The organism is Pseudomonas lundensis (genome assembly GCF_001042985.1).
GTDB classification, from domain to species: domain Bacteria; phylum Pseudomonadota; class Gammaproteobacteria; order Pseudomonadales; family Pseudomonadaceae; genus Aquipseudomonas; species Aquipseudomonas lundensis.
This window is the reverse complement of sequence record NZ_JYKY01000028.1, coordinates 1-56,767: the sequence shown is the minus strand read 5'-3', so window position 1 is coordinate 56,767 and position 56,767 is coordinate 1. Positions and strand designations below refer to the sequence as shown.

Here is a 56,767-nt window from a genome sequence, read left to right as displayed (position 1 = left end):
GCAAACGTCCGCCCATTTTCGAGGCCTCGTACACCACAGGCTTGAGGCCGAGCTTCATCAACTCATACGCGGCGACCATTCCGGCCATGCCAGCACCAACAATCGCGACCTCTGCGCCCAGTTTATGTGCGGGGATACTGCCCAGACCGGACGGGTGTTCGATCCAGTCGTCGAAGGCAAAAGGGAAGTCGGGGCCGAAAATGGTGATCGGTTTTTTGCCGTCATTCGGGTGGCGATTGTTCTTATTCATGGCTGACCTTGCTGGCGACCCGCGCTTAACGCTGAGTATAGGAAAAGACAGGCACCATGATAGGGAGCACAGAACACGTTATTAAGACGCAAAGTGTCGTCGTTTTGCATTGTCTTTGCGCAGTGTGACGAGGGTCGTGTGCAAAATGTTGTTCGGGCGGGGCGAAACGGCTTAGCCGCGGTCGACTTTGCTGCTGAGAATGATGGAGGTCGTGGTTTTTTCAACGCCCTCGACACTGCCGATCTGGTCCAGCAATTGATCAAGTTGCTCGGGGGAATCGCTGCGCAGCCACGCGACGTAATCAAATTCACCGCTGACGGCGCACAGTTGCTGCACCTGCGCCATGGCACTCAACCGCCTGACCACCTCCTTGCCCGAGCGTGGCTGCACGGTAATCCCGACATACGCTTGCAGCCCGCCATCAATCAGGCGCTGCCCCAGTCGAACGCCATAACCGGTGATGACGTTGTTTTTCTCCAGACGTGACAGCCGTGACGTCACCGTGGTGCGCGCAATCCCCAACTGACGCGCCAGCATGGCGACGCTTTCGCGTGCATTGAGCTGCAAGGCGGCAATCAACTGACGATCGATTTCATCCAGCACGGGTGGGCGAGAGTCAGGCAAGAGAGGCTCCAGTGGCGTCATCGAAGTGGGCGCTTATGGTACAGCGCTTGAGGGGCGGGACGTCCAGTGTTGGACGGGATATGGACGATCACGACTCTTCGCAGCACAACCCTGCAAACGCCAGAAACACAAAAGCCGCGCAGTGCGCGGCTTTGAGTATGGTGGGCCCAGTAGGACTCGAACCTACGACCAAGGGATTATGAGTCCCCTGCTCTAACCAACTGAGCTATAGGCCCTCAGTAGGTCGCGGATTATAACGATGGTTTCTCGGCAGTGCTATCCGAAAAGTCTGAAATAGAGATACGAAGGAAGGTCGTCGCGAATTCTTCAGCCGATAAAGGCACGCTGACGATGTACCCCTGAATCTGTTCGCAGCCGGCGTTGGCCAAGAAGTCTTGCTGGGCCTGGTTTTCCACACCTTCGGCAATGACGGTGAATTGCATGCTGCGACCCAGGGCAATGATGGCCCGTACGATGGCTTCGTCATTGGGGTCGTGGGGTAAGCCGCGCACGAATGACTGGTCAATTTTCAAGGTGTCCAGGGGCAGGCGTTTGAGGTAGCTGAGTGAGGAATATCCGGTGCCAAAGTCATCTATCGCCAGTTGTACGCCTAATCGCTTGAGCTGATGCAGGACGTCCAGTGCTTCTTCGGTCTGGTTCATGATGAAGTTTTCAGTGATCTCAAGTTGCAGGCAACCCGGCTGGAGGTTGTATTTTTTCAGAAGTTGGCGGATGCGGCCGACCAGTCGGGGTTGGTGTAATTGGGCGCCGGCCAGGTTTACGGAAACCGGGCCAAAAGGTGCGTATGTCTGATTCCACTCATTCAATTGCATGCATGCATGCACGCTCCAGCACCCAGTCACCCACCTGGATGATCATGCCGTTTTCTTCCGCCAGATGAATGAAGCGCTCAGGGGCAATGACGCCCAGCGTGGGGTGGGTCCAGCGAATCAGGGCTTCAGCGCCGACCAGACTCAGGTCGTGCAAGCTGATTTTGGGTTGATAGAACAGTGATAACTCGTTGCGCTCCAGCGCACGTCGCAGTTCCTGTTCGAGGATCACCCGTTCGCTCGCTTGTGAGGTGAGGTCATGGGTGTAGCGCTCAACCCGGTTGCGGCCTTTGAGCTTGGAGCGGTACATGGCGGCGTCGGCGTTTTTTACCAGTGTGGCCACGTCCGTGCCGTCATGCGGGTACACGCTGATGCCAATGCTGGCGCTGATAAACAGTTCGTGTTCGCCCGCTGGGAACGGTGCGCTGAAACAGGCCAGTAACTTGTTGGCAATCACCTCGGCATCACGGGGTTGCTGAAGGCCGGGCAGCAGGATAATGAATTCATCGCCGCCGAGGCGGGCGACGGTATCAATGTCGCGCAGCTGCACCTTGAGGCGTGCGGTGATGCCTTTGAGCAACAGATCGCCCACCGGGTGGCCCAGGCTGTCGTTGATGTTTTTAAAGCGATCAAGGTCCAGAAACAGTACTGCCGCGTGTTGGTCTTGCGCATTTTGCTGATTGAGGATCTGGTCCAGTCGGCTCTCGAACAGCAAACGGTTAGGCAAGCCAGTCAGCGGGTCGTGATGGACCTGGTGATCCAGACGCGCCTGTGCGTGCTTGAGGCTGGAAATGTCGGCAAAGACGGCCACAAAGTGAGTGACGATATTTTCGGAGTTGTGTACTGCGCTGATCGTTATCCAGCAAGGATAGACTTCCCCGTTTTTGCGCTTGTTATAAATCTCCCCTTGCCAGTGTCCCTCGCCTGACAACTGATGCCACATGGCGGCAAAGAAGGCGCTGTCGTGCTGATTGGAGGCCAGAATCCGCGGTGTCTGGCCGAGCACTTCGGCCTCGCTGTAGCCCGTGATTTCGGTGAAGGCGCGGTTCACGGCGGTGATGGTTTGCGCCGGGTCGGTGAACAAGATGCCTTCAGCCGTGCTTTCGAACACGGTGGCGGTTTGCAGGAGTTTTTCCTGCATCTGTTGGCGTTCGGTGATGTCCCGCGTGATGGTCAACATGCAGTCTTCATCACCGATTTTCAGCGGTCGGCTAGAGACTTCACAGATGCGTATGCGCCCGCTTTTGTGGCGCAATTTGCACCTGAAATCCCGTACAAACCCGTCCTCACTCAGGCGTGTGAGTAGCTCTTGGCGTTGGTGAACATCGGCCCAGATGTTGAGGTCCAGAGAGGATCGATTCAGTGCGCTGGCGCTGTCGTAGCCCGTCAAGCGGCTAAAGCCTTCGTTGATTTCGATCAGCAAGCCATCACTTTGCCGACTCAACAGCAATCCGTCTGGCGATGCATGAAAGGCTTTGGCAAATTTTTCCTCAGAAAGGCGCAGCGCTTCTTCGGTTTGTTTGGTTTCGCTGATGTTGATCATCAATCCGCGCAGTACGGGCGTCTGATTGTGCGTGGAAAGCGTGATGATGTCCCGTAGCCACAGGGTTCTGCCATCGGCGGTTATCACGCGATAGTCGATGCTGTGGTCGCGCCCGGCCTTGATTTCGCTTTCGCAATACGTTTTGGTTCGGGGCAGGTCATCGGGATGGATGATTCGCTCCCAGAACCCAGGGGTCAGCCAGTCGGCCAAGGGGTAGCCGATGAGTGTTTCGGCCTGAGGGGAAACATAGGTGTAGGTGTAGTCATCCCGTTGGGCCTCCCATGCGATGGCAGACAGACTTTCGACCAAGCCTCTGTAGCGGTATTCGCTACTGCGCAGTTCCTGTTCGAGGGCAACGCGGCGGGCTATTTCGGAGCTCAAGCGCCTGTTGATGCGCACGACCACGATCAATACGGTGACGAGCAACAAGATGCCCGGCAGTACATACAGCAGTAACCCGCGCCACAACGCCTGATAATCGCCGGTGTTGCCGATCCAGCGCGCTTGAATGGCTTCGATTTCACGGGGTGTCATGTCGGCCATGACTTTATCCAGCAGGCGCAACAGGATGGTTTGGTCTTTGGGTACGGCCATTGCCAGTTGATAGCGATACGGGGTTTCGCCACTGACGTACAACCCGTCCAGCTTGAGCTGGCGCAGGCTCCAGACGCTGGACGCCAGGTCGCCCACCATGGCGTCGACTTGATCGGTAGCCAATGCTTGTAGCGCGGAGCTGACATTGGGCAGGGCGACGAGATTCAGGTCGGGGTGTTGGGCATGCAACAGCTCGTGCGGGGCGTAGTTTTCGACCACGGCGATTTTCAGCCCATACAGCTCATCAATGTTTTTTGGGGCGGGGCCGCCTTTGTGCGCGAGGATGACAATCGGGAAGTCGAGGTAGGGGCGCGTAAAGGCCAGGGTTTTCTGACGCTCAGGGGTCGACATGATGCCGGGTAGCCAGTCGAGACTGCCTTCTTTGGCGAGCTCAAGGACGCTGCTCCAGTCGTAGGGCTCCACGGGTTTGATGCTCACACCCAAACGGTTTTTGATCAGTTCCACGTAGTCCGCGGCCAGGCCGGTATAGAGGCCCTTTTCGTCGCGGAACTCAAAGGGTGGCCATGACGCATCCACCCCAAGGCGTAGCTCGGGATGCTTGTCGAGCCACTGTCGCTCTTCATCGGTCAACGTCAAGGCGTTGGCCGCTGTGGAAAAGGCGATTAGCAGCAAGAGGAGGGTGGCTGGCAGTCGTGGCATGCGGGGCTCGTTCTACTCGCGAATGTGACGAGTGTAGACGGGCTGTGGGATATGGACGTGAGGCGCTGGAAAGGTTTGGCGGGTACAAAGCAAAACCCCCGGCAGAGCCGGGGGTTTTGGTATCACTCGTCGAGGAAGGAGCGCAGGTGCTCGCTTCTCGTCGGGTGGCGCAGCTTGCGCAACGCTTTGGCTTCGATCTGACGAATCCGCTCACGGGTAACGTCGAACTGCTTACCAACCTCCTCAAGGGTGTGGTCGGTATTCATGTCGATACCGAAGCGCATGCGCAGTACTTTGGCTTCACGAGCTGTAAGGCCGCCGAGTACATCGCGTGTCGCTTCTTTAAGGCTCTCAACGGTGGCAACATCGATTGGCGACTGCATGGTCGAGTCTTCGATGAAATCACCCAGATGGGAGTCTTCGTCATCACCGATCGGGGTTTCCATGGAGATCGGCTCTTTAGCGATCTTCAATACCTTGCGGATTTTGTCCTCAGGCATTTCCATGCGTTCGCCCAGCTCTTCCGGGGTCGGTTCGCGACCCATTTCCTGCAGCATTTGGCGGGAAATACGGTTGAGCTTGTTGATCGTCTCGATCATGTGCACCGGAATACGGATGGTGCGTGCCTGGTCGGCAATCGAGCGAGTGATCGCCTGACGGATCCACCAGGTGGCATAAGTCGAGAATTTGTAGCCGCGGCGGTATTCAAACTTGTCTACCGCTTTCATCAAGCCGATGTTGCCTTCCTGGATCAGGTCGAGGAACTGCAAGCCACGGTTGGTGTACTTCTTGGCGATGGAGATCACCAGACGCAAGTTGGCTTCAACCATCTCTTTCTTCGCGCGGCGGGCCTTGGCCTCACCGATCGACATGCGACGGTTGATGTCCTTGATCTCGGCAATCTTCAAGCCGGTTTCTGCTTCTAGAGCAGACAGCTTTTGCTGGCAACGGATGATGTCCGGTTGCAAGCGGGCAATGGCTTCAGCGTATTTGCTTTTGCCTTTGGCCAGCGCGTCGCTCCAGCTTTCGTCGACTTCATTGCCCGGGAACAGGCGAAGGAAATCAGTACGCGGCATGCGTGCATCGCGGACGCACAGCTGCATGATGGCCCGCTCTTGTGCACGCAGACGCTCCAGAGCGCTACGAACACGTTCAACCAGGCCTTCGAACTGCTTGGGCACCAGCTTGATCGGCATGAACAGCTCAGCCAGGGCAACCAGCTCGGCAATCGCCTGCTTGCTGTCGCGACCGTGCTTCTTCAGTGCCTTGCGAGTGATTTCCATCTGATCGGAAACGGCGCCGAAGCGCTGTGCCGCGATGATTGGATCGGGGCCGCTTTCGACCTCTTCCTCGTCATCGGTAGCGTCGTCCTTCTCTTCCTCTTCGTCATCACCTTCGGCCTTGGCCGTTTTAGGATCGACAGGAGGCGGAACCTCGGCTGCAGGCGGCGTAATTCCATCGTCCGGGTCGATATAACCGCTCAGGACGTCAGAAAGGCGACCACCTTCGGTGGTGACGCGAGTGTACTCGGAGAGAATATGGTCAACCGTGCCAGGGAAGTGCGCGATTGCGCCCATCACTTCGCGGATGCCTTCTTCGATACGCTTGGCGATTTCAATTTCGCCTTCGCGTGTCAGCAGTTCTACCGTGCCCATTTCACGCATATACATGCGTACTGGGTCGGTAGTGCGACCAATATCGGTTTCTACTGCCGCCAACGCTGCCGCTGCTTCTTCAGCAGCGGCTTCGTCGGTGTCAGCATCGGCCAACATAAGGGCGTCCGCATCCGGAGCACTCTCGTGTACGGGGATCCCCATGTCATTAATCATGCGGATGATGTCTTCCACTTGCTCCGGATCTGAAATATCTTCGGGCAGGTGGTCGTTGACCTCTGCGTAAGTCAGATACTTCTGCTCACGGCCGAGGGTGATCAACTCTTTGATACGAGACTGCTGTTGCGCTTTTCCGGACATAACACCCTATCCACTGAAGGTCTTGGCGGGCAAAAAACAAGCCGAGGATTATACCTTAGCTATGACCTCACGCGCCAGTTGAGGTCGGGTTTGATGCGGGATTATTGCGACTCAGAAGGTCGCGTAACTGATTTTTCTCCTCGCTACTTAGCTCGCCTTGACGTGCTTTTCGAAGAAGTTGTTCCAGATTTCGCTCGCGTTGGCGAGCTGACAAGCTAGTTATGGTGTCGAAAAACTGTTGTTCAAGGTTGTCGGCGTCAATTAGCCATTCCTTTTCGAGCAGTCTTTGCAGCAAGCGGCCCTGTTCAGTGCCGTGCCAGCGGGACAACAACTGAATAGAGCTTAGCTTAGGATTCTTCTGTACGGCCTCGACCAGCGCGATCAAGAGCTGGTTATTCGTCTGGTCTTCGGCCGCAAAGTGGCCCGCGTCTTCTACTTTTTTGGCCAGTTGCGGGTGATGCAGCAAGGTGCGCAGGGCGGTTAATGTCGGCGGTTCAACGCCGACCGGGATCCAGGCCTGCTCGCGTTCGCCGCCGCGCTTGCCTTTTTTGTCCCATGGCTTGTTTTCCCACTTTTTACCGCCCGCCCCCGACTTTTTCGGGGTCCATTCCTGTTGGGGAACGTACGTTTCCGGCTGCTGAAAGTCGCTGTAGTCCGGCATGGCATCGTAATCGATGCCGGGGTCGTAGGCGGGTTGCGAGGGGGGTGGTGCGCTTTGCGCCAGTTGGCTGACCGCTTCGCTGTTGAGGCCCGTAATTTCGCTCAAGCGTTGGCGCATCAGGTTGCGCAGGTTGGCGCCCGGCACTTTGTCGATGAGCGGTGCTGCCAGCGTGGCCATGTGGGCCCTGCCTTCGAGCGAGCGCGGATCGGTTTCTTCAGTCAGTTGCTGGAAAAAATAATCTGCCAGCGGCTGCGCGTGCTGGTTAATGCGCGCCTTGAACGCATCAGTGCCTTCGGAGCGCACCAGTGTGTCCGGATCCTCGCCTTCTGGCAGAAACAGGAAGCGGGCGCGGCGGCCATCTTGCAGGCAGGGCAGCGTGGCCTCAAGCGCGCGCCAGGCGGCATTGCGGCCGGCCTGATCACCATCAAAGCAAAACAATACGCTGGGTACGACCCGAAACAGGCGCTTCATGTGATCTTCGCTGGTCGCGGTGCCCAGCGTGGCCACGGCATTGCGCAAGCCCTGTTGGGCCAAGGCAATGACGTCCATATAACCTTCAACCACGATGATTTCGTCGAGGCTGCGATTGAACTTGCGCGCTTCGAACAGCCCGTACAATTCCTGTCCTTTGTGGAAGACAGGTGTTTCAGGGGAGTTCAGGTATTTGGGCTTGTCATCACCGAGCACGCGACCGCCAAACGCAATGATGCGGCCACGGCTGTCGCGAATCGGGAACATTACGCGATCGCGAAAGCGGTCGTAGCGTTTGCCGGTTTCAGCGTTCTCAACCAATAAGCCCGCATCGATCATGGCTTTTTGCTGCAGGGTGTCGCTGCTCAAGTGCTTGTAGAGGTTGTCCCAGCCGGGCGGAGCAAAGCCCAGGCCGAAATCCCGGGCGATTTCGCCGGTCAGGCCCCGGCCTTTCAAATAGTCCACGGCGGCTCTGCGCGCCGGGTGGCTTTTCAGGGCCTGCCGATAAAAGTCGGCGGCTGCGGTCAGCAGCGGGTAGAGCGGCGAGTCGGTCGGCTGTCGCGGTTTGTGCGAGCGACCGCTTTCCTCTCTGGGAATCTCCATGCCTGCGGCTTTGGCCAGTTCTTCGACGGCCTGGGGGAAGTCCAGGTTGTCGTGGTCCATGATGAAGCCGAGGGCATTGCCGCCTGCGCCACAACCAAAACAGTAATAAAACTGTTTATCCGGGCTGACACTGAACGACGGTGTTTTTTCTTTATGGAAGGGGCAGCAGGCGGTGTAGTTTTTGCCTGCTTTCTTCATTTGCACGCGCGAGCTGACGACATCGACGATATCGGTGCGGTTCAGAAGGTCGTCAATAAAGCTCTGGGGGATTAACCCGGCCATGGCGTTCTCGTCATCTCAGCGCAAAAAAAGCCGTATAGAAAGGTTTGGTCATGGCGGCGTGCAGGCGAAAACGCTGCTCGTACGTGTGACGTCTGCTCAATCATGTCGGGAAGTGTATCTGTCGAAGCTCCGCAGACTCGTATTTAAAACAGAGTAAATGGGTTCGAAATATCACGCTCTGAGTCCGGCGCTGACCAATGGCTGGTCTCGGATAGCTCATAAGCAGGCATGGGAGAGATGCCTTGGGCTGATCGTCTTTGAGGAGAATCAGAGGTGTGTGCTCGTCGGTAGCCTTGAAGGCTCGTCAGTAAAGACGTGCACCGCTGGCTTAAAGGCCAGGTCTGACGTGGTGTAGCAGTTTGTCGCGGTCGCATCTGCGGCCTTGACGGTAAAGCGTGTAACTTGCTGCAACTGCCTACGGCCCGGCTTTAGGCCGGGCTTGGCAGAAGCATGCAACGAACGTCTGTGTATTAGTACAGACGAACGGCGCGGCGCTGCTCGCGCTGAACTTTCTTCGCGTGACGCTTAACAGCGGCTGCTGCTTTGCGCTTACGCTCGGAAGTCGGCTTCTCGTAAAATTCGCGGCTGCGAACTTCAGCCAGTACACCGGCTTTTTCGCAGGAGCGCTTGAAACGACGCAGAGCTACGTCGAAGGGTTCGTTCTCTTTTACTTTGACGGCTGGCATCCAGAGCTACCTTCATTCATTACCGGGGTCAACGTCTCAAGGCAAAATCGCGTTGGAAGACGTCGGTTTTTAAGGGTTGCGGATGTTAACCCCTCATCGCCCGGAATGCAAAGCCTCTGATCGAAAACCGCTGGCCGGGGGCGGTAGTGGCGACTATTATGCGCGCCTTCGAATTTAGCCTCTACAAGGCGCAAACCCATGCTAGTACTGGGATTAGAAACCTCCTGCGACGAAACCGGCGTCGCGCTATACGACAGTGAACGCGGGCTTTTGGCCGATGCACTGTTCAGTCAGATCGATTTGCACCGTGCCTATGGTGGCGTGGTGCCTGAGCTGGCATCACGGGATCACGTCAAACGCATGCTGCCCTTGATTCGTCAGGTGTTGGCCGAGGCAGACTGCGTGCTGACCGAAATCGATGCAATCGCCTACACGGCGGGTCCAGGCTTGGTCGGGGCCTTGCTGGTCGGGGCTTCCTGCGCCCAGGCACTGGCCTTCGCATGGGGCATTCCTGCCTTGGGCGTACACCACATGGAAGGCCATTTGCTGGCCCCCATGCTGGAAGAGCAGCCCCCAGAGTTCCCGTTCGTCGCATTGTTGGTGTCAGGTGGTCATACGCAGCTGGTTCAGGTGGATGGCATCGGTCAATACGCGCTGCTGGGCGAAACGCTGGACGATGCCGCAGGCGAGGCTTTCGACAAAACGGCGAAGATGATGGGACTCAACTATCCGGGGGGGCCTGAAATTGCCCGCCTTGCCGCCCAAGGTGTGGCGGGACGCTTTGTGTTCCCGCGGCCCATGACCGATCGCCCTGGCCTCGATTTCAGTTTCAGCGGCCTCAAGACCTTTGCCTTGAACACTTGGCAGCGCTGCGTGGCGGCGGGTGATGATAACGAACAGGCCCGTTGCGACATCGCGCTGGCGTTTCAGCAGGCCGTGGTGGAGACGCTCACCATCAAGTGCAAGCGCGCCCTGAAGCAGGCAGGCATGAAGCGTCTGGTGATAGCCGGCGGTGTGAGCGCAAACAAGGCGTTGCGGGCTTCGCTGGAGACCATGCTCGGTGGCATGAACGGTCAGGTGTTTTATGCGCGGCCTGAGTTTTGTACGGACAATGGCGCGATGATCGCATTCGCCGGGTGTCAGCGCTTGCAGGCGGGCCAGCACGAAAGTTTGGCAATCAGTGTGCAGGCGCGCTGGCCGATGGAGCAGTTGAAGCCTTTGTGACGGTGGTGTTCAGGCGTTTACTGGCCAGCATGAGGTATTTTCATGCGGGTAAATCAGAAATGCCGTTCGCGCCCGGCCATCAGGTCGCGTAAATTGCCGCGGTGGCGCCAGACAATCAGTGCGGTTAATCCACACATGGGCAGCAGCGCGGCAGGCTCTTGCCAGGCCAGGAGTGGCAGGGTCAAGGGGGTGGCGATCAGTGCGGCGAGTGAGCTGGTGCGGGTCAGCTGGAAGGTCAGCAGCCAGGCCAGAACGGCCAGCAAGGCGGCGGGAGGATAAAGCCCCAGCAGCATGCCGGCAGCCGTGGCGACGCCTTTGCCGCCCCTGAAGCGGAAGTACAGGGGATACATGTGCCCGATGACGGCGCACACGCCAATCCAGGCTTGTTGCTGGAGTGGCAGGTTGAGTTGGTTGGCGAGCAGGACGGGCAGCAGGCCTTTGCACAGATCACCGAGCAAGGTCAGGACGGCCAGTTTTTTACCGGCCAGGCGTAACATATTGGTCGCGCCAGCATTGCCTGAGCCACTCATTCGCGGGTCGGGATTACCCGTCAGGCGGCTGAGCAAAATGGCGAAGGACAGCGAGCCAAGCAGGTAGGCGATAATCGCCAGTAACCAAAACATGCTAACTATTCCGGGCGAGGACGCCCTGATTCTAACGGCGCATTGCGCCCTTGTCGTGCTGCGGAGAAAAGTGCTTGGACAGAGTGTTTATCGAAGGCCTGGAAGTTGACACCGTGATCGGTGCCTATGACTGGGAGCGTGGCATCCGTCAGTGTTTGCGCCTTGATCTGAATTTTGCGTGGGATAACCGCCCGGCCGCAGCAGGGGATGATCTGACCCTTGCGCTGGATTACGCCAGCGTCTCGACCAGAATTCAGGCCTTTGCCGAGCAAGCCCACTACCAATTGGTAGAAACCTTTGCCGAGCGTCTGACGGAAGTGTTGATGCGTGAATTCAATATTCCCTGGATGCACCTCAAGCTGACCAAGCCGGGCGCCGTCGCGGCCGCCACAGGGGTGGGCGTGGAGATTGAGCGCGGATGTCGCTAACTCAGGTTTTTCTCGGGTTGGGCAGTAATGTCGAGCGCGAAAAGCATTTACAGGCGGGGCTCGATGCGCTGGCTGGCTTCCTGCACGGCATGCAGTGCTCGGCGGTCTTCGAAAGCCAGCCTGTAGGCATCAAGAGTGGGCCTTTTTTCAACCTGGTGGTGGTGGCCAACACGGATCTTCCTTTAGCTGAGTTGAGCCGACGTTTGAAGCTGATCGAGGCCGATAACGGACGATATGCCCAGGATCGCAAGGGTCTGCCGCTGGACATTGACGTTTTGTTTTACGGCGATCTGGTGGGCAACTTTGACGGTTTGGTCCTGCCGCGCGCCGAGATTCTCAAGAATGCCTTTGTGCTGTGGCCGCTTTCGCTCATCGCCCCTGACAAATTGCACCCGATTGTGGGCATCACGCTGAGTCAGATGTGGGCTGATGCGCAGATTGACCAAGTGCTCGCCCCGGCTGCGTTTGAATGGCGGGGCGAACCCTTAACACCTAAAGAGATGCTGAGGCACCTGTAAGGCGCTGCCGCTCTAACCTGTTGGACAGCGGCTACGAAGCAGGCCCCGGGTGTTTGCGGGTCTCTTTGTACGTGTGTATAGCCCTGAGCCGTTCGCGCTTGAGGGCTTCTCCCAATTCCGGCCCCTTGAAGCCCTGTTCCAGCAGCGGCTGAACGGCAACGGCCTGTGCCGCTTTTGCGGCGCCGCGCAGGTAATCAGCCTGCGGGTAAGGCCGCTCTTCAAGTCCAAGGCGGCCCTTGGCGTCCATCTCGCACGCGACGATAAACTCCTCAAAGCGCTGAGGCCGGCGGTATACGTCAAACCGTTGCAGCAAATCCAGTAAGGTCGAGGCCTTCAGCTCAAAGGCACGATGCCCGTGGGTGTGATATTCACCGACCAGCAATGCAAGTTCCTGGCAATCGCGGGGCGCCTTGAAACGCTCGTTCACCGCCTTGATCAGCCGCAGCCCTTTGTGTTCATGGGCAATGTGGCGAGGCCATTTATCTTCAGGTGTTAGGCCTTTGCCCACGTCATGCAGTAGGCACGCCCAGCGGACGGTCAAAGGCTGATGATGTCGCGCAGCTTGTTCAAGCACGCTGAGGGTGTGAATGCCGCTGTCGATTTCCGGGTGATGAGCCGGCGGCTGCGGTACACCGAACAATGCCTGAACTTCCGGTAACAGCACCTCAAGGGCGCCGCACTGTCTGAGCACGTCGATAAAGATGTGGGGATGATCTTCCATCAGCGCGCGGGAAATCTCCTTCCAGCAGCGTTCCGGTGTCAGCGCCTGCAGTTCGCCCGAGGCCGACAGTTGACGCATCAGTTCAAGTGTTTCGTCTGCAACCTTGAAACCCAGGCCCGCATAACGTGCTGCAAAACGTGCAACGCGCAGCACCCGTAGCGGATCTTCGGCGAATGCCGGGGAAACATGGCGCAGTATGCGCGCTTCCAGGTCCCGTTGGCCGTGGTAGGGATCGGTGATAGTGCCCGCATCATCTTCGGCCATCGCGTTAATGGTCAGATCGCGGCGGATCAAATCTTCTTCAAGGGTCACGTCAGGGCTGGCATGAAATACAAAGCCCCCATAGCCGCGTCCGCTTTTACGCTCGGTGCGGGCGAGGGCGTATTCCTCACCGGTTTTGGGGTGCAGAAAGACCGGGAAGTCGGAACCCACGGGACGAAAGCCCTTGGCCAGCATTTGTTCTGCGCTTGCGCCTACCACGACCCAGTCGATGTCAGTGACAGGCTTGCCCAGCAAGCGGTCTCGGACTGCGCCGCCGACTTTATAAATCTTCATAAAAAACCTCCGTTAGCGCGACAGGATAACCGCTGCGTCGCGCAAACGGAGGTTCACGTGCGTCACAGGTGAATGGCGCTCAAATCCAGGCGCCCATAGTCAGCGTCCCCATGTTCGCCTTTAGGCGGAACATGATGGACTTTCATCACTTGATCTCCTTGCAGCGTCTCCAGATGAATATCGAAGCCCCACAGGCGGTGCAGGTGTTTAAGGACCTCGTCGGTGGAATCGCCCAGCGGTTTACGGTCATGTTGTTGATGGCGCAGGGTGAGGGAGCGGTCGCCGCGGCGGTCAATGCTCCAGATCTGCACGTTGGGCTCGCGATTACCCAAGTTGTACTGCGCTGCCAGGGTTTCACGAATGATCCTGTAGCCGTTTTCGTCATGGATGGCGGGAACGAGTAAATCGTCTTTCTGATCGTCATCCATGATGCTGAACAACTTGAGGTCGCGCATCACCTTGGGAGACAGGTATTGCAGGATGAAACTTTCGTCCTTGAAGCTGCTCATGGCGAACTTGATGCTGGATAACCAATCGCTACCGGCCAGTTCCGGGAACCAGCGGCGGTCTTCCTCGGTGGGGTCTTCACACATGCGCCGGATATCGCGGTACATCGCAAACCCCAGTGCATACGGGTTGATACCGCTGTAATAAGGGCTGTCAAAACCCGGCTGAAACACCACGCTGGTGTGCGAGGTCAGGAACTCCATCATGAAGCCTTCCGTTACCAGCCCTTCATCGTAAAGGTCGTTCATCAGGGTGTAGTGCCAGAAAGTTGCCCAGCCTTCGTTCATGACTTGTGTCTGGCGCTGCGGGTAAAAGTACTGCGCGATTTTACGTACGATACGCACCACTTCCCGCTGCCAGGGTTCCAGCAGCGGCGCGTGTTTCTCGATGAAATACAGGATGTTTTCCTGTGGCTCGTCGGGGAAACGCGCATTGTCCTTTTCGTTGAATTTGTCAGCGTTCTTGGGAATGGTGCGCCACAGGTCATTGATCTGTTTTTGCAGGTGCTCTTCGCGCTCCTTCTGACGCCGCCGCTCTTCTTCGGCCGAAATCGGGTAAGGCCGTTTGTAGCGGTCTACGCCGTAGTTCATGAGTGCATGGCAAGAGTCCAGCAGGTCTTCCACGGCATCGATACCGTGGCGCTCTTCGCATTGCATGATGTATTGCTTGGCGAACACCAGGTAATCAATGATCGAACTGGCATCCGTCCAGGTCCGGAACAGGTAATTGCCCTTGAAGAAACTGTTGTGGCCATAGCAGGCATGGGCAACCACCAGGGCTTGCATGCAAATGGTGTTTTCTTCCATCAGGTAAGCGATGCACGGGTCTGAGTTGATGACGATTTCGTACGCCAGCCCCATTTGCCCACGGCTGTAGGATTTCTCGGTACTCAAGAAATGTTTGCCGTAGGACCAATGGTGATACCCCAACGGCATCCCGACAGAGGCATAGGCGTCCATCATTTGCTCGGCGGTAATCACCTCAATCTGGTTGGGGTAGGTGTCCAGTGCATACCGTTCTGCCAAGCGACCGATTTCCCGGTCGTAGGCCTGGATCAGTTCAAAGGTCCACTCGGAGCCAGTGGAGATAGGGTGGCGCTTATTCTCTTTGGCGGTCATGTCACTAACCTGCGCTGGAAGAGTTCACGGAAGACCGGGTAAATATCGCCGGCCGAGACCAGTTGTTGCTGAGCGAAGGTGTCGGGAAAAGCCTCGTTGATACGCTCATATTCGTACCAGAGTGCCTGATGTTCGCGCGGGGTAATTTCCACGTAAGTGTAGTACTGCACGAACGGCATGATCTGGTTGATCAGAATGTCACGGCAAATGGGTGAGTCGTCGTTCCAGTTGTCACCGTCGGAAGCCTGGGCGGCGTAAATGTTCCATTCATTCGTGGGATAGCGCTCGGCCATGATCTCCTGCATCAACTTGAGGGCGCTGGACACGATGGTGCCGCCGGTTTCCCGTGAATAGAAAAACTCCTCTTCGTCCACTTCCCGTGCGCTGGTGTGGTGGCGAATAAAGACCACCTCGATCTTGTCGTAATTTCGCTTCAGGAACAGGTACAGCAGGATAAAGAACCGCTTGGCGATGTCCTTGGTGGCTTGTGTCATGGAGCCTGAAACGTCCATCAGGCAGAACATCACCGCCTTTGAACTCGGGTTGGGGTGTTTGACCAGCAAGTTGTATTTCAGGTCGAAGGTGTCGAGGAACGGCACGCGATGAATTCGGGCGCTGAGTTTCTCGATTTCAGCTTCGATGTCTTTGATATCGCCGAAATTGTCCGGTTCTTCGCGCTTCAAGCGCTCCAGTTCAGTTTTGGCTTCTTTGAGCCGTGCGCGGCTGCTGCCGGTCAGTGCGATGCGCCGGGCATGGGCTGAACGCAACGTCCGAATGATGTTGATGCGTGAGGGATTGCCCTCGTTACTGATACCGGCACGCACGGTTTTAAAGGTGTCGGTGCCGGTCAGGTGGCGTTTGACCAGGTTCGGCAACTCGAGGTCTTCGAACATGAATTCGAGGAACTCTTCTTGGGTGATCTGGAACACGAACTCATCCATGCCCTCGCCGGAATTGCCTGCCTTGCCCGGGCCGCCCCCACCCCCGGACCCGCCTTGGGGGCGCTGAATGTGTTCGCCGCTGGTGAACTCCTTGTTGCCCGGGTGTACGACGGTCTGTTTACCGCCGCGACCGTGGTGCAACACCGGCTCATCAATGTCGCGACCGGGAATGCTGATCTGTTCGCCATGCTCCATGTCAGTGATGGAACGCCGGCCCACGGCTTCTTCGACGGCCTTTTTGATGTGGTCGCGATAGCGCCGCAGAAAACGCTGGCGGTTTACCGTGCTCTTGTTCTTGCCATTGAGGCGTCGATCGATCACATAGCTCATAAGCCCTCCGGGCCGCTTCAAGAGGTGAGCTGCACGCCGCAAGCCACTGCGAGCTCCCGGGATCGGGAGTGTTCGTCAGGCGCGAGCAGCGTGTAGCCGGGCGCTTGCCGCTGCCTCACTGCGATTTTCTGACCCGCAGGTACCACTCGGAGAGCAGTCGTACTTGTTTGTCGGTGTAGCCGCGTTCAACCATTCGGGTCACAAAGTCGTTGTGCTTCTGTTGATCCTCTTTGCTCGCCTTGGCGTTGAAGCTGATGACCGGCAACAGGTCTTCAGTGTTGGAGAACATTTTCTTCTCGATGACCACCCGCAGTTTTTCATAGCTGAGCCACGTCGGGTTCTTGCCATTGTTGTTGGCGCGGGCACGCAGAACGAAATTGACGATTTCGTTGCGGAAATCTTTCGGATTGCTGATGCCCGCAGGTTTTTCGATTTTTTCCAATTCCTCATTAAGGGCAATGCGGTTGAGGATTTCTCCGGTTTCGGGGTCGCGGTATTCCTGGTCCTGAATCCAGAAATCGGCGTACAGCACGTAGCGGTCGAAAATGTTCTGCCCGTATTCGCTGTAGGACTCCAGGTAAGCGGTCTGGATTTCCTTGCCGATGAACTCGATATACCGGGGCGCCAGGTACTCTTTCAAAAAGCGCAGATAACGCTCGCGGGTTTCGGGCTGGAACTGCTCTTGTTCGATCTGTTGTTCAAGCACGTAGAGCAAGTGCACCGGGTTCGCGGCGATTTCGTGCGGGTCGAAGTTAAAGACTTTGGACAAAATCTTGAAAGCAAAGCGGGTCGAGAGACCGTTCATGCCTTCGTCTACACCGGCGCTGTCGCGGTACTCCTGAATGGATTTGGCCTTTGGATCGGTGTCCTTGAGGTTTTCGCCGTCGTAGACCCGCATTTTGGAGTAGATGTTGGAGTTTTCCGGTTCTTTGAGGCGTGACAGTACTGTGAACTGCGCCAGCATCTTCAGGGTGTCAGGTGCGCAATGGGCCTTGGCCAGCGAGCTGTTATACAGCAGCTTGTCGTAGATTTTGACTTCGTCACTGACCCGCAGGCAGTACGGCACTTTGACGATGTAAATCCGGTCGATGAACGCTTCGTTGTTTTTGTTGTTACGGAAGGTGTGCCATTCCGATTCGTTGGAGTGCGCAAGCAAAACCCCGGTAAACGGAATCGCCCCCAGTCCTTCGGTGCTGTTGTAGTTACCTTCCTGAGTGGCCGTGAGCAATGGGTGCAGCACCTTGATCGGTGCCTTGAACATCTCGACGAACTCCATCAGACCCTGGTTGGCGCGGCACAAAGCGCCGGAATAGCTGTAGGCGTCGGCGTCGTTTTGCGGGAATTCTTCGAGCTTGCGGATATCGACCTTGCCCACCAATGCCGAAATGTCCTGGTTGTTTTCATCACCGGGTTCGGTTTTCGCCACTGCAATCTGGTTAAGGATCGACGGGTAGAGTTTGACCACCCTGAACTGGCTGATGTCGCCGCCAAATTCAGCCAGCCGCTTGGTGGCCCAGGGCGACATGATGGTGCTCAGGTAGCGCTTGGAGATCCCGAAGTCTTCCTCAAGAATCGCGCCATCTTCCGTGGCGTTGAACAGGCCCAGTGGCGATTCGAATACCGGCGAGCCTTTAATGGCGTAGAACGGGACTTTCTCGATCAATTGCTTGAGTTTTTCAGCCAGGGACGACTTACCGCCACCCACCGGGCCGAGGAGGTAAAGGATTTGCTTCTTCTCTTCCAGCCCTTGGGCTGCATGGCGGAAGTAGGAAACGATCTGTTCAATGCACTCTTCCATTCCGTGGAAGTCGGCAAAGGCCGGATACCGGCGAATCACTTTGTTGGAGAAGATTCGCGAGAGGCGAGAGTCTGTCGAGGTGTCCAGCAGTTGCGGTTCACCAATGGCCATCAACAGCCGTTCGGCGGCCGAGGCGTAAGCGCTTTTATCGTTTTTGCACAGCTCAAGGTATTCCTGGAGCGTAAGTTCTTCCTGGCGCGTGGATTCAAAGCGCTGTTGGAAGTGGCTAAAAATACTCATGACGTCACCTCGCTCGATACGTGGAGCCGGCGATTGATCGGTCAGTTCGAGTGCTGGCATGCGGCAACGTTGCTGTTGCTGTGTACCCCCCAGGACACCATCAAAGGGGCTAACCCTTTGAAGTTACTACTGATGATCCTCACGCCGGTGTACCGGCTCTCCCCAGATTCGGATGGCCTGAGCTAAAGGATAGTTGGTTCTGGGAGAGGTCAAGGCGAGATGCGCGAATTGTTGTGTGCGACCGTTGGTCAGGCAGGGCGCCAGCCCACTGAATACGTGGGCTTGGCGTGTTTTAAAAAATTATTCCTCCGGGCTTTGGGCGATTTCGCCCGGATAAGTCGCACGCCACAACTCGAAACCACCGTCGAGGCTGTACACCTCGCTGAATCCCTGACCTACCAGGTAGGCCGCCGCGCTCTGACTTGAATTGCCGTGGTAGCAAGCGACGATCAGCGGCGCATCCAGATCGGCCTTGGCAATGAAGTCGTGCAGCGAGTGGTTGTCCAAGTGTGTCGCGTTTTTGATATGCCCGGCGGCATAGGCTTGCGGGTCGCGAATGTCGACCACCACGGCGCCTTGATCGCGCAGTGCTTGGGCCTGTTCGGGAGGGATACGTTTGAAATCGGTCATGGGAAATTCCTGTGGCCTGACTACGGGCGTGGAGTCGTTACGCCCAAAGGTTGGGAAGGGGGTTGGACGCTGGCGGGGGCTTTAAGGTGCAGATCATCGCAGTCGCAGCTCAAACGCTGGCCGGTGTCGACGTTGAGCAGGGTCATGGCGCCGCCCCAGACGCAGCCGGTGTCGAGGGCGTAGATGCCGGGCTCCTTGCAGTTGCCCTCAAGTGCGGCCCAGTGACCGAAGATAATCTTGAGGTCTTGGGTTTTGCGTTCTTTATAACTGAACCACGGTGCATAGCCGGGTGGAGCGCTGCCCACGCCTTCTTTGCTTTTAAGGTCGAGTTTGCCGTCGCGGGTGCAAAACCGCATGCGGGTGAAGTAGTTGGTAATGACCCGCAGGCGTGCAATGCCCGTGAGGTCGCTGTCCCATTTGGCAGGCTCGTTGCCGTACATGCCATCAAGGAATGGGCCCAAGAGGCTGTCATCGCGCAATGCGCGCTCCACTTCGCCAGCATATTTGAGGGCTTTTTTCAGGCTCCATTGCGGGGGAATGCCTGCGTGGACCAGGGCGGTATTTCGCTCGAGGTCGTAATGCAACAGCGGTTGCTGGCGCAGCCAGTCCAGCAGTTGGTCGCAATCCGGTGCCTCAAGGATCTCGCGAAGCGTGTCCCCCTTTTTCAGGCGCTCAATGTTGTTGCCCACCGCAAGCAGGTGCAGGTCGTGGTTGCCCAGCACGCAGACCAGTGATTCACGCAGGCCATACAGAAAACGCAGCGTCTCCAGCGACTCAGGTCCCCGGTTTACGAGATCGCCTACCAGCCACAGGGTGTCTTTGGTCGGATCAAAGGCGACCCGCTCCAGCAAGCATTTGAGGGGTTGGAGGCAGCCTTGGAGGTCACCAACGGCATAGACCGCCATCAGTGCAGTGCTCCGGGGACGGCGAGGCGAAAGGGCGCAATGATGGCCTTGAATTCATGATCGTCTTGGGCGTGCATCAGGTAGCTGCCCTGCATGGTGCCGACCTGTGTGGTGATCACGGAGCCGCTGCTGTAGGTGTGTGCCTGGCCCGGCTTGATCAACGGTTGTTGCCCGACCACACCGGCACCGCGTACTTCTTCGCTGTGCCCGTCGCCATCGGTGATGATCCAGTGACGTGACAACAGTTTTGCGGGGATTGAGCCGTTGTTCTTCACCGTGATGGTGTAGGCGAAGGCGAAGCGGTCGTGCTCGGGTTGAGATTGTTCTGGCAAGTAACGGGTGACGACGCTGACGTCAACCTGATAGCGGGGTTCGGACATGCGGTAGGCCTTACTTGAAAGCAGAGACACAGCTCGGGATAAAACTGATGCCTGAGTCTAGGCCAAGTCACGGGTACTAGGCCAGATGCGGCCAGTACCCGATTTGTAAGGACGGTCAGTCGGCAGCGGGCGCTGCGACGGCTTGCTCGCTCAGTTTGTCGGCCAGACGCACAAATGCTGCCAGGTCGAGTTGCTCGGGACGCTTGCTGCCATCGACGCCAGCGGCTTCGATTTCAGCGTTGCTCAGCAAGGCTTTGAGGGTGTTGCGCAACGTTTTGCGACGCTGGTTGAAGGCCTCGCGCACGACGCGCTCCAGCAAACGATGGTCCTTGGCCGGGTGCGGCAGGGTCTCGTGTGGCACCAGACGCACAATGGCCGAGTCGACTTTGGGCGGCGGGTTGAAGGCGCCCGGCCCGACGTTGAACAGGTGTTCCACGCGGCAATGGTACTGAACCATGATCGACAGACGGCCCCAGTCGCCACCGCCCGGACCTGCGGCCATACGCTCAACCACTTCTTTTTGCAGCATGAAGTGCATGTCGCGGATCAATTCGGCGTTTTTCAACAGGTGAAAAATCAGCGGCGTGGAGATGTTGTACGGCAGGTTGCCGACCACACGCAGGGTGCGGGGTGCCGCGCCCAGTGTGTTGAAGTCGAACTTGAGGGCGTCGCCCTGATGCAGGTTGAAGTTGCTCATGCCTGCGAACTGTTGGTTCAGGATCGGGATCAGGTCTTTGTCCAGTTCGACCACGTCAAGTTGGCCGCCACTGTGGAGGATGCCTTCAGTCAATGCGCCCTGGCCCGGGCCGATCTCCAGCAGGCGATCGCCTGCCTTGGCATTGATGGCGCGCAGGATGCGGTCGATTACACCAGCATCGTGCAGGAAGTTTTGACCAAAGCGCTTGCGCGCCTTGTGTTGGTATTGCTCGTTCATAAACGGGTCTCGGCCATCTGGTAGGCGGTTTCCAGGGCGACTTGCAGGCTGCCGGTGTCGATCTTGCCGCTGCCCGCCAGATCCAGGGCGGTGCCATGGTCAACAGAGGTGCGGATGATCGGCAAGCCCAGGGTAATGTTGACGGCGGCGCCAAACCCCTTGTACTTCAGCACGGGCAGGCCTTGGTCGTGGTACATCGCCAGCACTGCGTCACAGTGCTCCAGATATTTGGGGGTAAACAGAGTGTCGGCAGGCAGCGGGCCACGCAGGTCCATGCCCTCGCTGCGCAGAAGCTCCAGGGTGGGTTCGATAATGTCGATTTCTTCATGGCCCAAATGTCCGCCTTCGCCCGCATGGGGGTTGAGCCCGCACACCAGGATTCGCGGTTGGGCAATGCCGAATTTTTGTTGCAGGTCGGCGTGCAGAATGCGCGTCACCCGCATCAAGCGCTCGGGGGTGATTGCATCCGCGACCTGACGCAGCGGCAAGTGTGTGGTGACAAGCGCCACGCGAAGGCCGCGGGTGGCGAGCATCATCACAACCTGTTCGGTGCGGGTCAGGTCGGCGAGGAATTCGGTATGACCGGAAAACGGGATGCCGGCTTCATTGATAACGCCCTTGTGAACAGGGGCGGTAATCATGCCTGCGAAGTCGCCGTCCACACAGCCTTGGGCGGCGCGGGTCAGCGTGTGCAGCACAAAGGCGGCATTGGCCTTGTCCAGTACGCCGGGCGTCACCGCAGCGCTCAGCGGGGTATCCCACACATACAAGCTGCCTGCGGGCGCCGGTTGTTCGGGCCATTGCCCCGGCACGACGGGCAGCAGGTTGACGTCCACCCCCAGCTGGGCGGCCCGCTCAGAGAGCAGGTCGCAGCTGGTGATGGCAATCAGGGGATGGGGCTGGTGTTGCGAAGCGAGCAGCAGGCACAGGTCTGGACCTATGCCTGCCGGTTCGCCGGGTGTCAGTGCAAACCGCTGGGTGTTCACTGAGCCGCCTGGCTTGCGCTCTCGTCCGAGTTCGCGCCGGGCAGTTTGATCTCTACGTAGGCTTCGTCACGGATCTGACGCAACCAGCTTTGCAGCTCTTCGTCGTACTTACGGTTGCGCAAGGCGTTCATGGCCTGTTGCTCACGCGCTTGAGAGGTGCTGTCCGTGGCGCGGCGACCGAGTACTTCCAGCACATGCCAGCCGTATTGAGTCTTGAACGGTTTGGACAATACACCTTGAGGCGTGTCGGACATGGCAGCACGGAACTCGGGAACCAGTGAGTTGGGGTTGACCCAATTCAAATCGCCGCCGTTAAGTGCCGAGCCCGGGTCTTCGGAGTAGGTTTTTGCCAGGGTGGCAAAATCTTCGCCCGCTTCGATGCGGTCGTGGATTTTGTTGATCAGGGCTTCGGTCTGCGCTTCAGTGCGGATTTCGCTTGGCTTGATCAGGATGTGACGAACATGTACTTCGTCCACTACCACAGACTGGCCGCCGCGCTTGGCATTGAGCTTAAGGATGATGAAGCCGCCCGGTGTACGAATAGGCTCGGTGATTTCGCCAACCGGCATTTTGCTGAGCAGGCTGTCAAATGGAGGTGGCAGTTGAGCTGCTTTACGCCAGCCCATGTCGCCACCTTCCAGAGCAGTGTCGCTGCCCGAACGGGCAATCGCCATCTGGCCGAAGTCGGCGCCTTTCTTCAGTTGGTTGTAGACATCAACCGCTTGCTTGTAGGCGTTCTGGATGGCTTGCGAATTCGCGCTTTCAGGCGTTGGAATCAGGATATTGGCCAACTGGAACTCTTCGGACATCTGCATCTTGCCCAGGTCCGATTTCAGGAAGTTTTGCACTTCCTGATCGGTGACCTGAATGCGCTCGGCCACACGACGCTGGCGCACACGGCTGATCGTCATTTCGCGGCGAATCTGCTCGCGGGCGTCTTCATAAGACAGACCGTCGTGTGCCAGGGCCCTGCGGAACTGATCGATGGTCATGCCATTGCGCTGGGCAATGGTGGCCACGGCATCGTTCAGCTCTTCATCGGTGATACGAATGCCCATGCGCTCGCCGAGCTGCAATTGCAGGTTCTCGACGATCAGGCGCTCCAGCACTTGCTGATCCAACACGCTGGTAGGCGGTACGCCCTGACCGCGTTTGGCGATGGTTTGCTGAACTTCATGAACACGCTGGTCCAGTTGGCTCTGCATGATCACGTCGTTGTCGACGATGGCCACGATTTGGTCGAGAGGTTCAACCGCGGCGTGAGCCGCGGTACCCAGGAACAACGCGCCCAGCACTAGCGGGCGCAAACACTCAGAAAGCTTGATCTTCACGTTCACGATAACCTTGGATGCCTTTGTCGAGGAAGCTCTCTACTTTGGTGCCAACAACGCCACCGAGACCTTTCAGCACAATTTGAAGGAAGAGACCATGGTCGCCCTTTTCGTTGGTCGGGGCTTCTTGGGTGTACTCATCGTTGTCGACCCAGTAACGGTTGATCAGACGAAGTTTCCAGCAGCAGTTGTCGTATTCGAAACCACCGAAGGCTTCGAGCGTGCGGTTACGGTTGTAGTCGTACTGCCAGCGGCTGATAACGTTCCACTGCGGTACGATCGGCCAGATAACCGAGAAGTCATGCTGCTGGATCTTGTAGTAGTCCTTGATGTAGTTCGGATCACCTTTCTTACCGAAGTCACCGCCGCCGATTTCCCACTTACCGGTGTACTGGTTGTAGCGCACCTGGTCATTGCGATAGCGATAGCCAATGTTGACGACTTTGTTCGGATTGTCTTCGGGCTGGTAGTGCATCATCGCGCTGCCAGAACGTGGGCTGCGGGTTTCCGGGTCCCAGTTGTAGTCAGCGGTTGCGCGCCAGTCGCGGTTGAAACGGTAGGCGTACTCAAGTGCATACGGCGAAACTTTGGAGGTGGAGTCGTCGCGGTTCTCCTCAATACCTGGCATTTGCACTTTGCGATCTTTGAAGTAATAGGCCTGGCCCACGCTGATGCGTTGGCGCTCGAAGCCGTTTTCTTCAATCCAGCGACTGGTCAGGCCCAGCGACAGTTTGTTCTCGTCGCCCACACGGTCACTGCCCGAGAAGCGGTTGTCCCGCCACAGGGAGCCGTAGCTGAAGGTGCTTTCGCCTGTGTCGAAGACCGGGATGTCTTGCTGATTGCGCTCAGGCACATACAGGTAGAACGCACGCGGCTCCAGGGTCTGGCGGTAGTTGGTGCCGAACCACTGGGTGTTGCGATCGAAGTACAGCCCGCTGTCGATACTGGCGATTGGCACGCTGCGGTTTTGAGAGCTGTTGAATTTCTGCCCCGCAGTCGTCATTTGGGTTTTGCCGGTACCATCCAGATCAAGATCGTACTGGGTGTACATGTACTTGAGCTTTGGCGTGACATAGCCATAGCTCGCCGTCATCGGCAAGCTCATGCTCGGCGCAAGATTCAGACGCGTACCGTTTGCTCTAGCCAAACCGGTGACGTTGGTGTCGAGTCTTTTAGCTGGAGTACCGTCTTCGTTGATGAAGTCACCGTTTTCAAGGTCACGATCAAACCGTACCAGTTCGGTGTTGTAGTTAAAGTTCACACCACCCGGATGATACGGCAGCGCACCATTGAAGGTGATTTGCGGCAGTTTGTTGTAAGGGGTGATTTGGGTCACGGTGGCCATTTGATAGGCCTGCGCATTCAACTTCGCGTTAAACGTGTCGCCACGGTACGTCACCGAACCCTGCTGGTTCACGTAGTCCTGACTTTCAATACCGATCTGTTCGGTTTCAAGATCCTGGAAGTAATACGGATCGCTGATCTTGGTGTAGTCGACCTCGGTCAGGACGCGCGAGTCCAGGCCACCCTTGTGCTGCCAGTTGAGCATGTAGCGGGTGTCTTTGTAGTCAGTCTGGTCTTTGCGCTTGTCGTCCTTGTCGTTCAGGTAAGCCGCACCGAACTGGCCTTCGCTGGACTCGGTGAGGTAGCGGAATTCGCCTTCCATCAACAAGCCGCGTTTGGTCATGTAGCGCGGGTACAACGTGGCGTCGTAGTTGGGCGCCAGGTTGAAGTAGTACGGGGTCACGAGCATAAAGCCGGTGTCGGTGCTGCTGCTGAACGACGGCGGCAGGAAACCGGACTGACGGCGATCGTCGATCGGGAAGTAGATGTACGGGGTGTAGAAGACCGGAATGTCTTTGACCCGTAACGTCACGTTGGTCGCCGTACCGAAACCGGTGGCCGGGTTCAACGTGATGTTGTTGCCCTTGAGTTGCCAGGCGTTGCTGTTCGGTTCGCACGTGGTGTACGTACCATCCTTGAGGCGGATGATCGCGTTATCGCCGCGCTTGGCGTACAGCGCACTGCCGCGAATGCGCGACTTGTGCAGGATGTATTCAGCGTTGTCGACCTTGGCCGCGCCGGTGTCGAGCTGCACATCGGCGTGGTCGCCGACGATCAGTGCACCGTTGTCGCGCAGGCGGACTTTGCCATTGAGCTCGCCGCGGTTTTCAGCCTGATACAGGCTGGCTTCGTCGGCCTCGATCTGCATGCTGCCCTGACGCATGACAACGTCACCGGCCAGCGTTGCGATCTGTTCTTCCTGCTGGTAGCGGGAAGCCTTGGCGCCGATAAAGGTCGGCGCATCGCTTTTGCTGGTCGGGTCGTTCATGCCCGGACGGATCGGCTCGACATACGCGCCTGCGCAATACGGGCCGGTCTCGGCCAGTTGTGCGGGGGTCAGCTTGTCTCGCGGAACCCAGTCGAGGTGACTGTAGTCGGCACTGCGCGCTTTGAGACCACGGCCCTTGGCTTCTGTCACCAAAGGGGTCTGGGCGACCTCCTCGACGGGTTCGCCATTGGCGCCCACCGAGTTGGCGTTGTGAACCGGGCGCGGCGGCAATTGGGCCGTGGTCGCTTTCGGTGCGCAGTCCCAGCCGCCCGAAGCCGACACGGAACAGTCATACTGCTCCTCGGCAACAGCGAAAGGCGTGGCTAGAGGTTGCATGGCCAGCAAACTGCCGGTTACCAGCAACGGAAATTTTTTACGAAACGCGGGGGATTTCAATGCCATCTTATTAGTCCGGGCTTCCTGCGTGCCATCAGCCCGCGGTGGGGGCCGCACGCCTCTCGATGGTCTGGAAAAGATGCTGGATAATAAAGCATGACCCGCTTGACGGCTAGGGCCGTCGGAGACCCACGTAATGCCTGACCAAGATGTACGCTTGCAACACCTTAAAATTTGGCTCGATGAGCAATTGTCAGCCCTGTATTTAAACAACGGGTGGGGCGCCGTGCCCCCGGCCACGTTGACTGCGGCCAGCAGTGACGCAAGTTTTCGGCGGTATTTTCGCTGGGAAGGAGAGGGGCGCAGTTTTATCGTGATGGACGCGCCGCCGCCCCAGGAAAACTGCAAACTCTTCGTCGATATCGCCCAATTGCTGCGTATCAGCGAGATAAATGTGCCGGAAATTTTTGCTCAGGACCTCGATCGAGGGTTTCTTTTGCTCAATGACCTGGGCAATAAAACCTTTCTTGACGTTATTAATGACGATAACGCCGATGAACTGTTCGACGATGCCATCGAAGCCTTGCTGGCTTTTCAGCAATTGCCCATGACCGCCCCGTTGCCCAGCTATGACGTGGCGTTGCTGCGCCGCGAACTGGAATTGTTCCCTGAGTGGTATGTCCGCCGTCACCTGGGGATCGAACTGGACGCGCAACATCAGGCGCAGTGGCAACGGGTCAGCGATGTGCTGATCGACAGCGCGCTGGCGCAGCCCAAAGTGCTGGTGCACCGCGACTTTATGCCGCGCAACCTGATGCTGAGCATCCCCAACCCCGGCGTGCTGGATTTCCAGGATGCGGTGTACGGGCCGGTGACCTATGACATCACGTGCCTGTTCAAGGATGCCTTCCTCAGTTGGCCCGAAGAGCGGGTGCTGCAATGGCTGGCCGAGTACTGGGAAAATGCGCGTCATCTGGCGATCCCGGTGCAGCCCGTGCTGCAGGACTTCCTGCGCGCCAGTGACCTGATGGGTGTGCAGCGGCATTTGAAAGTGATCGGCATTTTTGCCCGGATTTGCCATCGCGACGGCAAACCACGTTATCTGGCCGATGTGCCGCGCTTCTTCTCTTATATAGAAGCCGTGTTGGCCCGCCGCCCGGAACTGTCAGAGCTGGGTGAGCTATTTGTCAGTCTGCGTGAACCGGTCGAGGCTCAGGCATGAAGGCGATGATTCTGGCCGCCGGCAAAGGTGAACGCCTGCGGCCTTTGACCCTGCATACGCCCAAGCCCTTGATCCGCGCGGGCGGCGTGCCTTTGATCGAGTACCACCTGCGGGCGCTCGCGGCCGCAGGATTTACCGAGATCGTGATCAATCACGCCTGGCTCGGTCAGCAAATTGAAGATTACCTGGGCGACGGGTCGCGCTTCGGGTTGAGCATTCAGTACTCCGCCGAGGGCGAGCCACTGGAAACCGGCGGGGGGATTTTTAAAGCATTGCCCTTGTTGGGCGATAACCCGTTCGTGGTGGTGAACGGTGATATCTGGACCGACTACGATTTTGCTGCTTTGCGCAAACCTTGCGCCGGTCTGGCGCATCTGGTGCTGGTCGATAACCCGCCTCATCACCCCACGGGTGATTTTTGCCTGATGGGATCGCAGGTTCAGGATGCGCAACCTGATGGCCCCGCGCTGACTTACAGCGGCATTGCCGTGTTGAGCCCGGCGCTGTTCCTCGGGTGTGAGCCCGGCGCGTTCAAGCTGGCGCCGTTATTACGTACAGCCATGGCCGCAGGCCATGTCACAGGAGAGCATTTGCAAGGGCATTGGGTGGATGTAGGCACACACGAGCGTTTGGCTGAGGCCGAAGGCCTGATCAAGGGCGCTCAGTAAGATGCTGTGGCCAGGGACGCTGATCGGAGCCGGAGGCGGGTTTTTGATTGCCAGCATTCCGGGGGCCATGTTGGGTGCGTTGTTGGGGCAGGCGCTGGATCGGCGCCTGAACCTGCAAAGCTGGGCCCATCTGCGCGAACGCCTGGGCGGTCGCGCTGCGCTGCGCAATGACGAACTGTTGTTTGTGTTGCTCGGCCGTCTGGCCAAAAGCGGCGGGCGCGTGGTGGATAAGCACATCGAGCAGGCACGCCAAGAGATGCGCCTGCTCGACATGAGCGCGCCCGCGCAGCAGCGGGCGATTGCTGCGTTTAATCGGGGCAAGTCTGGCAACGACTCGTTGCGCGGTTATTTGCGGCGGCTCAAGGCCCAGCCCCATGCGGCCGAAGGCGTGTTGCGCGCTTGCTGGCGGATGATCGTGGCGGACGGACGTGTAGATGCTCAAGAGCGAGCCTTGATAGGGCTGTGGGGCAAATGGCTGGGCTGGACCCCGCAACAGATTCAGGCGCTGGGGGCCGATTACGAGCCGCACAAAAAGCCGCTGGCCACGCGTGGTGGCACCTATCAGGAGTCACTCACGCTACTCGGTGTCACCCATCAGAGCGACCCGGCCTACATCAAACGGGCTTACCGACGTTTGCTCAGTCGTCATCATCCCGACAAGGTGGCCGGTTCAGGCGCCGGTCCGGCTCAGGTGCTCGACGCCACGGAGAAAACCCGCGAGCTGCATCACGCTTACGCGTTAATCCGGCAGCGTCGCGGTTTTTGACCGTTACTTATCCACAGGCTGCGGGCTGAGCCAACCGCGAATACGGCGATACAACTGTTCTTGACTGGCATCGCGGTTGCCCGGCATCGCGGACAACCCGACCTGAGTGAAATTCCCGCCATTGACCCGCTTGCTGGCTTGCAGCCGTTCCAGGGCGGCTTTGCGCGGTAGCGCATTGTCTTTGTAAAACACGTCCAGCAGCGCCACCTTCAGGTTGGGTGTCATCTGGCTCAAGTCCGCCTGTGCCTGAGCCGGTGTCTGCGCGGCGACCATGATCAGTTTGCCCACTTGCGCCGGTTGTTTCTCGGCGATATAGCGTGCTGCCCAGTACGCGCCTGTGCCGTTCCCCAGCAGCACAATGCTGCGCACATTCTGTTGCTGCGCGAAGGCAATGCCCGCCTCGATACGGGCGAAAACCCGCTCGGCATCCGCCTTGTTCATGTCTTCCTGCGACGCCACTGGTGTCAGGTCCGGTGCCGGGTTTTCGGTGCCGACACTGGCGGCTTGTTCGATAGGTTTGGCTGTGGTGCTGGCGTCTTTACTGCTACTGTCTGGCGCTTGCGGTGTAGGCAATTTCTCTGGCTCGACGGTGCGTGCCTGACTGGCTTCGCTTTGCATGTCCGGCAAACTGAGGCTCAGGCTTGCCCAGCGGGCGTCGGGCAGCTTGCTGCGCAGCGGGCCGACAACGATGGGCCAGTCGGCGGTTTCGCCAGCGCCGGGGACGATAATCACCGCCCCGCTGGGGTCGCTGTTATTGGCGGGCTTCCAGAGGGCGAGAAAGCTGACTTCCCCGGCCTGTAGCTGTTGCTGCTCATGGGGCGGGAGTTGTCGCTCCAGCGCGGCCGCGTCTTCCTGGCTGCGCTCGGGCAGCGGCTCGCGCACCACGGGCTGGGGTTGGGCGGGTTCTGCGGCGGGCGCCGGGTCGTCCGCCTGAACAGGTAACGCCAGGGGCAATAACAACGACAGGCACAGGGCTGGCAGTGCCAGACGGTAAGAAGACATCGTTTTTTCCAGGCCAGAAGTAATCCCGGCAGCCTAAAGGGTTGATCCGTATTTGTCAGGGTGTGAGCGTTCAGATGACACGTTTTTGCTATCTGTTAGTTATCGGCTGGTTCTGGCTGCCCTTGATGAGCCATGCAGCGCCTGTGCCGTCGGCGCAATTGAGTGCCGGGCAACAGCAGTGGCTGTCGCAACATCGGGAATTGCGCGTGGGGCTGGTGTTGCAAGCCCCTTACGCGCGCTTCGACCAGCGCTTGCAGCAGTTGTCCGGGGCCAATGTGGAGCTGATGAAATGGCTGGCGCAGGCACTTAACGTTGAGTTGCGGTGGCGCAATTACCCGGACCTGACGCAACTGGAAAAAGCCGCCCAAGCCGGGGAAATCGACCTGGTGCCGGGCCTTTTGCAAACCCCCGCAGGGTTGAGGTTGTGGCAATTTTCCGACCCTTACATGCGCGTCCCGCAGTTGATTGTGGGCGTGCGCGACGGCAGTGGCTCCGTCGATCTGGAGCGGCTCGACAGCCAGACCCGCGTGGCTGTGCGCATGCCTGGCAGCACGGCAGAGTTCTTGCGCACCAGCTATCCGGGCCTGAATGTGCAGGGCGTGCCGTTGGAGCGTCAGGCCCTGCAATTGTTGCTGAGCCAGCAAGCCACTTACGCCGTGATTGATGAAGCGCAGCTCAGTCGCTTGTCCATTGAACCGGAGTTCTCCGGGTTGACCGTGGTGGGTGATATTGGTTTGCCGCTGTTGCTGCGCGTGGCGACCCGGCGTGACTGGCCGGAGTTGGCCAGCATCGTCGAGCGCGGTTTGCACGCCATCCCGGCGCGGGACATGGAGCAATTGCACGCGCGCTGGTTGCAGCCCAAGTATCCCCACGCCGGGCCGTCCCCCGGTTTTTGGCAGAATGTCAGCCTGTTGATCGGTGCCTTGCTGTTGGCGAGCATGGCGATTGTGTTCTGGCAGCGGCGTCAGCAAACCTCGCTGGAGCGTGCCCTGCTCCGCGCGCGCGAAGACATTGCCCAGCGCGCCGCCAGTGCCGAAGCCTTGCGCCTGACTCAGTTTTCAATTGATCGCAGCCCGGTTGGTATTTTGTGGGTCAATTGGGACAGCCACGTGCGCTACGCCAACCTGGCCGCCGAGCACATGCTCGGGTGCGCGCCGGGTGCAGTGCTGGAGCGGCCATTGAGTGAATTCGAACCGGGGCTGAGCATGGACCGCTGGCTGGGGTTGTGGAAGCGTGCGCGGGCCGGTGAAGAGGGCGCGCAACGGTTTGAAACGCAGTGCGTGCGGGCGGATGGCAGCACCTTTCCGGCCGACGTCACGCTCAGTTTTTTGCGCTTTCAGGCGGCGGAATACCTGGTGGTGTACCTCAATGACATCACCGAGCGCCGCCGCGTGCAGGCCGCGCTGCAAGAAAGTGATGCACGCCTGCAAGGCATTGCGGCCAACGTCCCCGGGCTGGTGTTTCGTCTGGAACGTTCGTTGCTCACGGGCGAGTTGGACTTCCCCTACATCAGCGAAGGCAGTGAAAGCCTGGCCGGGTTCTCGCCCGCGACGTTGCGTAAACGTGAAGTCGGTCTGCGCAGCCTTGTGCACCCGGACGACAAAGCGGATTACCACCGCGTGCAGGATCAGGCGCTCGACAGTGACAGCGATTGGTCTTGGCAGGGCCGGATTGTCACGCGTGAAGGCGAGCAGCGCTGGGCCGAGATCAAGGCCATCACCCGCCGCCTGCAAGATGGCACCGTGGTCTGGGACGGCATCGTGTGGGACATCAGCGAAAGCAAGCGAATCGAGCTGGAGCTGGACAGCTCTCGCGGCCAGCTGCGCGAACTGTCCGCGCACCTTGAAAGCGTGCGCGAAGAAGAAAAGGCGCGCATTGCCCGAGAAGTGCACGATGAGCTGGGGCAGATGTTGACCGTGCTCAAACTTGAAACGTCCATGTGCGAGTTGGCCTACGCGGATCTGGACCCCGGTCTGCGTGAGCGCCTCAACAGCATGAAAAAACTCATCGCGCAGTTGTTCCAGTTGGTGCGCGATGTGGCCACAGCACTGCGGCCGCCCATTCTGGATGCGGGCATCAGTTCGGCCATCGAATGGCAGGCGCAGCGCTTCGAAGCGCGTACGCACATTCCGTGTCTGGTGCAGGTTCCTGAGCATCTGCCACCGCTGAGTGCAGCCAAGGAAGTCGGGCTGTTCCGAATTTTGCAGGAGGCGCTGACCAACGTGATGCGTCATGCTCAGGCGCAAACCGTAGAGTTAACCCTGAGTGTTGAAGAGCATGCGCTGTGCCTGAGCATCAGCGATGATGGCCAGGGGTTTATTCCCGCCACCGGCAGGCCGACATCCTTCGGACTGGTGGGCATGCGTGAGCGGGTATTGATGATGGGCGGGACGCTGTCGGTGCACAGTGTGCCGGGCGAAGGCACGATCCTGAGTGTGCGGGTGCCGTTGTGACTTTGAGGAGGCGTTGTCTGTGATCCGTGTACTGGTAGCTGAAGACCACACCATTGTGCGGGAGGGGATCAAGCAATTGATCGGCCTGGCCAAAGACCTGCGGGTGGTGGGGGAGGCGAGCAACGGCGAGCAATTGCTGGAAACCCTGCGCCATGTGCCGTGCGAGGTGGTGCTGCTGGACATCTCCATGCCCGGCGTTAACGGGCTGGAAGCGATCCCGCGTATCCGCGCCTTGAATAACCCGCCGGCGATCCTGGTGCTGTCGATGCACGACGAGGCGCAGATGGCGGCGCGGGCGTTGAAGTTCGGCGCGGCCGGATACGCGACCAAGGACAGCGACCCGGCACTCTTGCTCATGGCCATTCGTAAAGTGGCGGCAGGCGGGCGCTACATCGACCCCGAGCTGGCGGACCGCATGGTCTTTGAAGTTGGCCTGACTGACGCGCGTCCGCTGCATGCGCTGCTGTCAGAACGGGAATTCTCGGTGTTTGAACGGCTGGCGCAAGGGGTGAACGTGAATGACATCGCTCAGCAGTTGGCCCTGAGCAGCAAAACCATCAGCACCCATAAAGCGCGGCTGATGCAAAAACTTCACGTCACCTCGTTGGCCGAACTGGTGAAATACGCCATGGAACATAAGCTGGTGTAAGGGCTGACGCGCCGCGAGCATTAGAGCCGCGGCGACAGGGCATGCCTGTTTGCGACGCTTTTTGAGTGGTGCTTCAGCCGCGCGCTGTGTGTTGCGATACCCAGTGTTCTATTCGCGACATCCCTGTAGGGCGTGCCCTACCCACAATCTTCCAGCCTGCTGATGTGAATCTCTCCTGCGCCCTGATTTCTGGGGGCTGACGCCTTCTTTAGTCTTGGACTACAGCAGTCCAAAACAAAAAGGTGTGGCTATGAGTGAGGTCGGTGCAAGCGCTGGGTCGAATGACATTTTGGTCAGCTTTCGTGGCGTGCAGAAAAGCTACGATGGCGAAAACCTGATTGTGAAAGACCTCAACCTGGACATTCGCAAAGGCGAGTTCCTGACCTTGCTCGGGCCTTCCGGGTCGGGCAAAACCACCAGCCTGATGATGCTGGCGGGGTTTGAAACCCCGACTGCGGGCGAGATCCAGCTCGCGGGCCGCGCTATCAACAACGTGCCGCCGCACAAGCGCGACATCGGCATGGTGTTTCAGAACTACGCGTTGTTCCCGCACATGACCGTGGCTGAAAACCTGGGTTTTCCGTTGTCGGTGCGTGGCCTCAATCGCACCGACATCAGCGAGCGGGTCAAACGCGTGCTGAGCATGGTACAGCTCGATGCCTTCGCCCAGCGTTACCCGGCGCAGTTGTCCGGCGGCCAGCAACAGCGGGTGGCCCTGGCACGGGCGCTGGTGTTCGAGCCGCAACTGGTGCTGATGGACGAACCGTTGGGGGCCCTGGACAAACAACTGCGCGAACACATGCAGATGGAGATCAAGCACCTGCACCAGCGCCTCGGCGTGACCGTGGTCTACGTGACCCACGATCAGGGCGAAGCCCTGACCATGTCGGACCGGGTGGCGGTGTTCCATCAAGGGGAAATTCAGCAGATCGCTCCGCCGCGTTGCTTGTACGAAGAGCCGAAAAACACCTTTGTCGCCAACTTCATCGGCGAGAACAATCGCCTCAATGGCCGCCTGCACAGCCAGGATGGCGAGCGCTGCGTGGTTGAGCTGGGGCGTGGCGAGAAGGTTCAGGCACTGGCGGTGAATGTCGGTCGCCCCGGCGAACCCGTGACCCTGTCGATCCGCCCCGAACGTATCAGCCTTAACGGCGCCAGCGAGGCGTGCGTGAACCGGTTCTCGGGGCGCGTTGAAGAGTTCATCTATCTGGGCGACCACGTGCGGGTGCGGCTGGAAGTCTGCGGCAAGAACGATTTTTTTGTGAAACAGCCGATTGCCGAACTGGACCCGACGCTGGCCGTCGGTGACGTGGTGCCACTCGGTTGGCAGGTTGAACACGTACGTGCGCTGGACCCTCTCTTAGAGGCGAATTAATCGCCCCGGCTTCACCAACCCTGTGGAGAATAAAAATGCATAACACTCTGAAATTCACGGCCCTGAGCTTGGGCCTGATGTGCGCCGCCAATGCGTTGGCCGCCACCGATCTGACCGTGATCTCGTTTGGCGGGGCGAACAAGGCCGCTCAGGTCAAAGCCTTCTACGCGCCTTGGGAAGCCAAGGGCGACGGCAAAATCATCGCCGGGGAATACAACGGCGAAATGGCCAAGATCAAGGCCATGGTCGACACCAAAAGCATTTCGTGGGACTTGGTCGAAGTGGAGTCTCCTGAATTGTCCCGTGGCTGTGACGAAGACATGTTTGAGCAACTGGACCCGGCGCTGTTTGGCAATCCCGATCAGTACGTCTCCGGTGCAATCCAGGCGTGCGGGGCTGGCTTCTTCGTGTGGTCGACCGTGATGGCCTACAACGCTGACAAGCTGAAAACGGCGCCGACCAGTTGGGCGGATTTCTGGGACACCAAAACCTTCCCTGGCAAGCGCGGGTTGCGCAAGGGCGCCAAATACACGCTGGAATTTGCCTTGATGGCAGACGGCGTCGCGCCCAAGGACGTGTACAAGGTGCTGGCGAGCAAGGACGGTCAGAACCGCGCGTTCAAGAAACTCGACGAGTTGAAACCCAGCATTCAATGGTGGGAAGCCGGTGCACAGCCGCCGCAGTATCTGGCCTCGGGTGATGTGGTCATGAGTTCTGCTTACAACGGTCGAATTGCTGCCGTGCAGAAAGAAAGCAACCTGAAAATTGTCTGGAACGGCGGGATTTATGACTTTGACGCCTGGGCCATTCCTAAAGGTTTGAGCAAAGAAAAGGCCGACGCAGCGAAGAAGTTCATGCAGTTCACGCTGCAACCTGAGCAGCAAAGCGTCTACTCGCAAAACATCGCCTATGGCCCGGCCAACAAAGCGGCAATGTCATTGCTGCCCCCGGCCGTGACCGCCAACATGCCGACTGCTGCTGAGAACCTCAAGGATCAAGTACAGATCGACGTCAGCTTCTGGGCTGATAACGGCGAGCAACTGGAACAACGCTTCAACGCCTGGGCTGCCAAGTAAGCAGCGCTGACACGCGGCGCGCCCGACCTGGTCGCGCCGCTCCCGTTTAAAGATTTGCGGAGTTCGCCATGGCCATCGCCATCCCCCTGAACGAAGTCGCCAGCCCCAGTTTGAAGAAGCGTCTGGCGCATGCCGAGCGCGTGAATCGCTGGAAAGCGCAGGCGTTGATTGCGCCGCTGGTGATTTTCTTGCTGTTGGTGTTTCTGGTGCCGATAGCGGCGCTGCTTTATAAAAGTGTCGGCAACCCGGAAGTGGTCGAAGGCCTGCCGCGCACTGTGGTGGCCGTGCACGGGTGGGATGGCAAAGGCTTACCGGCCGAACCGGTGTATCTGGCGCTTAGCGAAGACTTGGCCGAAGCACGCAAGAATCAGGTGCTGGGCGATTTGTCGAAGCGTCTGAACATGGAATTGGCCGGCTATCGCAGCCTGCTGATGAAAACCGCCAAAGCGCTGCCGTTCAAGGTGGCGCCTGACTCTTATAAAGATGCACTGGAAGCCCTCGACGAGCGTTGGGGAGATCCGGCGTATTGGCAGGCGATCAAGCGCAACAGCTCAAGCGTGACCCCGTTTTACCTGTTGGCGGCCGTCGATCACCGTATTGATGACCTGGGTGAAGTGGCCCCGGCCACACCGGACCAGGCGATTTATCTGGATATCTTCGCCCGTACCTTCTGGATGGGGCTGGTCATCACCTGCATCTGTCTGGTGCTGGCGTATCCCTTGGCCTACCTGCTGGCCAATTTGCCTGCACGCCAGAGCAACCTGTTGATGATTCTGGTGTTGCTGCCGTTCTGGACGTCCGTGCTGGTACGGGTCGCGGCCTGGATCGTGTTGCTGCAATCGGGCGGGTTGATCAACAGCGCGCTGATGAGCATGGGGCTGATCGACAAACCGCTGGAGCTGGTGTTCAACCGCACCGGGGTGTACATCGCCATGGTGCACATCTTGCTGCCGTTCATGATCCTGCCGATTTACAGCGTGATGAAGGGTATTTCTCCGACCTATATGCGTGCCGCCATCTCACTGGGGTGCCATCCGTTTACCAGCTTCTGGCGTGTGTACTTCCCACAGACCTACGCGGGTGTGGGCGCCGGTTGCTTGTTGGTATTCATCATTGCGATTGGCTACTACATCACCCCGGCGTTGCTCGGCAGCCCGAACGATCAAATGGTCAGTTACTTCGTGGCGTTCTATACCAACACCAGTATCAACTGGGGCATGGCCACGGCGCTGGGCGGTTTGCTGCTGCTGGCAACCGTCGTGCTGTACCTGATTTACAACTGGCTGGTGGGTGCTACCCGCCTGCGTTTGAGTTAAGGAGATCGCCATGCTGAGCCCTTACATGTCCCCCATTGAGCGGATTTGGTTCTACAGCTTGCGCATTCTTTGCGGGCTAATCCTGTTGTTCCTGATCTTGCCTGTGCTGGTGATCATTCCGTTGTCCTTCAACTCGGGCAGCTTTCTGGTGTACCCGCTGCAAGGGTTTTCCTTGCATTGGTATCAGGACTTCTTCGCCTCTGCCGAGTGGATGCGCGCGCTGAAAAACAGCGTCATCGTTGCGCCGGCTGCCACAGTGCTGGCTATGGTGTTCGGTACGTTGGCGGCGATTGGCCTGACCCGTGGCGACTTCCCGGGTAAAGCGCTGGTCATGGCGCTGGTGATTTCGCCCATGGTGGTGCCCGTGGTGATCATCGGTGTGGCCAGTTACTTGTTTTTCGCACCGCTGGGACTGGGCAACAGTTACTTCTCGTTGATCGTGGTGCATGCGGTGTTAGGTGTGCCATTTGTCATCATCACCGTGTCCGCGACCTTGCAGGGTTTTAATCACAACCTGGTGCGCGCGGCGGCCAGCCTGGGGGCGTCACCCTTGACGGCGTTCCGTCGGGTGACTTTGCCGCTGATTGCGCCGGGCGTCATTTCTGGTGCCTTGTTCGCCTTCGCCACGTCATTTGATGAAGTGGTGGTGACGCTGTTTCTGGCCGGGCCTGAGCAAGCGACCTTGCCACGCCAGATGTTCAGCGGCATTCGCGAAAACCTGAGCCCGACCATTGCGGCGGCGGCCACGTTATTGATCGCGTTCTCTGTGGTACTGCTGCTGACCCTTGAGTGGTTGCGCGGGCGCAGCGAGAAAATGCGTACCGCGCAGATTCAGGGCTAGACCCAACAGGCGTCCCATAAGGGGTAATCCCCGATTCGTGTGGTCAGTTGCGAGCGAATCGGGTTTTTGATCAGGTAGCGGGCGGTGGCTTTGAGGTCTTCTTCCTTGTGGAGGACGCGGTCGTAAAAACCTTTTTGCCAGATACGCTCACTGGCGCAGGTCATTTCGTTGATGGTCAGGCTGCTGCGCGATTTAACTCTGCACATCACTTCTCCCAGCGTTTTGTGACGCAACTCGACAAGCCAGTGGCAATGATCAGGCATCACAACCCATGCGATTGACTGGACGATGCCATCGTCGTGCGCCTGCTTGAGTTGATTGACCACGAGACGTCCCAAGTGAAAGTCGCTGAAGATCGGGCGGCGTTGTTCGGTAACGGTGGTGAGTAAATAAACACGGCCGGGCTCGGTGTAACGGCCTTTCAAGAGTTGCCCGCTGCTGTAGGACTTCGGCATTCCGTTGCCTTCCTCGTGGTGATCGTTGTTTAAACCTAGACGGGTTGTGAAGGCATGCCTTGTGCCTTTGTTCGCAAGATATTGCCGGGGGCTCCCAGGGGCTCCCTCGCCGCCTGAGGCTGCGATCGGTCGCGTAGCGTCTGCGAGGCGGTGTGCGGGTCGCGGTCGGCGGTATACAATGCGCGCCACCGTGTTTAGCTCACTAAAAGGTGCGTCATGCAGCCCTTCGCTATTGCCCCATCGATTCTTTCTGCCGATTTCGCCCGTCTTGGCGAAGAGGTGGACAACGTTCTCGCAGCGGGTGCTGACATCGTTCACTTCGATGTCATGGACAATCATTACGTGCCCAACCTGACCATCGGCCCGATGGTGTGCGCGGCCTTGCGCAAGTACGGGATCACGGCGCCTATCGATGCGCATTTGATGGTCAGCCCTGTGGATCGCATCATCGGCGACTTCATTGAGGCGGGCGCGACCTACATCACGTTCCACCCCGAAGCCACGCAGCACATCGACCGCTCCCTGCAATTGATCCGCGAAGGCGGCTGCAAGGCGGGCCTGGTATTTAATCCGGCCACCCCGCTGGACGTGCTCAAGTACGTGATGGATAAGGTCGACATGGTCTTGCTGATGAGTGTGAACCCCGGTTTTGGCGGTCAGAAGTTCATTCCCGGCACCCTCGACAAACTGCGTGAAGCCCGTGCACTGATCGATGCGTCGGGTCGCGACATCCGTCTTGAAATCGATGGGGGCGTCAACGTCGGCAACATCCGTGAAATCGCTGAAGCTGGCGCCGACACATTTGTCGCGGGCTCGGCCATTTTCAACACGCCGAATTACGAGCACGTCATTCAGCAAATGCGCGCCGAGCTTGCGTTGGCTCGCCCATGAGCCGTTTTGAGCAGCTCCTTCAAGGGCAGCTGCCAAAACTGGTGATGTTCGACCTGGACGGCACGCTGATTGATTCGGTGCCGGACCTGGCGGCTGCCGTGGAAACCATGCTGCAGACGATGGGCCGACCGCCGGCCGGGCTCGAAAACGTCAAGATGTGGATTGGCAACGGTGCGCCGATGCTGGTGCGCCGTGCGCTGGCCGGCAATCTTGATGCGTCGGGCGTCGATGATGCCGAGGCGGAGCGGGCCCTGGAGATTTTCATGGAGGCCTACGACGGCGGCCATGAGCACACCAAGGTTTACCCCGGCGTACGCGAAAGCCTCAAGTGGCTGCAAAAGCAGGGCGTCGAAATGGCGCTGATCACCAACAAACCCGAGCGTTTCGTGGCGCCGCTGCTGGATGAATTGAAGCTGGGCCGGTTTTTCCGCTGGATCATCGGCGGCGACACCTTGCCGCAGAAAAAGCCCGATCCCGCTGCGCTGCAGTTTGTGATGAAAATGGCTGGCGTCACCCCGCAGCAATCGATGTTTATCGGTGATTCGCGCAATGACGTGCTGGCCGCCAAGGCGGCTGGCGTGCGCTGTGTGGCCCTGAACTACGGTTACAACCACGGTCGCCCGATTGAAGAAGAGTCGCCGGACATGGTGATTGGCAATTTGCAGGAGCTGATAGCCGGTTGCTTAGATTCGGCGGCTGAGATACCGTTGGGCTCTTCTGTTCACCCCTCTCGTAGAGATTCCATCGTGGTGGTCACTCGCAAACTCTGGATGAAAGTTATCAAGGCCCTGGCCCGCTGGCGTTGGCGCGCCTGACTTGAATCTGGCCGGAGATCCGGCACGTTTGCATACCTGACAGTTTGACCCTCAGACCACGAGGCACCTCATGATCCGTGAAGAATTCCTGCGTTTGGCCGCTGCCGGCTATAACCGTATCCCGCTTGCCCGCGAAACCCTTGCCGACTTTGACACGCCGCTGTCGATCTACCTGAAACTGGCCGATCAGCCCAACTCCTATTTGCTGGAGTCGGTGCAGGGCGGCGAGAAGTGGGGGCGTTATTCGATCATCGGTTTGCCGTGCCGCACCGTATTGCGCGTGCACGACCATCAGGTGCGTGTGACCCACGACGGTGTCGAGATCGAGTCCTGCGAGGCCGAAGATCCGCTGGCGTTTGTCGAAGCCTTCAAGGCCCGTTACAACGTGCCGACCATTGCCGGGTTGCCGCGTTTCAACGGTGGTTTGGTGGGCTACTTCGGTTATGACTGTGTGCGGTACGTGGAAAAACGTTTGGGCCAATGCCCGAACCCGGATCCGCTGGGCGTGCCGGATATCCTGCTGATGGTGTCCGATGCCGTGGTGGTGTTCGACAACCTCGCAGGCAAGATGCACGCGATTGTGCTGGTCGATCCTGCACAGCCAGGTGCGTACGAAGAGGGGCAGGCGCGACTTGAAGCATTGCTTGAGCAATTGCGTCAGCCGATTGCGCCGCGCCGCGGTCTGGACTTCACGGCCCAACAGGCAGCCGACCCGGTATTCCGTTCCAGTTTTACCCAGAGCGACTACGAGAAAGCTGTCGATACCATCAAGGATTACATTCTTGCGGGCGATTGCATGCAGGTGGTGCCTTCGCAGCGCATGTCCATCGATTTCAAGGCCGCGCCGATCGATCTGTATCGCGCGCTGCGCTGCTTCAACCCGACGCCGTATATGTACTTCTTCAACTTTGGCGACTTCCACGTGGTGGGCAGCTCGCCTGAAGTGCTGGTGCGGGTTGAAGATAATTTGATCACCGTGCGCCCGATTGCCGGGACGCGTCCGCGGGGTGCGACCGAAGAGGCGGATCTGGCGCTGGAGCAGGACTTGCTCGGTGATGACAAGGAAATCGCTGAACACTTGATGCTGATCGACCTGGGGCGCAATGACACGGGGCGGGTCTCTGAAATTGGTTCGGTCAAGCTCACCGAAAAAATGGTGATCGAGCGTTACTCCAACGTGATGCACATCGTGTCCAATGTCACCGGCCAGTTGAAGAGCGGTCTGACGGCGATGGACGCCTTGCGTGCGATTTTGCCGGCAGGCACGTTGTCGGGTGCGCCGAAAATCCGTGCGATGGAGATCATCGACGAACTGGAACCGGTCAAGCGCGGCGTGTACGGCGGCGCGGTCGGTTATTTTGCGTGGAACGGCAATATGGACACGGCTATCGCCATTCGTACAGCGGTGATCAAGAACGGTGAGTTGCATGTGCAAGCGGGCGGCGGGATTGTTGCCGACTCGGTACCGGCCCTGGAGTGGGAAGAGACGCTGAATAAACGCCGCGCGATGTTTCGTGCCGTAGCGCTCGCCGAACAAACCCCCGCGTCCGACGTCTGAGGAGCTTAGCCATGTTGCTGATGATCGATAATTACGACTCTTTTACGTACAACGTTGTGCAGTACCTCGGCGAGCTGGGTGCAGAGGTCAAGGTGGTGCGCAACGATGAGCTGACTGTGGCCGAGATCGAAGCGCTCAACCCCGAGCACATTGTGGTTTCGCCCGGCCCGTGCACGCCGAATGAGGCGGGCATCTCACTTGAAGCGATTAAACACTTCGCGGGCAAATTGCCGATTCTGGGCGTGTGCCTGGGGCATCAATCCATCGGGCAGGCCTTTGGCGGCGATGTGGTGCGTGCGCGCCAAGTGATGCACGGCAAGACCAGCCCGGTTTATCACCGCGACACGGGGGTGTTCGAGGGATTGAACAACCCGTTGACCGTCACCCGTTATCACTCGCTGGTGGTCAAGCGCGAGACCCTGCCGGACTGCCTTGAGCTGACGGCCTGGACGCAACATGCCGATGGCTCGGTCGACGAGATCATGGGCGTGCGTCACAAAACCCTCCACATCGAAGGGGTGCAGTTTCACCCTGAATCGATCCTGACCGAGCAAGGTCATGAACTGTTCGCCAACTTTCTTAAACAAACCGGCGGCACGCGCTAAGGACTTCATATGGATATCAAGACTGCCCTGAACCGTATCGTCGGTCACCTCGACCTGAGCACCGAGGAAATGCGCGATGTGATGCGCGACATCATGACCGGCGAATGCACTGAGGCGCAGATCGGCGCCTTCATGATGGGCATGCGCATGAAGAGTGAAAGCATCGACGAAATCGTCGGTGCGGTCACAGTAATGCGTGAGCTGGCGGACAAAGTCGAACTCAACACACTCGATGGCGTGGTCGACATTGTGGGCACCGGCGGCGACGGTGCGAATATTTTCAACGTTTCCACAGCGTCCGCCCTGGTGATCGCAGCGGCCGGTTGCACGGTTGCCAAACACGGCAATCGCGCTGTCTCTGGCAAAAGCGGCAGTGCTGACTTACTGGAGGCGGCAGGCGTTTACCTGAACCTGACCCCGGTGCAAGTGGCTCGCTGCATTGACAGCGTGGGCATTGGTTTCATGTTTGCCCAATCCCATCATGGCGCCATGAAGCACGCGGCCATCCCGCGTCGTGATCTGGGCCTGCGTACCCTGTTCAACATGCTTGGCCCGCTTACGAATCCAGCCGGTGTGTTGCACCAGGTGGTCGGCGTGTTCAGCCAGGCGTTGTGCCGTCCTTTGGCCGAAGTGTTACAGCGTCTGGGCAGCAAGCATGTGCTGGTGGTTCATTCGCAGGACGGCCTGGACGAGTTCAGCCTGGCCGCGCCGACGTATGTCGCTGAGCTGCGCAAAGGCGAGATCACGGAATATTGGGTTCAGCCTGAAGACCTGGGCATCAAGAGCCAAAGCCTGTTTGGCCTGGTGGTCGACAGCCCCGAGCAATCGCTGGAGCTGATTCGCGATGCGCTGGGGCGCCGTAAGACCGAGGCCGGGCAGAAGGCCGCCGAGATGATCGTGCTGAATGCGGGTGCTGCGTTATACGCTGCTGATCTTGCCTACACTCTGAAAGAGGGTGTGGCGCTGGCGCACGATGCGCTGCACACCGGGCTGGCCCGGGAGAAGCTGGAAGAACTGGGCGCGTTTACCGCGATTTTCAAGCAGGAGAATGAAGCATGAGTGTGCCAACCGTTCTGGAAAATATTCTGGCGCGCAAGGTTCAGGAAGTGGCCGAGCGTAGCGCGCGCATCAGTTTGGCTGAACTTGAACGTCAGGTCGCTCAGGCCGATCCGGTCCGTGGCTTTGCCAAAGCATTGCTGGCGCAGGCCAAGTTGAAGCAGCCGGCGGTGATTGCCGAAATCAAGAAAGCATCACCGAGCAAAGGTGTGATCCGCGAGCACTTTGTGCCTGCTGACATTGCACAAAGCTATGAAAAAGGCGGCGCAACCTGCCTTTCAGTGCTGACGGACATCGATTTTTTTCAGGGCGCAGACGCGTACCTGCAGCAGGCGCGCGCGGCGTGCAAGCTGCCGGTAATCCGCAAGGATTTCATGATCGATCCGTATCAGATCGTTGAAGCCCGCGCACTGGGTGCGGACTGCGTGCTGTTGATTGTTTCGGCGCTGGATGACGTCAAGATGGCCGAACTGGCCAGTGTTGCCAAAAGCGTGGGGCTCGACGTGCTGGTTGAAGTGCATGACGGCGATGAGCTTGAGCGAGCGCTGAAAACCCTTGATACGCCTTTGATCGGCATCAACAACCGCAACCTGCACACCTTTGAGGTGAGTTTGGACACCACACTGGACCTGTTGCCCCGTGTGCCTCGTGATCGACTGGTGATTACCGAAAGCGGGATTTTGAACCGCGCCGACGTCGAGCTGATGGAAATCAGCGAGGTGTATTCATTCTTGGTCGGTGAAGCATTCATGCGCGCTGAAAGTCCGGGCGCAGAATTGCAGCGGTTGTTCTTCCCGGAGCGCGGTACACCCATTTCGGGCTCAACAGCGGATTAAACCCGGCCAGCGTTTTCCAAGGACTGCTATGACTCGTATTCAGCGTCTCTGTGTCGAAGCCGGGCTCAAAGCCGAACAGGATTTGCTGGCATCGGTCTGCGCGGGTGAGTGTGAAGCCGGGGTGCTGTTTTGGCAGCCTACCGACCGGGCGTTGGTCATGCCTAAACGCCTGGCTCGACTGCCCGGTTTCGAGAGCGCGAGTGTTGAACTGGCGACCCACGGTTGGCCGATCCTGTTGCGGGAAACAGGCGGCGAGCCGGTTCCTCAATCCGCTTCTACGGTCAACATCGCGCTGGTTTACGCCCCGCTTCGCAGCGAGGGGGATCAGGGGCGTATCGAAACTGCTTATCAGCGCCTGTGCCAACCCATCTGTGATCTTTTGACCGAACTGGGCGGCGTTGCTTCATTGGGGGAAATTGAAGGGGCTTTCTGTGATGGCCGTTTCAACGTCAACCTCAATGGACGCAAGTTGGTGGGTACCGCTCAGCGCTGGCGCCAGAGTCAGGGGGGGCAACGGCCGGTGGGGCTGGTTCACGGTGCTCTGCTGCTGGATAACGAGCGCGAATCGATGGTGGCGTCGGTCAACCGATTCAATGGGCTGTGTTCACTGGAGCAGCGTTGCCGTGCGCAGAGTCACATTGCGTTGCACGAGGTGTTTGCGGCGCCCGACTTTTTTGAACAGCTGGCTTCCCGCTATCAAGACCTTCTGGCGCCGTTGCTAAAGCCTTAACGTGTGCCGTACACCACCATGGTCTTGCCTTTAACGCTGACCAGGTTCTGTTCTTCCAGATCCTTGAGCACGCGTCCCACCATCTCCCGCGAACACCCGACGATCCTGCCGATTTCCTGACGCGTCACTTTGATTTGCATGCCGTCGGGGTGAGTCATTGCGTCAGGCTGCTTGCACAGTTCCAACAAACAACGGGCTACGCGGCCGGTCACGTCAAAGAACGCCAGATCACCTACCTTGCGTGTGGTATTGCGCAATCGTTGTGCGATTTGCCCGCTAAGCGCGTAGAGGATTTCAGGTTCTTGATGCGCGTACTCCCTGAATTTGGCGTAAGTGATTTCTGCAACTTCGCATTCGGTCTTGGCCCTGACCCACGCACTGCGCGCCTGTTCCAGGCCCGGCTGTTCGAACAACCCCAGTTCGCCAATAAAATCCCCGGCATTGAGGTAGGCGATGATCATTTCACGACCGTCGTCGTCTTCGATCACGATGGTCACGGAGCCTTTGACGATGAAGAACAGCGTCTGTGAACGTTCACCGGCGCAGATGATGTTGCTTTTGGCTTGATAGCGCCTGCGTTGGCAATGAGTCAGAAATTTGTCGAGGTTCTTGATCTTGGGTATGGGAGTAAGGGCAACCATAGTTGTGTCCCGTAAAGCCTGCACGGTAAGGGGTTTGATCTATTTTTATGTAGAGCGCTTGCCGGCATGGCGCCAGCGAATTGGCGCCAGCTTAACAGACGAATTCTTCACCTAACGCAGAAATTTCCTCATGCGGCGTCAGAGAAACGCTTCGGGCCTGCCAGTCATTGAATTTTGGCCCTGTGATAAGCTGGCGCCCCTTTTAAGACAGTGGAGTCTGAGCGATGAAGGCACGCATTCAATGGGCGGGCGAAGCCATGTTTTTGGGCGAGTCGGGCAGTGGCCACGTCGTCGTCATGGACGGGCCTCCAGAAAGTGGCGGCCGGAACCTGGGTGTGCGTCCCATGGAGATGCTGCTGCTGGGCCTTGGCGGTTGCAGCAATTTTGATGTGGTCAGCATCCTCAAAAAGTCGCGTCAGGCAGTCGAAAGCTGCGAGGCGTTCCTGGAGGCGGAGCGCGCCACTGAGGACCCGAAAGTGTTTACCAAGATTCACCTGCACTTCGTGGTCAAGGGACGTGGGCTAAAAGAAGCACAAGTTAAACGTGCGATCGAACTGTCGGCTGAGAAGTATTGCTCGGCGTCGATCATGCTGGGCGCGGCTGGCGTCGCCATCAGCCATGACTACGAAATAATCGAACTGGGCTGAGTGGACATTCAATTTTCATAAAAGCATTGCAGACTCTGGCGATCAGTCGCTGACGTCTGCATAATGCGCCACTTTTTTAAGGGTCGTGGCGGGGAATCATCCCGGCGGCGGGTCCGAACAGATAACCAAAATCGCCATCGCGAAGAGGTGTTAACCGTCCTACGCAGGTGCGTCCCACGCACTTGACGGGCATGCTGGATCACGCGGCCGAGCCGCATCGACATAGAGAGTTTTATTACGGTGAAAAGCAAACTCAAGCTCCACGGGTTCAATAACCTGACAAAGACCTTGAGCTTCAACATCTATGACATCTGCTATGCGGAAACCCCGCAAGACCAGCAGGCATACGTTGAGTACATCAATCAAGAGTACGACGCAGAACGCCTGACGCAGATCCTTACAGATGTGGTTGATATCATTGGTGCCAACATCCTGAACATCGCCCGTCAGGATTACGATCCCCAAGGCGCCAGCGTGACTATTCTGATTTCCGAGCAGCCGGTAACACCTACCGAAAGCCAGATCGAAGAATCCCCAGGCCCGCTGCCAGAGACCATTTTGGGTCACCTCGACAAAAGTCATATCACGGTACACACCTATCCGGAGATTCATCCGGTGGACGGAATCGCGACTTTCCGTGTGGACATCGACGTGTCGACGTGCGGCGTTATTTCACCGCTTAAAGCTCTCAACTATCTGATCCATCAATTTGATTCGGACATCGTGACGGTCGACTATCGCGTGCGCGGCTTTACCCGCGACGTGGAAGGTAAAAAGCACTTTATCGATCACGAGATCAATTCGATCCAGAACTACCTCTCCGAAGACACCCGCGACGGTTATCAAATGACCGACGTGAATGTGTATCAAGAGAACCTGTTTCACACCAAGATGCTGCTCAAGGACTTCGAACTGGATAACTATCTGTTCGGCGATGCCACGAGCAATCTGTCGACCGAGCAGCGCGCTCAGGTCACTGAGCGTGTGAAGCACGAAATGCTCGAAATCTTTTACGCACGCAATATGTCGTAAGCAACGAGCAACCAAAAAAGGCGGCTACCGTGAGGTGAGCCGCCTTTTTTGTGTGCATTTTGCGCAGGGGCGATTAAATGCGATAGGTACTTTTGGTCATGACTTTTGCCATCAGGCTCATCCCGAATTTTACGGGTGCCGGGAAACGGTAACCGCCCGCCTCCAGTGCGGACTCAGCATGGTGTTCTTCATCGATGCGCATTTGTTCGAGAATGGCGCGCGACTTTTCGTCTTCGGGCGGCAGTTGCGCCAGGTGTTCGTTCAAGTGCTTGCACACTTGATCTTCGGTGGCGGCGACAAACCCCAGGCTGACTTTGTCGCTGATCAGGCCGGCCACAGCGCCAATCCCGAAAGACATGCCGTAAAACAGCGGGTTCAGTACGCTCGGGTGGCTACCCAATTGACGAATGCGTTGTTCGCACCAGGCCAGATGATCGATTTCTTCTTCAGCGGCATGTTCCATGGCTTCGCGCACCTGCGGCAGCTTAGCGGTCAGGGCTTGGCCCTGATACAAAGCCTGGGCGCAGACTTCGCCGGTATGGTTGATGCGCATCAGACCCGCCACATGACGCGTGGCCTGTTCCCCCAGCGGGTTTTCAGGTTTGACGATGGCAGGTGAGGGGCGATACGGCTGGCCGCTGAAAGGCAGCAAAGTGCGCATTGCGGTATCAGCTTGTAACAGAAGACGGTCAATCGGCGAGTAGTGACGTTGGGTAGTCATGCTTACCTCCGGAAAAAATCACGGCGGCCAGTTTACCCCAATCGGACGGGCAGGGTTTGCGTTGGATCATGGGTCAGCGCAGGAGGTTTTGGCACTCCCGCGCAAACCGATCGATGAATCAGCCCGGCGGCCAGTTCATTTGGCGCTGACCCAACACGTGCATGTGAATGTGATAAACCGTTTGGCCGCCCTCTTCATTGCAGTTCATCACGACACGAAAGCCCTTCTCGCAGCCTTGTTCGACCGCCAGACGCTGCGCGGTGAACAAAATATGACCGGCCAGCGCTTTGTCTTCTTCGGTCAGGTCATTGAGGGTGCGGATCGGTTTTTTCGGGATGACCAGAAAGTGCACCGGCGCTTGTGGCGCAATGTCGTGAAACGCCAGAACCTGATCATCTTCATAAATGATCTTTGCGGGTATTTCACGGTTGATGATCTTGGTGAACAGAGTATCCAAAGCTGTATCTCCGTAAGTGAAGTCCGATCTGAGTGTACGCAGGGGATCGTTTGGCGACCAGCCACCTTAACGTGGGCAGTACGACTTGTTAACCGAGGCGGCAATCTTGCGTGTCATCCAGCGTGATAGCAGCCGGGGGACGCGGGTCATCCAGCGGTTTCGCCAGCCCGGCATGATAATCGCCTTGTTCTTTTCAAGTGCGCGTACGGTGTAAAGCGCGACTTCTTCAGGGCTCAGTGCATGGCGATTGTGTTTGACCGTGTCGGCATTCATGTTCGCCGCTTCAAAAAAACCGGTGCGGGTGATGCCGGGGCAGAGCACTGACACTTTGATCCCGGTTTTCTTGACCTCTTCGCGCAGGCCCTCTGAAAAGTGCAGCACGTAGGCTTTACTGGCGAAGTAGGTGCTCAGCCAAGGGCCCGGCTGATACGCCGCGATCGAGGAAACGTTGAGGATCTGCCCGCCGCCCTGGACCGCCATCATATTGCCGATGGCATGGCACAGCCGCGTGAGGGCCAGCACATTGAGCTCGATCAAATCTTGCTCTGCGCTCCAGTCGTGCGCCAGGAAGGGGCCGCAGGTTCCGATCCCTGCGCAATTGATCAGCAAATCAATCTGCCTGTCACCTTCTTCCAGCTCCAGCAGGAAGCCGGACAACCGCAGCGGCTCGCCCAGATCGCAGGCGCGAATCAGCACTTCTACGCCAAAGCGCTGGGTGAATTCGAGGGCTATGGCCTCCAGTGCGTCCCGTTGGCGGGCAACCAGAATCAAACTGCGCCCGCGACGGGCAAGGGCTTCTGCCAGGGCCAGGCCAATGCCGCTTGAGGCGCCAGTGATCAAAGCGTAACGGGTCATGCTGTTCTCCATCGCAACGGTTCAGTCCGGTGACAATGATGTCCCTGGCGTTAGCGCGTTTAATAAAGAACGCAGTCTACAGGCTGTTGGTGCCGGCTGCGTTGATGAACGAGGTTGCAAGGCCCAGTGCAAAGGCGAGGACCGTCACGATTAACGAAACAATCATCAGCGTGATCGCAACCCAAGCCAGTACTTTGACTGCCGGACTGTTAGGCGGCGGTGGTGGGCCATACTGGTTCGGACCGGTAGTACCGGGCATCAGTACCAACATAAAGGACAGGATCAGGGTTGCCACAGGCACTAAATGCAGCAAGAGCATCCACGCTGACCAGTTGAGATCATGCAGGCGCTGTGCGCTGATCCTGATGCTAATGACGAAATAGGCCAGTAGTAACGTCAGGCTACAGGTGAACCCCAGCGTGTATGAGACTTGGGCTAACAGCAGGCACGGGATGAGCAGTGCAACCGCGATTGCGGTGAGCACCAGTGGCCAGGCCAGCATTCGCATGCGGCCAATTCGGCCATCGAACCCCAATGGGTCCAGCGTGCCATACGATTCGTGAGATTTTTTATCCAGGCTTACTTCCGGCATTACTGCGTCCTTGTCAGGTATTTAAAAAATGAAGCCCGCTGATTGGGCGGGCTTCGATGTTTCAAAGGTGTGGCCAATGGCTGGATAACCGTTGAATTCGACTTAACGCCTGACGATATTCCTCGTCCAGGCGTGCGATCAGTTCATCCGTTGAAGGCAAGTCGAAGATTTCACCTACGCCCTGACCGGCCGACCACACGGTTTTCCATGCTTTGGCTTCATCGTTGAGCGGTTTCAGTTTGTTTCCTGATTCCCCCTTGCTTTGCAACGCTGCCAAGTCGTACCCGGCATTTTCAAGGCTTTGCCGCATGAAGCTGGCAGGTACGCCTGATACCGCCGGGGTGTGAATGATATCGGCCGCGCGGGATGCTAGCAGCATCTGCTTATAAGCGTCAGGCGCATGGCTTTCGCGGGTGGCGATGAAGCGCGTGCCCATATAGGCCAAGTCGGCGCCAAGTGTTTGAGCTGCCAAGATCTCGTGGCCGTGGTTCAGGCAGCCTGCGAGCAGCAGCGTTTTGCCGAAAAACTGGCGTATCTCAGCCGCCAGAGCGAAAGGGCTCCAGGTGCCCGCATGCCCGCCTGCGCCAGCAGCAACAGCGATCAAACCGTCGACACCGGCTTGTGCGGCTTTTTCGGCGTGACGGCGGGTGGTGACATCATGGAAGACCAGCCCGCCGTAGCTGTGAACCGCGTCGATCACCTCTTTAGCGGCGCCCAGGCTGGTGATCACGATGGGCACTTTGTGCTCAATGCAAATGGCGAGGTCTGCTTCAAGTCGTGGGTTGCTGTTGTGCACGATCAGGTTCACGGCGTAGGGCGCCGGGTTATCCAGTAGTGCCAGACCTGCTTCGATTTCCTCCAGCCAGGCTTTGAACCCTTGGCTGTCGCGCTGGTTCAGTGCCGGGAAACTGCCGACTACGCCGTTACGGCAGCAGGCAAGCACCAGTTGCGGGTTGGAGATCAGAAACATAGGAGCGGCCACCACCGGCAGGCGCAAGCGTTGTTCAAGCAGAGCGGGCAGTGACATCGGATAACCTCGTTGAAAGATGAGTTGCCGTTAGAACGGTTTGACCACCACCAGAATTACGATGGCGATCAGAAACAGGACCGGCACTTCGTTGAACCAGCGGAAGTACACATGGCTGCGGGTATTTTCTCCACGGGCGAAGCGTTTAACTTGAGCCCCGCACATGTGGTGATAGCCGATGAGCAGCACCACGAGTGTCAATTTGGCATGCATCCAGCCCTGGCTAAAATAGCCGCTAGGGTTAAGGCTGATCAGCCAGCCGCCAAAAATGATTGTGGCGATCATCGCGGGGCCCATGATGCCGCGATACAGCTTGCGCTCCATGACGCTGAAGCGCTCTTTGCTGACGGAATCTTCGCTTTGGGCGTGGTAAACGAACAGGCGAGGCAGGTAAAACAGGCCAGCAAACCAACAGACGATGCTGATGATGTGGAAGGCTTTGAGCCATAGATAAAGCATTTTTAGTTATTCCCAGGTTCACGGTAGATCAAATAGTAGTAGTAGAGCGTCCGGGAGTCACCTTGGCGGTTGTCGCAGGGGCGCGCTGTCCCTATTATCGAGGGCTTTCCAGTGGGTTCGTTGAGGGGCAGGTTATGGTCAAGGTCGGTATTGTCGGCGGCACGGGTTACACCGGTGTCGAATTGCTGCGTTTGCTGGCGCAGCATCCGCAGGCAGAAGTGGTAGTGATCACTTCTCGATCCGAAGCAGGCCTGCCTGTTGCTGATATGTATCCCAACCTGCGCGGTCATTACGATGGCCTTGCCTTCAGCGTGCCTGATACTCAGACATTGGCGGCGTGTGATGTGGTGTTTTTCGCGACGCCCCATGGCGTGGCTCATGCCTTGGCAGGTGAATTGCTTGCGGCCGGAACCAAGGTGATCGACCTGTCAGCCGATTTCCGTCTGCAAGATGCAGAGGAGTGGGCCAAGTGGTACGGCCAGCCGCATGGTGCGCCTGAACTGCTAGAAGAGGCGGTTTATGGCCTGCCGGAAGTCAATCGCGAACACATCAGGCAAGCGCGATTGATTGCAGTGCCGGGTTGCTACCCGACTGCTACCCAACTGGGTTTTCTTCCTTTGCTCGAAGCAGGTCTTGCCGATACGTCGGTTTTGATTGCTGACTGTAAATCCGGTGTCAGCGGAGCTGGTCGGGGCGCGAGTATTGGCTCTCTATATGCCGAAACGTCTGAAAGCATGAAGGCTTATGCCGTCAAAGGGCATCGTCACCTGCCGGAAATTCGTCAGGGTTTACGCCGTGCCGCCGGGAAAGAGGTAGGACTGACATTCGTCCCGCATTTAACGCCAATGATTCGTGGGATTCATTCCACGTTGTACGCGACGGTTACTGATCGCTCTGTGGATCTGCAGGCACTGTTTGAAAAGCGTTATGCAAACGAGCCTTTTGTGGATGTAATGCCTGCTGGCAGCCATCCCGAAACACGTAGTGTGCGCGGCGCCAATGTGTGCCGCATAGCCATTCACCGCCCGCAGGATGGCGATCTGGTGGTCGTTTTGTCGGTTATCGACAACTTGGTCAAGGGGGCGTCAGGTCAGGCCGTGCAGAATATGAATATCCTGTTTGGTCTGGATGAGCGTCTGGGCCTGTCCCATGCCGGAATGCTGCCGTAAACCTTGCAGATATCCTCAAGCGGTAAGCGTCCAGCTTACCGCTGCTACTTATGAATAGTTGACCGCTTTTCTAGGAGAAGCGGATAATGCGCGTCATCACGCATTATGGCGGCATAGCGCCGGGAGATAGTCAGCATGAGCGTCGAATCCTTCACCCCCATGGCTTTGCAATTCACCGAAGGTGCTGCGCACAAGGTGAAGAGCCTGGTCGATGAAGAGGGTAATGATCGTTTGAAGCTGCGCGTATTTGTGACGGGCGGCGGTTGTTCGGGTTTTCAGTACGGTTTCACTTTTGATGAAGAAGTCGCAGACGATGACACTATCGTTGAGCGCGAGGGCGTGAGCCTGGTGGTTGATCCGATGAGCTTCCAGTACCTGGCTGGCGCTGAGGTGGACTATCAGGAAGGTCTCGAAGGGTCGCGTTTTGTGATCAAAAACCCGAATGCCACCACGACCTGTGGTTGCGGTTCGTCCTTCTCGATTTGATTGTCCGCACACACGTTTGACCCTCAACGCCGCGTCGATACGCGGCGTTTTGCTGTCTGCCGTTTATTGAACGGGTGTTCAGGCGGGATAGATAGCGCCAAGGATGCGCAAGCCGCGAGCGCCAGTGACGCTGGGGCGGTTGGTAGGAATGTTTTCCAGGCAGCAATGGGCCAACCACGCAAAAGCCATGGCCTCCACCCAGTCTGGATCCACGCCTTTAACCTGGGTGCTATTGACCCGGGTTTGGGGGAGGAGTGAAGCGAGCCGCGTCATCAGTGCGGTGTTGTGCGCGCCGCCACCGCATACCAGAAGCTCGTCGGTGTGCGGTTGAGCGCTTTGCAGTGAGTCCACGATCGTTAGGGCTGTGAGTTCGAGCAGGGTTGCCTGAATGTCTTCAGCGGGGAAGGCGGGCAGGCTGAAGAGATGGTGCTTCAGCCAATTCAGGTTAAAGACTTCGCGCCCGGTGCTTTTTGGGCCTTGTGTCTTGAAGAATGGGTCGCTGAGCAACGTGTTCAGCAAAACGGGTTCTACTCTGCCACTGGCAGCCCATTGGCCACTACGGTCATACAGGTCACCGCGTGTGTCTTGTATCCAGGCGTCCAGCAAGACGTTTCCGGGCCCGCAATCGAATCCGGCTACAGGCTCGGCAGGTGTTATCAAACTTAGGTTGCTGAATCCGCCAACATTTAAAACGGCTCGATAGCCACTCTCATGAGTGAACAAGGCTTCGTGAAATGCCGGCACGAGCGGCGCGCCCTGGCCGCCAGCTGCGACATCCCGCCGACGGAAATCGCCCACCACGCAAATCCCTGTCAACTCGGCCAATAAAGCAGGGTTACCGATTTGAACGGTATAGCCAAGAGCGGGTTCGTGCCGGATGGTCTGGCCGTGGCTGCCTATCGCCCGGATGTCTTGTGGGGAGAGCTGTTGTTGTGTGAGAAGTGCGTTTACGCCTTGTGCGGCCAGTTCAACCCAGTGATTTTCAGCAATGGCACAGCGGGCAACTTCGTCAGGGCCGCTGGCGCACAGGCTGAGTAATTCGGCGCGTAATGAGGATGGCATGGGGGTGTAGTGAGAGGCGAGAAGCTTGATGCTCGCCCCTAACTCGATCAGAGCGATGTCCATGCCATCGAGGCTTGTGCCGGACATCACTCCTATGTAGAGCGCCATGACTTAGCGCTTGCTCGAAGCCAGCAGGGTGGCTTTTTCCTGATTCATGCGAGCCATCAATGGCTGGCTTTGTTGCATGAACCGGGCACGCTCGTTTTTGGCAATCGGATCAGCCATCGGGAGCTTTTGCCCCAGCGGATCTACATGGACGCCATTGACTTGAAACTCGTAATGCAGGTGTGGGCCGGTCGACAGGCCGGTCGTGCCAATGTAACCAATGACTTGCCCTTGCTTGACGGCGCCGCCCGTTTTGACGCCCTTGGCGAAGCCCTGCATGTGGCCGTAAAGCGTGCGGTACGTGTTGCCATGTTGAATGATGACGGTGTTGCCGTAGCCGCCACGACGGCCGGCAAGTAATACTTTGCCATCACCGGCAGCCTTGATCGGTGTTCCACGTGGTGCCGCGTAATCCACGCCTTTGTGGGCACGGATCTTGTTCAGGATCGGGTGTTTGCGTCCCGAAGAGAAGCGTGAACTGATGCGGGCGAAATCTACTGGGGTGCGGATGAAGGCTTTGCGCATGCTATTGCCGTCAGCGGTGTAGTAATTGCTGATGCCCTGCTTGTTGGTGTAACGCACTGCCGTATAGGTTTTGCCTCGGTTGGTGAAGCGAGCAGACAAGATGTTGCCCGTGCCAACCGTTTTGCCGTTGACCACTTTTTGCTCGTAGATAACCTCGAACTGATCGCCGGGCCGTATGTCTTGTGCAAAGTCGATGTCATAGCCGAATACTTTGGCCATATCCATCGTCATGCTGTGAGGCAGGCCGGCGCGCTGGCCGGAAGCAGACAGGGAGCTGCTGATTACACCGTGAACATAGGCGGTGCGCAGTGTCGGTTGAGCGGTCACACGGCGAAACGAATAGCCCTTGGCTGTTTTGCTCAAGGTGATGGTTTCGAGATCGCTGATGCGGCTGTGCAGGTTATTGAGCTGACCGTCTGTGCCCATTTCAAACTCGAGCTTCTGCCCGTGTTTCAGCTGGCTGAACTGCTTGGCCTGTTTGTCGCTGGCCAGAACCTCGTGTACGGACGCAGCGGGCAGGCCCACTTTCTCAAACAGGGTAGAGAGGGTATCGCCCTTCGCGACAATGACTTCGCGGTGGCTAGGCGCTTTTTTGTCTTCAGCTTTGGCAGTCGCAGCGGGCGCGCTGTCTTGCGGGTCTATTTGGGTAAACGGAGCAGATGTCGCTTCATTTGTGGCCTGAACGAGGTCTGCGGCGTCTTGATCTTGTGTAAGTTGTTCTGCGGGGGTTTCCAGTTCCAGGTTTAGCGTTGTGCGTTTGGCCTCGACTTCGCTGGATGGAAATACCAGCAGTGCCAAACTCAATAAGGCTGCGATCCCGCTTGCGGCGAGCAGGTGGGTCTTCGGATAAAGCGGTGGCGCTTTAGGCGGTTGACTGGTCATAGGTAATTTGACTTTGAGATAAAGGATGAATTGGAAAAGACGACTGACACTGTGAAGATGAAATAACTGTATAAAATATAACCAAAACGCCCTTGAAGCAAGTTGACCACACATTAACTGACAGATAGCCCCCCGTGCGCCCGCCAGAACTTGTAATTAGTGGGTGATCTTGTATGGTTGGTTCCCTTTGAAATTGAGCCTTACGGGTCTGATATGAAGTCGGTTGAAGAGCAGCTAGCGCTAATCAAGCGTGGTGCCGAAGAGGTACTGGTCGAGTCTGAACTGGTCGAGAAGTTGAAGCGTGGCCAGCCGCTGCGTATTAAGGCGGGATTTGACCCTACTGCACCCGATCTGCATTTGGGTCACACCGTACTGATCAATAAGCTGCGCCAGTTTCAGGAGCTCGGTCATCACGTCATTTTTCTGATCGGTGACTTTACCGGGATGATTGGTGATCCAAGTGGCAAGAGTGCGACGCGTCCTCCGCTGACGCGCGAGCAAGTGCTCGACAACGCCGAGACCTATAAGACACAGGTCTTCAAGATTCTGGATCCATCGAAAACCGAAGTGGCGTTCAACTCAACCTGGATGGATCAGATGGGGCCTGCGGATTTTATTCGTCTGACGTCCCAATACACTGTAGCGCGCATGCTTGAGCGCGACGACTTTGATAAGCGCTACACCACGAATCAGCCTATTGCTATCCACGAGTTTTTGTATCCGTTGGTTCAGGGCTATGACTCGGTTGCCTTGCGAGCGGATGTCGAGTTAGGTGGCACTGATCAGAAGTTTAATTTGCTGATGGGTCGTGAGTTGCAGCGTGGTTATGGGCAGGAGGCGCAGTGCATCGTCACGATGCCTTTGCTTGAGGGGTTGGATGGCGTCAAGAAGATGTCCAAATCCCTGGGTAATTACGTTGGTATTCAGGAAGCGCCTGGTGTGATGTATAGCAAGCTGGTGTCGATCCCGGATGCTTTGATGTGGCGTTACTTTGAATTGCTCAGCTTCCGCTCGATGGATGAGATCAATGCCTTTAAGGCAGAGGTTGAGGCTGGGGCCAATCCGCGAGATATAAAAATCAAGCTGGCTGAAGAGATTGTGGCGCGTTTTCACGGTGCAGAGGCTGCAGCTAATGCGCACCGTGGTGCGGGTAACCGCATGAAAGAGGGTGAGCTGCCGGATGACTTGCCTGAGATTGAGCTGAGCGCTACTGAAGACATGCCGATTGCTGCAGTGCTGAATAAAGCTGGGCTGGTGAAGAACTCTGCGGTTGCTCGTGATTTGTTGGGTTCGGGTGGTGTGCGTATTGATGGAGAGGTGGTTGATCGCTCCTATATATATGCATTGGGCTCCACTCATGTTTGTCAGGCGGGTAAGAAGGCGTTTGCGCGAATTACGTTGAAATCTGAATAAACTTGAAAATAGTGCTGGACGGCGCATTTTGTTGGCCTATAATGCGCCCACTTCCGGCGCAGTCGAAACGGGAAACTCCTTGAGTTTCAATGAGTTAGACTGTTTTGAAGATGCCAGCTTCAAATCATCGAAGCAGGAAATGAGGTGTTGACAGCAGCGTGTAACGCTGTAGAATTCGCCTCCCGCTGACGAGAGATCGAAAGCGCAAGTGGTTGATGTTACAGAGGAAACTTTGAAAACATCTTAAAATAACCGCTTGACAGCAACAGAGGCTGCTGTAGAATGCGCGCCTCGGTTGAGCGAAAGCTTAACCAACCGCTCTTTAACAACTGAATCAAGCAATTCGTGTGGGTGCTTGTGGAGTCA

At 57.7% G+C, this 56,767-nt stretch carries 53 protein-coding genes, 1 tRNA gene and 1 pseudogene (1 of these 55 cut by a window edge); 25 read left to right on the top strand and 30 right to left on the bottom strand.

Going from position 1 to position 56,767, the window contains the following annotated elements; genetic code table 11:
* The 7 genes and pseudogenes from TU74_RS19090 to rpsU all read right to left on the bottom strand — a co-directional run.
* Nucleotides 1–250 carry the 5' end (the start) of a flavin monoamine oxidase family protein gene (locus TU74_RS19090; RefSeq protein ID WP_048377356.1) on the bottom strand. The gene continues 1,433 nt to the left of window position 1, outside the view, so the window shows 250 of its 1,683 coding nt (coding positions 1–250); its start codon is at nt 248–250; its stop codon lies beyond the left edge, outside the window.
* A 171-nt stretch (nt 251–421) separates the two neighbouring features.
* Nucleotides 422–874, bottom strand: coding sequence for an Lrp/AsnC family transcriptional regulator (locus TU74_RS19085; protein WP_047295906.1), 453 nt, complete (start codon nt 872–874; stop codon nt 422–424).
* 159 nt (nt 875–1,033) lie between these two features.
* Nucleotides 1,034–1,110: transfer RNA gene (locus TU74_RS19080), tRNA-Ile, on the bottom strand.
* Between the two features lie 15 nt (nt 1,111–1,125).
* Nucleotides 1,126–4,501: pseudogene (locus tag TU74_RS19075) on the bottom strand (bifunctional diguanylate cyclase/phosphodiesterase).
* 122 nt (nt 4,502–4,623) lie between these two features.
* Nucleotides 4,624–6,474 carry an RNA polymerase sigma factor RpoD gene (rpoD, locus tag TU74_RS19070; protein ID WP_047278039.1) on the bottom strand — a complete coding sequence of 617 codons (1,851 nt, stop codon included), beginning with the start codon at nt 6,472–6,474 and terminating at the stop codon, nt 4,624–4,626.
* A 67-nt stretch (nt 6,475–6,541) separates the two neighbouring features.
* The gene (gene dnaG, locus TU74_RS19065) at nt 6,542–8,491 is read right to left on the bottom strand and encodes a DNA primase (protein WP_048377355.1); all 1,950 of its coding nucleotides are present in this window, start codon (nt 8,489–8,491) and stop codon (nt 6,542–6,544) included.
* 470 nt (nt 8,492–8,961) lie between these two features.
* On the bottom strand, nt 8,962–9,177 hold the full coding sequence (rpsU, locus tag TU74_RS19060; protein ID WP_002551877.1) for a 30S ribosomal protein S21: 216 nt from the start codon (nt 9,175–9,177) through the stop codon (nt 8,962–8,964).
* Nucleotides 9,178–9,375: 198 nt separating this feature from the next.
* Here rpsU and tsaD point away from each other — a divergent pair, with 198 nt between their 5' ends.
* Nucleotides 9,376–10,401, top strand: coding sequence for a tRNA (adenosine(37)-N6)-threonylcarbamoyltransferase complex transferase subunit TsaD (gene tsaD, locus TU74_RS19055; protein WP_048377354.1), 1,026 nt, complete (start codon nt 9,376–9,378; stop codon nt 10,399–10,401).
* A 53-nt stretch (nt 10,402–10,454) separates the two neighbouring features.
* Here the strand turns inward: tsaD and plsY are convergent, their stop codons facing one another.
* Nucleotides 10,455–11,024 (bottom strand): glycerol-3-phosphate 1-O-acyltransferase PlsY, encoded by a 570-nt coding sequence (gene plsY / locus TU74_RS19050; RefSeq protein WP_047278031.1) that lies wholly within the window; start codon nt 11,022–11,024, stop codon nt 10,455–10,457.
* Nucleotides 11,025–11,098: 74 nt separating this feature from the next.
* On the opposite strand from plsY, the gene folB reads away from it, so the two are divergent.
* Entirely contained in the window at nt 11,099–11,452 is a 354-nt protein-coding gene (folB, locus tag TU74_RS19045) for a dihydroneopterin aldolase (RefSeq protein WP_047295859.1), read from the top strand.
* The gene (gene folK, locus TU74_RS19040) at nt 11,443–11,970 is read left to right on the top strand and encodes a 2-amino-4-hydroxy-6-hydroxymethyldihydropteridine diphosphokinase (protein ID WP_047295857.1); all 528 of its coding nucleotides are present in this window, start codon (nt 11,443–11,445) and stop codon (nt 11,968–11,970) included. The genes folB and folK overlap by 10 nt, the downstream gene beginning before the upstream one ends.
* A gap of 31 nt (nt 11,971–12,001) precedes the next feature.
* Here the strand turns inward: folK and TU74_RS19035 are convergent, their stop codons facing one another.
* The 4 genes from TU74_RS19035 to TU74_RS19020 all read right to left on the bottom strand — a co-directional run bounded on the left by TU74_RS19035 (nt 12,002) and on the right by TU74_RS19020 (nt 18,180).
* Nucleotides 12,002–13,246, bottom strand: a complete 1,245-nt coding sequence (locus TU74_RS19035; protein ID WP_047295855.1) for a multifunctional CCA addition/repair protein — start codon at nt 13,244–13,246, stop codon at nt 12,002–12,004.
* Between the two features lie 62 nt (nt 13,247–13,308).
* Nucleotides 13,309–14,871: a SpoVR family protein gene (locus TU74_RS19030; protein WP_047278022.1), complete on the bottom strand. Its 1,563-nt coding sequence runs from the start codon at nt 14,869–14,871 to the stop codon at nt 13,309–13,311.
* Nucleotides 14,868–16,142 (bottom strand): YeaH/YhbH family protein, encoded by a 1,275-nt coding sequence (locus tag TU74_RS19025; RefSeq protein ID WP_047278020.1) that lies wholly within the window; start codon nt 16,140–16,142, stop codon nt 14,868–14,870. Before TU74_RS19025 ends, TU74_RS19030 begins: the two co-directional genes overlap by 4 nt.
* A gap of 115 nt (nt 16,143–16,257) precedes the next feature.
* A complete protein-coding gene (locus tag TU74_RS19020; RefSeq protein ID WP_047278017.1) occupies nt 16,258–18,180 on the bottom strand; it encodes a PrkA family serine protein kinase in 1,923 nt (640 codons plus the stop codon).
* On the opposite strand from TU74_RS19020, the gene TU74_RS24255 reads away from it, so the two are divergent.
* Nucleotides 18,163–18,366: a hypothetical protein gene (locus TU74_RS24255; RefSeq protein WP_139048417.1), complete on the top strand. Its 204-nt coding sequence runs from the start codon at nt 18,163–18,165 to the stop codon at nt 18,364–18,366. The two genes, TU74_RS19020 and TU74_RS24255, sit on opposite strands and share 18 nt — an antisense overlap.
* 114 nt (nt 18,367–18,480) lie before the next feature.
* Here TU74_RS24255 and glpE read toward each other — a convergent pair whose 3' ends face one another.
* The 7 genes from glpE to TU74_RS18985 all read right to left on the bottom strand — a co-directional run bounded on the left by glpE (nt 18,481) and on the right by TU74_RS18985 (nt 26,080).
* Entirely contained in the window at nt 18,481–18,810 is a 330-nt protein-coding gene (gene glpE / locus TU74_RS19015; RefSeq protein WP_048377353.1) for a thiosulfate sulfurtransferase GlpE, read from the bottom strand.
* 20 nt (nt 18,811–18,830) lie between these two features.
* On the bottom strand, nt 18,831–19,715 hold the full coding sequence (locus TU74_RS19010; RefSeq protein WP_048377352.1) for a symmetrical bis(5'-nucleosyl)-tetraphosphatase: 885 nt from the start codon (nt 19,713–19,715) through the stop codon (nt 18,831–18,833).
* Nucleotides 19,715–20,095, bottom strand: a complete 381-nt coding sequence (gene apaG / locus TU74_RS19005) for a Co2+/Mg2+ efflux protein ApaG (protein ID WP_047278010.1) — start codon at nt 20,093–20,095, stop codon at nt 19,715–19,717. The genes TU74_RS19010 and apaG overlap by 1 nt, the downstream gene beginning before the upstream one ends.
* Nucleotides 20,096–20,210: 115 nt before the next feature.
* On the bottom strand, nt 20,211–21,029 hold the full coding sequence (gene rsmA, locus TU74_RS19000) for a 16S rRNA (adenine(1518)-N(6)/adenine(1519)-N(6))-dimethyltransferase RsmA (RefSeq protein ID WP_047279308.1): 819 nt from the start codon (nt 21,027–21,029) through the stop codon (nt 20,211–20,213).
* The gene (pdxA, locus tag TU74_RS18995) at nt 21,026–22,015 is read right to left on the bottom strand and encodes a 4-hydroxythreonine-4-phosphate dehydrogenase PdxA (RefSeq protein ID WP_047278005.1); all 990 of its coding nucleotides are present in this window, start codon (nt 22,013–22,015) and stop codon (nt 21,026–21,028) included. Before pdxA ends, rsmA begins: the two co-directional genes overlap by 4 nt.
* Nucleotides 22,012–23,352, bottom strand: a complete 1,341-nt coding sequence (gene surA / locus TU74_RS18990; RefSeq protein ID WP_169840099.1) for a peptidylprolyl isomerase SurA — start codon at nt 23,350–23,352, stop codon at nt 22,012–22,014. The genes pdxA and surA overlap by 4 nt, the downstream gene beginning before the upstream one ends.
* The gene (locus TU74_RS18985) at nt 23,327–26,080 is read right to left on the bottom strand and encodes an LPS-assembly protein LptD (protein ID WP_048377351.1); all 2,754 of its coding nucleotides are present in this window, start codon (nt 26,078–26,080) and stop codon (nt 23,327–23,329) included. The genes surA and TU74_RS18985 overlap by 26 nt, the downstream gene beginning before the upstream one ends.
* Nucleotides 26,081–26,210: 130 nt before the next feature.
* Here TU74_RS18985 and TU74_RS18980 point away from each other — a divergent pair, with 130 nt between their 5' ends.
* The 3 genes from TU74_RS18980 to TU74_RS18970 are packed head-to-tail and all read left to right on the top strand — an operon-like array spanning nt 26,211 to nt 28,670.
* Nucleotides 26,211–27,236, top strand: coding sequence for an aminoglycoside phosphotransferase family protein (locus tag TU74_RS18980; RefSeq protein WP_048377350.1), 1,026 nt, complete (start codon nt 26,211–26,213; stop codon nt 27,234–27,236).
* The gene (murU, locus tag TU74_RS18975; RefSeq protein ID WP_048377349.1) at nt 27,233–27,904 is read left to right on the top strand and encodes an N-acetylmuramate alpha-1-phosphate uridylyltransferase MurU; all 672 of its coding nucleotides are present in this window, start codon (nt 27,233–27,235) and stop codon (nt 27,902–27,904) included. The genes TU74_RS18980 and murU overlap by 4 nt, the downstream gene beginning before the upstream one ends.
* Before the next feature lies 1 nt (nt 27,905).
* Complete coding sequence (locus TU74_RS18970) at nt 27,906–28,670, top strand: TerB family tellurite resistance protein (protein ID WP_047295842.1); 765 nt, start codon at nt 27,906–27,908, stop codon at nt 28,668–28,670.
* Nucleotides 28,671–28,673: 3 nt separating this feature from the next.
* Here TU74_RS18970 and TU74_RS18965 read toward each other — a convergent pair whose 3' ends face one another.
* Nucleotides 28,674–29,672, bottom strand: coding sequence for an alpha/beta hydrolase family protein (locus tag TU74_RS18965; protein ID WP_048377348.1), 999 nt, complete (start codon nt 29,670–29,672; stop codon nt 28,674–28,676).
* Between the two features lie 74 nt (nt 29,673–29,746).
* On the opposite strand from TU74_RS18965, the gene TU74_RS18960 reads away from it, so the two are divergent.
* The 6 genes from TU74_RS18960 to TU74_RS24390 all read left to right on the top strand — a co-directional run bounded on the left by TU74_RS18960 (nt 29,747) and on the right by TU74_RS24390 (nt 37,382).
* Nucleotides 29,747–32,125, top strand: a complete 2,379-nt coding sequence (locus tag TU74_RS18960; protein ID WP_048377347.1) for a PAS domain-containing sensor histidine kinase — start codon at nt 29,747–29,749, stop codon at nt 32,123–32,125.
* Nucleotides 32,126–32,144: 19 nt separating this feature from the next.
* Nucleotides 32,145–32,774 carry a response regulator gene (locus TU74_RS18955; RefSeq protein WP_047277991.1) on the top strand — a complete coding sequence of 210 codons (630 nt, stop codon included), beginning with the start codon at nt 32,145–32,147 and terminating at the stop codon, nt 32,772–32,774.
* A gap of 250 nt (nt 32,775–33,024) precedes the next feature.
* Complete coding sequence (locus TU74_RS18950; RefSeq protein ID WP_047277990.1) at nt 33,025–34,149, top strand: ABC transporter ATP-binding protein; 1,125 nt, start codon at nt 33,025–33,027, stop codon at nt 34,147–34,149.
* A gap of 35 nt (nt 34,150–34,184) precedes the next feature.
* Nucleotides 34,185–35,225 (top strand): ABC transporter substrate-binding protein, encoded by a 1,041-nt coding sequence (locus TU74_RS18945; protein ID WP_048377346.1) that lies wholly within the window; start codon nt 34,185–34,187, stop codon nt 35,223–35,225.
* Between the two features lie 68 nt (nt 35,226–35,293).
* Entirely contained in the window at nt 35,294–36,541 is a 1,248-nt protein-coding gene (locus TU74_RS18940; protein WP_047277987.1) for an ABC transporter permease, read from the top strand.
* A 10-nt stretch (nt 36,542–36,551) separates the two neighbouring features.
* Nucleotides 36,552–37,382: an ABC transporter permease gene (locus TU74_RS24390; RefSeq protein ID WP_048377345.1), complete on the top strand. Its 831-nt coding sequence runs from the start codon at nt 36,552–36,554 to the stop codon at nt 37,380–37,382.
* Here the strand turns inward: TU74_RS24390 and TU74_RS18930 are convergent.
* Complete coding sequence (locus tag TU74_RS18930; protein WP_048377344.1) at nt 37,379–37,837, bottom strand: REP-associated tyrosine transposase; 459 nt, start codon at nt 37,835–37,837, stop codon at nt 37,379–37,381. The genes TU74_RS24390 and TU74_RS18930 overlap by 4 nt on opposite strands.
* A gap of 216 nt (nt 37,838–38,053) precedes the next feature.
* Here TU74_RS18930 and rpe point away from each other — a divergent pair, with 216 nt between their 5' ends.
* The 7 genes from rpe (at nt 38,054) to TU74_RS18895 (ending at nt 44,328) form a co-directional block, all read left to right on the top strand.
* On the top strand, nt 38,054–38,728 hold the full coding sequence (gene rpe / locus TU74_RS18925) for a ribulose-phosphate 3-epimerase (protein ID WP_047277981.1): 675 nt from the start codon (nt 38,054–38,056) through the stop codon (nt 38,726–38,728).
* A complete protein-coding gene (locus TU74_RS18920) occupies nt 38,725–39,543 on the top strand; it encodes a phosphoglycolate phosphatase (protein ID WP_048377343.1) in 819 nt (272 codons plus the stop codon). The genes rpe and TU74_RS18920 overlap by 4 nt, the downstream gene beginning before the upstream one ends.
* Nucleotides 39,544–39,613: 70 nt before the next feature.
* On the top strand, nt 39,614–41,101 hold the full coding sequence (gene trpE, locus TU74_RS18915; RefSeq protein WP_048377342.1) for an anthranilate synthase component I: 1,488 nt from the start codon (nt 39,614–39,616) through the stop codon (nt 41,099–41,101).
* 11 nt (nt 41,102–41,112) lie between these two features.
* Nucleotides 41,113–41,706, top strand: a complete 594-nt coding sequence (locus TU74_RS18910; RefSeq protein ID WP_048377341.1) for an aminodeoxychorismate/anthranilate synthase component II — start codon at nt 41,113–41,115, stop codon at nt 41,704–41,706.
* 9 nt (nt 41,707–41,715) lie between these two features.
* A complete protein-coding gene (trpD, locus tag TU74_RS18905; RefSeq protein ID WP_047295826.1) occupies nt 41,716–42,765 on the top strand; it encodes an anthranilate phosphoribosyltransferase in 1,050 nt (349 codons plus the stop codon).
* Complete coding sequence (gene trpC / locus TU74_RS18900) at nt 42,762–43,598, top strand: indole-3-glycerol phosphate synthase TrpC (protein WP_048377340.1); 837 nt, start codon at nt 42,762–42,764, stop codon at nt 43,596–43,598. The genes trpD and trpC overlap by 4 nt, the downstream gene beginning before the upstream one ends.
* 28 nt (nt 43,599–43,626) lie before the next feature.
* Complete coding sequence (locus TU74_RS18895) at nt 43,627–44,328, top strand: lipoate--protein ligase family protein (protein WP_048377339.1); 702 nt, start codon at nt 43,627–43,629, stop codon at nt 44,326–44,328.
* On the opposite strand, the gene crp is transcribed toward TU74_RS18895, so the two are convergent.
* Entirely contained in the window at nt 44,325–44,969 is a 645-nt protein-coding gene (crp, locus tag TU74_RS18890; RefSeq protein ID WP_047277966.1) for a cAMP-activated global transcriptional regulator CRP, read from the bottom strand. The genes TU74_RS18895 and crp overlap by 4 nt on opposite strands.
* Before the next feature lie 224 nt (nt 44,970–45,193).
* Between crp and TU74_RS18885 the strand changes: the two genes are divergently transcribed.
* Both TU74_RS18885 and speD read left to right on the top strand, forming a co-directional pair.
* Nucleotides 45,194–45,616, top strand: a complete 423-nt coding sequence (locus tag TU74_RS18885; protein WP_003444470.1) for an OsmC family protein — start codon at nt 45,194–45,196, stop codon at nt 45,614–45,616.
* 240 nt (nt 45,617–45,856) lie between these two features.
* Entirely contained in the window at nt 45,857–46,648 is a 792-nt protein-coding gene (speD, locus tag TU74_RS18880; RefSeq protein WP_047277964.1) for an adenosylmethionine decarboxylase, read from the top strand.
* Nucleotides 46,649–46,721: 73 nt separating this feature from the next.
* Here the strand turns inward: speD and coq7 are convergent, their stop codons facing one another.
* From coq7 to hemJ, 6 genes are all read right to left on the bottom strand, one after another.
* On the bottom strand, nt 46,722–47,369 hold the full coding sequence (gene coq7, locus TU74_RS18875) for a 2-polyprenyl-3-methyl-6-methoxy-1,4-benzoquinone monooxygenase (RefSeq protein WP_047277962.1): 648 nt from the start codon (nt 47,367–47,369) through the stop codon (nt 46,722–46,724).
* 118 nt (nt 47,370–47,487) lie between these two features.
* Nucleotides 47,488–47,826, bottom strand: coding sequence for a histidine triad nucleotide-binding protein (locus TU74_RS18870; RefSeq protein ID WP_047277960.1), 339 nt, complete (start codon nt 47,824–47,826; stop codon nt 47,488–47,490).
* A 66-nt stretch (nt 47,827–47,892) separates the two neighbouring features.
* The gene (locus tag TU74_RS18865) at nt 47,893–48,681 is read right to left on the bottom strand and encodes an SDR family NAD(P)-dependent oxidoreductase (RefSeq protein ID WP_047279283.1); all 789 of its coding nucleotides are present in this window, start codon (nt 48,679–48,681) and stop codon (nt 47,893–47,895) included.
* Between the two features lie 76 nt (nt 48,682–48,757).
* Entirely contained in the window at nt 48,758–49,273 is a 516-nt protein-coding gene (locus TU74_RS18860; protein WP_048377338.1) for a DUF805 domain-containing protein, read from the bottom strand.
* 61 nt (nt 49,274–49,334) lie between these two features.
* Nucleotides 49,335–50,300 (bottom strand): NAD(P)H-dependent flavin oxidoreductase, encoded by a 966-nt coding sequence (locus TU74_RS18855; protein WP_048377337.1) that lies wholly within the window; start codon nt 50,298–50,300, stop codon nt 49,335–49,337.
* A 30-nt stretch (nt 50,301–50,330) separates the two neighbouring features.
* Complete coding sequence (gene hemJ, locus TU74_RS18850; RefSeq protein WP_047277952.1) at nt 50,331–50,759, bottom strand: protoporphyrinogen oxidase HemJ; 429 nt, start codon at nt 50,757–50,759, stop codon at nt 50,331–50,333.
* A gap of 134 nt (nt 50,760–50,893) precedes the next feature.
* Between hemJ and argC the strand changes: the two genes are divergently transcribed.
* Both argC and erpA read left to right on the top strand, forming a co-directional pair.
* A complete protein-coding gene (argC, locus tag TU74_RS18845; protein WP_048377336.1) occupies nt 50,894–51,928 on the top strand; it encodes an N-acetyl-gamma-glutamyl-phosphate reductase in 1,035 nt (344 codons plus the stop codon).
* A 135-nt stretch (nt 51,929–52,063) separates the two neighbouring features.
* Entirely contained in the window at nt 52,064–52,414 is a 351-nt protein-coding gene (gene erpA, locus TU74_RS18840; RefSeq protein ID WP_003444456.1) for an iron-sulfur cluster insertion protein ErpA, read from the top strand.
* A gap of 78 nt (nt 52,415–52,492) precedes the next feature.
* Here erpA and TU74_RS18835 read toward each other — a convergent pair whose 3' ends face one another.
* Together TU74_RS18835 and TU74_RS18830 are read right to left on the bottom strand one after the other, a co-directional pair.
* Complete coding sequence (locus tag TU74_RS18835) at nt 52,493–53,584, bottom strand: anhydro-N-acetylmuramic acid kinase (protein ID WP_047295814.1); 1,092 nt, start codon at nt 53,582–53,584, stop codon at nt 52,493–52,495.
* A gap of 3 nt (nt 53,585–53,587) precedes the next feature.
* Entirely contained in the window at nt 53,588–54,988 is a 1,401-nt protein-coding gene (locus TU74_RS18830) for a peptidoglycan DD-metalloendopeptidase family protein (protein ID WP_048377335.1), read from the bottom strand.
* 213 nt (nt 54,989–55,201) lie between these two features.
* Between TU74_RS18830 and tyrS the strand changes: the two genes are divergently transcribed.
* Nucleotides 55,202–56,401, top strand: a complete 1,200-nt coding sequence (gene tyrS, locus TU74_RS18825; RefSeq protein ID WP_047279275.1) for a tyrosine--tRNA ligase — start codon at nt 55,202–55,204, stop codon at nt 56,399–56,401.
* Nucleotides 56,402–56,767 lie beyond the last annotated feature (366 nt).

Bases quoted from the DNA above. Each gene is read 5' to 3' on its own strand.
- TU74_RS19010 (WP_048377352.1), bottom strand. From the start codon at position 19,715: ATGGCGGTCTATGCCGTTGGTGACCTCCAAGGCTGCCTCCAACCCCTC.
- dnaG (WP_048377355.1), bottom strand. From the start codon at position 8,491: ATGGCCGGGTTAATCCCCCAGAGCTTTATTGACGACCTTCTGAACCGC.
- TU74_RS18855 (WP_048377337.1), bottom strand. From the start codon at position 50,300: ATGTCACTGCCCGCTCTGCTTGAACAACGCTTGCGCCTGCCGGTGGTG.
- erpA (WP_003444456.1), top strand. From the start codon at position 52,064: ATGAGCGTCGAATCCTTCACCCCCATGGCTTTGCAATTCACCGAAGGT.
- TU74_RS19030 (WP_047278022.1), bottom strand. From the start codon at position 14,871: ATGACCGCCAAAGAGAATAAGCGCCACCCTATCTCCACTGGCTCCGAG.
- TU74_RS18960 (WP_048377347.1), top strand. From the start codon at position 29,747: ATGACACGTTTTTGCTATCTGTTAGTTATCGGCTGGTTCTGGCTGCCC.
- murU (WP_048377349.1), top strand. From the start codon at position 27,233: ATGAAGGCGATGATTCTGGCCGCCGGCAAAGGTGAACGCCTGCGGCCT.
- TU74_RS18910 (WP_048377341.1), top strand. From the start codon at position 41,113: ATGTTGCTGATGATCGATAATTACGACTCTTTTACGTACAACGTTGTG.
- tyrS (WP_047279275.1), top strand. From the start codon at position 55,202: ATGAAGTCGGTTGAAGAGCAGCTAGCGCTAATCAAGCGTGGTGCCGAA.
- rsmA (WP_047279308.1), bottom strand. From the start codon at position 21,029: ATGAACGAGCAATACCAACACAAGGCGCGCAAGCGCTTTGGTCAAAAC.
- rpsU (WP_002551877.1), bottom strand. From the start codon at position 9,177: ATGCCAGCCGTCAAAGTAAAAGAGAACGAACCCTTCGACGTAGCTCTG.
- TU74_RS24390 (WP_048377345.1), top strand. From the start codon at position 36,552: ATGCTGAGCCCTTACATGTCCCCCATTGAGCGGATTTGGTTCTACAGC.
- coq7 (WP_047277962.1), bottom strand. From the start codon at position 47,369: ATGACTACCCAACGTCACTACTCGCCGATTGACCGTCTTCTGTTACAA.
- TU74_RS18950 (WP_047277990.1), top strand. From the start codon at position 33,025: ATGAGTGAGGTCGGTGCAAGCGCTGGGTCGAATGACATTTTGGTCAGC.
- rpe (WP_047277981.1), top strand. From the start codon at position 38,054: ATGCAGCCCTTCGCTATTGCCCCATCGATTCTTTCTGCCGATTTCGCC.
- TU74_RS18835 (WP_047295814.1), bottom strand. From the start codon at position 53,584: ATGGCGCTCTACATAGGAGTGATGTCCGGCACAAGCCTCGATGGCATG.
- TU74_RS18830 (WP_048377335.1), bottom strand. From the start codon at position 54,988: ATGACCAGTCAACCGCCTAAAGCGCCACCGCTTTATCCGAAGACCCAC.
- TU74_RS18985 (WP_048377351.1), bottom strand. From the start codon at position 26,080: ATGGCATTGAAATCCCCCGCGTTTCGTAAAAAATTTCCGTTGCTGGTA.
- trpD (WP_047295826.1), top strand. From the start codon at position 41,716: ATGGATATCAAGACTGCCCTGAACCGTATCGTCGGTCACCTCGACCTG.
- TU74_RS18895 (WP_048377339.1), top strand. From the start codon at position 43,627: ATGACTCGTATTCAGCGTCTCTGTGTCGAAGCCGGGCTCAAAGCCGAA.
- TU74_RS18980 (WP_048377350.1), top strand. From the start codon at position 26,211: ATGCCTGACCAAGATGTACGCTTGCAACACCTTAAAATTTGGCTCGAT.
- TU74_RS18945 (WP_048377346.1), top strand. From the start codon at position 34,185: ATGCATAACACTCTGAAATTCACGGCCCTGAGCTTGGGCCTGATGTGC.
- crp (WP_047277966.1), bottom strand. From the start codon at position 44,969: ATGGTTGCCCTTACTCCCATACCCAAGATCAAGAACCTCGACAAATTT.
- trpC (WP_048377340.1), top strand. From the start codon at position 42,762: ATGAGTGTGCCAACCGTTCTGGAAAATATTCTGGCGCGCAAGGTTCAG.
- trpE (WP_048377342.1), top strand. From the start codon at position 39,614: ATGATCCGTGAAGAATTCCTGCGTTTGGCCGCTGCCGGCTATAACCGT.
- glpE (WP_048377353.1), bottom strand. From the start codon at position 18,810: ATGACCGATTTCAAACGTATCCCTCCCGAACAGGCCCAAGCACTGCGC.
- TU74_RS18865 (WP_047279283.1), bottom strand. From the start codon at position 48,681: ATGACCCGTTACGCTTTGATCACTGGCGCCTCAAGCGGCATTGGCCTG.
- TU74_RS19025 (WP_047278020.1), bottom strand. From the start codon at position 16,142: ATGAGCTATGTGATCGATCGACGCCTCAATGGCAAGAACAAGAGCACG.
- TU74_RS18965 (WP_048377348.1), bottom strand. From the start codon at position 29,672: ATGTCTTCTTACCGTCTGGCACTGCCAGCCCTGTGCCTGTCGTTGTTA.
- TU74_RS19035 (WP_047295855.1), bottom strand. From the start codon at position 13,246: ATGAAGATTTATAAAGTCGGCGGCGCAGTCCGAGACCGCTTGCTGGGC.
- TU74_RS18940 (WP_047277987.1), top strand. From the start codon at position 35,294: ATGGCCATCGCCATCCCCCTGAACGAAGTCGCCAGCCCCAGTTTGAAG.
- argC (WP_048377336.1), top strand. From the start codon at position 50,894: ATGGTCAAGGTCGGTATTGTCGGCGGCACGGGTTACACCGGTGTCGAA.
- TU74_RS18970 (WP_047295842.1), top strand. From the start codon at position 27,906: ATGCTGTGGCCAGGGACGCTGATCGGAGCCGGAGGCGGGTTTTTGATT.
- TU74_RS19020 (WP_047278017.1), bottom strand. From the start codon at position 18,180: ATGAGTATTTTTAGCCACTTCCAACAGCGCTTTGAATCCACGCGCCAG.
- plsY (WP_047278031.1), bottom strand. From the start codon at position 11,024: ATGTTTTGGTTACTGGCGATTATCGCCTACCTGCTTGGCTCGCTGTCC.
- apaG (WP_047278010.1), bottom strand. From the start codon at position 20,095: ATGTCCGAACCCCGCTATCAGGTTGACGTCAGCGTCGTCACCCGTTAC.
- tsaD (WP_048377354.1), top strand. From the start codon at position 9,376: ATGCTAGTACTGGGATTAGAAACCTCCTGCGACGAAACCGGCGTCGCG.
- TU74_RS18920 (WP_048377343.1), top strand. From the start codon at position 38,725: ATGAGCCGTTTTGAGCAGCTCCTTCAAGGGCAGCTGCCAAAACTGGTG.
- TU74_RS18885 (WP_003444470.1), top strand. From the start codon at position 45,194: ATGAAGGCACGCATTCAATGGGCGGGCGAAGCCATGTTTTTGGGCGAG.
- TU74_RS18930 (WP_048377344.1), bottom strand. From the start codon at position 37,837: ATGCCGAAGTCCTACAGCAGCGGGCAACTCTTGAAAGGCCGTTACACC.
- rpoD (WP_047278039.1), bottom strand. From the start codon at position 6,474: ATGTCCGGAAAAGCGCAACAGCAGTCTCGTATCAAAGAGTTGATCACC.
- TU74_RS18860 (WP_048377338.1), bottom strand. From the start codon at position 49,273: ATGCCGGAAGTAAGCCTGGATAAAAAATCTCACGAATCGTATGGCACG.
- folK (WP_047295857.1), top strand. From the start codon at position 11,443: ATGTCGCTAACTCAGGTTTTTCTCGGGTTGGGCAGTAATGTCGAGCGC.
- hemJ (WP_047277952.1), bottom strand. From the start codon at position 50,759: ATGCTTTATCTATGGCTCAAAGCCTTCCACATCATCAGCATCGTCTGT.